Source organism: Pseudomonas sp. MWU13-2105, assembly GCF_023242315.1.
Classification (GTDB): Bacteria; Pseudomonadota; Gammaproteobacteria; order Pseudomonadales; family Pseudomonadaceae; genus Aquipseudomonas.
Genome location: NZ_JALLIY010000030.1, coordinates 1 through 51,056, shown reverse-complemented (window position 1 = coordinate 51,056; position 51,056 = coordinate 1). Strand labels below are relative to the sequence as shown.

Annotated in this window: 48 protein-coding genes and 1 pseudogene; 23 read left to right on the top strand and 26 right to left on the bottom strand. The window is 61.7% G+C overall.

All coding sequences use genetic code 11. From position 1 onward, the window contains the following. Positions 1–782: IS3 family transposase (locus M5B96_RS30880; RefSeq protein WP_248800792.1), on the top strand; the 782-nt coding region annotated here is incomplete at its 5' end. Between the two features lie 127 nt (positions 783–909). On the opposite strand, the gene M5B96_RS30875 is transcribed toward M5B96_RS30880, so the two are convergent. From M5B96_RS30875 to cysM, 5 genes are all read right to left on the bottom strand, one after another. Further along, the gene (locus M5B96_RS30875) at positions 910–1,455 is read right to left on the bottom strand and encodes a DUF2058 domain-containing protein (protein ID WP_218227728.1); all 546 of its coding nucleotides are present in this window, start codon (positions 1,453–1,455) and stop codon (positions 910–912) included. Positions 1,456–1,480: 25 nt separating this feature from the next. Further along, the gene (gene mazG, locus M5B96_RS30870; RefSeq protein ID WP_218227729.1) at positions 1,481–2,314 is read right to left on the bottom strand and encodes a nucleoside triphosphate pyrophosphohydrolase; all 834 of its coding nucleotides are present in this window, start codon (positions 2,312–2,314) and stop codon (positions 1,481–1,483) included. Positions 2,315–2,429: 115 nt separating this feature from the next. Then, positions 2,430–4,673, bottom strand: coding sequence for a GTP diphosphokinase (relA, locus tag M5B96_RS30865; protein ID WP_248800791.1), 2,244 nt, complete (start codon positions 4,671–4,673; stop codon positions 2,430–2,432). Between the two features lie 119 nt (positions 4,674–4,792). After that, positions 4,793–6,145, bottom strand: a complete 1,353-nt coding sequence (rlmD, locus tag M5B96_RS30860) for a 23S rRNA (uracil(1939)-C(5))-methyltransferase RlmD (RefSeq protein ID WP_248800789.1) — start codon at positions 6,143–6,145, stop codon at positions 4,793–4,795. Then, positions 6,145–7,047, bottom strand: coding sequence for a cysteine synthase CysM (gene cysM / locus M5B96_RS30855; RefSeq protein WP_248800788.1), 903 nt, complete (start codon positions 7,045–7,047; stop codon positions 6,145–6,147). The genes rlmD and cysM overlap by 1 nt, the downstream gene beginning before the upstream one ends. A gap of 321 nt (positions 7,048–7,368) precedes the next feature. Here cysM and M5B96_RS30850 point away from each other — a divergent pair, with 321 nt between their 5' ends. The 3 genes from M5B96_RS30850 to M5B96_RS30840 all read left to right on the top strand — a co-directional run bounded on the left by M5B96_RS30850 (position 7,369) and on the right by M5B96_RS30840 (position 11,056). Beyond that, a complete protein-coding gene (locus tag M5B96_RS30850) occupies positions 7,369–10,122 on the top strand; it encodes a response regulator (RefSeq protein WP_248800787.1) in 2,754 nt (917 codons plus the stop codon). Positions 10,123–10,208: 86 nt separating this feature from the next. After that, on the top strand, positions 10,209–10,643 hold the full coding sequence (locus tag M5B96_RS30845) for a hypothetical protein (RefSeq protein WP_248800786.1): 435 nt from the start codon (positions 10,209–10,211) through the stop codon (positions 10,641–10,643). Next, positions 10,643–11,056: an META domain-containing protein gene (locus M5B96_RS30840; protein WP_248800785.1), complete on the top strand. Its 414-nt coding sequence runs from the start codon at positions 10,643–10,645 to the stop codon at positions 11,054–11,056. The genes M5B96_RS30845 and M5B96_RS30840 overlap by 1 nt, the downstream gene beginning before the upstream one ends. Before the next feature lie 3 nt (positions 11,057–11,059). Here the strand turns inward: M5B96_RS30840 and M5B96_RS30835 are convergent, their stop codons facing one another. Next, complete coding sequence (locus M5B96_RS30835; protein ID WP_248800784.1) at positions 11,060–11,521, bottom strand: TlpA family protein disulfide reductase; 462 nt, start codon at positions 11,519–11,521, stop codon at positions 11,060–11,062. A gap of 115 nt (positions 11,522–11,636) precedes the next feature. Here M5B96_RS30835 and arsC point away from each other — a divergent pair, with 115 nt between their 5' ends. The 3 genes from arsC to M5B96_RS30820 are packed head-to-tail and all read left to right on the top strand — an operon-like array spanning position 11,637 to position 13,001. Then, the gene (gene arsC, locus M5B96_RS30830) at positions 11,637–11,990 is read left to right on the top strand and encodes an arsenate reductase (glutaredoxin) (RefSeq protein WP_248800783.1); all 354 of its coding nucleotides are present in this window, start codon (positions 11,637–11,639) and stop codon (positions 11,988–11,990) included. After that, the gene (gene wrbA / locus M5B96_RS30825; protein ID WP_248800781.1) at positions 11,987–12,592 is read left to right on the top strand and encodes an NAD(P)H:quinone oxidoreductase; all 606 of its coding nucleotides are present in this window, start codon (positions 11,987–11,989) and stop codon (positions 12,590–12,592) included. Before arsC ends, wrbA begins: the two co-directional genes overlap by 4 nt. Next, a complete protein-coding gene (locus M5B96_RS30820) occupies positions 12,585–13,001 on the top strand; it encodes a DUF2069 domain-containing protein (RefSeq protein ID WP_248800779.1) in 417 nt (138 codons plus the stop codon). Before wrbA ends, M5B96_RS30820 begins: the two co-directional genes overlap by 8 nt. 204 nt (positions 13,002–13,205) lie before the next feature. Here the strand turns inward: M5B96_RS30820 and M5B96_RS30815 are convergent, their stop codons facing one another. Next, positions 13,206–13,877, bottom strand: coding sequence for a DNA-3-methyladenine glycosylase I (locus M5B96_RS30815; RefSeq protein ID WP_248800778.1), 672 nt, complete (start codon positions 13,875–13,877; stop codon positions 13,206–13,208). After that, complete coding sequence (gene ttcA / locus M5B96_RS30810) at positions 13,878–14,702, bottom strand: tRNA 2-thiocytidine(32) synthetase TtcA (protein ID WP_248800777.1); 825 nt, start codon at positions 14,700–14,702, stop codon at positions 13,878–13,880. 394 nt (positions 14,703–15,096) lie between these two features. On the opposite strand from ttcA, the gene M5B96_RS30805 reads away from it, so the two are divergent. Next, the gene (locus tag M5B96_RS30805; protein WP_248800776.1) at positions 15,097–15,699 is read left to right on the top strand and encodes a Yip1 family protein; all 603 of its coding nucleotides are present in this window, start codon (positions 15,097–15,099) and stop codon (positions 15,697–15,699) included. A 134-nt stretch (positions 15,700–15,833) separates the two neighbouring features. Continuing rightward, positions 15,834–16,328 (top strand): SprT family zinc-dependent metalloprotease, encoded by a 495-nt coding sequence (locus M5B96_RS30800; RefSeq protein ID WP_248800775.1) that lies wholly within the window; start codon positions 15,834–15,836, stop codon positions 16,326–16,328. A 56-nt stretch (positions 16,329–16,384) separates the two neighbouring features. On the opposite strand, the gene M5B96_RS30795 is transcribed toward M5B96_RS30800, so the two are convergent. Continuing rightward, a complete protein-coding gene (locus tag M5B96_RS30795; RefSeq protein WP_248800774.1) occupies positions 16,385–17,566 on the bottom strand; it encodes a CaiB/BaiF CoA transferase family protein in 1,182 nt (393 codons plus the stop codon). A gap of 146 nt (positions 17,567–17,712) precedes the next feature. After that, a complete protein-coding gene (locus M5B96_RS30790; RefSeq protein WP_248800773.1) occupies positions 17,713–19,044 on the bottom strand; it encodes a dicarboxylate/amino acid:cation symporter in 1,332 nt (443 codons plus the stop codon). 333 nt (positions 19,045–19,377) lie between these two features. Between M5B96_RS30790 and M5B96_RS30785 the strand changes: the two genes are divergently transcribed. Next, positions 19,378–20,376 carry an AraC family transcriptional regulator gene (locus M5B96_RS30785; protein ID WP_248800772.1) on the top strand — a complete coding sequence of 333 codons (999 nt, stop codon included), beginning with the start codon at positions 19,378–19,380 and terminating at the stop codon, positions 20,374–20,376. A 15-nt stretch (positions 20,377–20,391) separates the two neighbouring features. Here M5B96_RS30785 and M5B96_RS30780 read toward each other — a convergent pair whose 3' ends face one another. After that, positions 20,392–21,738: an ATP-binding protein gene (locus M5B96_RS30780; RefSeq protein ID WP_248800770.1), complete on the bottom strand. Its 1,347-nt coding sequence runs from the start codon at positions 21,736–21,738 to the stop codon at positions 20,392–20,394. Continuing rightward, a complete protein-coding gene (locus M5B96_RS30775) occupies positions 21,735–22,412 on the bottom strand; it encodes a response regulator (RefSeq protein WP_218227751.1) in 678 nt (225 codons plus the stop codon). The genes M5B96_RS30780 and M5B96_RS30775 overlap by 4 nt, the downstream gene beginning before the upstream one ends. A 208-nt stretch (positions 22,413–22,620) precedes the next feature. Here M5B96_RS30775 and M5B96_RS30770 point away from each other — a divergent pair, with 208 nt between their 5' ends. Together M5B96_RS30770 and M5B96_RS30765 are read left to right on the top strand one after the other, a co-directional pair. Beyond that, positions 22,621–23,412 carry a dienelactone hydrolase family protein gene (locus M5B96_RS30770; protein ID WP_248800768.1) on the top strand — a complete coding sequence of 264 codons (792 nt, stop codon included), beginning with the start codon at positions 22,621–22,623 and terminating at the stop codon, positions 23,410–23,412. Positions 23,413–23,440: 28 nt separating this feature from the next. Then, positions 23,441–24,166 carry a 4'-phosphopantetheinyl transferase family protein gene (locus M5B96_RS30765; RefSeq protein ID WP_248800766.1) on the top strand — a complete coding sequence of 242 codons (726 nt, stop codon included), beginning with the start codon at positions 23,441–23,443 and terminating at the stop codon, positions 24,164–24,166. An 87-nt stretch (positions 24,167–24,253) separates the two neighbouring features. Here the strand turns inward: M5B96_RS30765 and M5B96_RS30760 are convergent, their stop codons facing one another. Together M5B96_RS30760 and M5B96_RS30755 are read right to left on the bottom strand one after the other, a co-directional pair. Continuing rightward, a complete protein-coding gene (locus tag M5B96_RS30760) occupies positions 24,254–25,864 on the bottom strand; it encodes an ATP-binding protein (RefSeq protein WP_248800764.1) in 1,611 nt (536 codons plus the stop codon). Next, positions 25,861–26,583 carry a winged helix-turn-helix domain-containing protein gene (locus tag M5B96_RS30755; protein ID WP_248800762.1) on the bottom strand — a complete coding sequence of 241 codons (723 nt, stop codon included), beginning with the start codon at positions 26,581–26,583 and terminating at the stop codon, positions 25,861–25,863. The genes M5B96_RS30760 and M5B96_RS30755 overlap by 4 nt, the downstream gene beginning before the upstream one ends. A gap of 734 nt (positions 26,584–27,317) precedes the next feature. Between M5B96_RS30755 and M5B96_RS30750 the strand changes: the two genes are divergently transcribed. Next, positions 27,318–30,218, top strand: a complete 2,901-nt coding sequence (locus tag M5B96_RS30750; RefSeq protein WP_248800760.1) for a ribonucleoside-diphosphate reductase subunit alpha — start codon at positions 27,318–27,320, stop codon at positions 30,216–30,218. Between the two features lie 286 nt (positions 30,219–30,504). On the opposite strand, the gene flgE is transcribed toward M5B96_RS30750, so the two are convergent. From flgE to M5B96_RS30720, 6 genes are all read right to left on the bottom strand, one after another. Further along, complete coding sequence (gene flgE / locus M5B96_RS30745) at positions 30,505–31,818, bottom strand: flagellar hook protein FlgE (RefSeq protein WP_248800758.1); 1,314 nt, start codon at positions 31,816–31,818, stop codon at positions 30,505–30,507. Positions 31,819–31,849: 31 nt separating this feature from the next. Then, complete coding sequence (flgD, locus tag M5B96_RS30740) at positions 31,850–32,578, bottom strand: flagellar hook assembly protein FlgD (protein ID WP_248800756.1); 729 nt, start codon at positions 32,576–32,578, stop codon at positions 31,850–31,852. Positions 32,579–32,593: 15 nt separating this feature from the next. Then, entirely contained in the window at positions 32,594–33,037 is a 444-nt protein-coding gene (gene flgC / locus M5B96_RS30735) for a flagellar basal body rod protein FlgC (protein WP_248800754.1), read from the bottom strand. Positions 33,038–33,040: 3 nt separating this feature from the next. Further along, complete coding sequence (gene flgB, locus M5B96_RS30730) at positions 33,041–33,448, bottom strand: flagellar basal body rod protein FlgB (protein ID WP_248800752.1); 408 nt, start codon at positions 33,446–33,448, stop codon at positions 33,041–33,043. Positions 33,449–33,684: 236 nt separating this feature from the next. Further along, positions 33,685–34,512 (bottom strand): protein-glutamate O-methyltransferase CheR, encoded by an 828-nt coding sequence (gene cheR, locus M5B96_RS30725; RefSeq protein ID WP_248800750.1) that lies wholly within the window; start codon positions 34,510–34,512, stop codon positions 33,685–33,687. Between the two features lie 54 nt (positions 34,513–34,566). After that, entirely contained in the window at positions 34,567–35,493 is a 927-nt protein-coding gene (locus M5B96_RS30720; protein WP_248800749.1) for a chemotaxis protein CheV, read from the bottom strand. An 80-nt stretch (positions 35,494–35,573) separates the two neighbouring features. Here M5B96_RS30720 and flgA point away from each other — a divergent pair, with 80 nt between their 5' ends. The 4 genes from flgA (at position 35,574) to M5B96_RS30700 (ending at position 38,161) form a co-directional block, all read left to right on the top strand. Next, entirely contained in the window at positions 35,574–36,335 is a 762-nt protein-coding gene (gene flgA, locus M5B96_RS30715) for a flagellar basal body P-ring formation chaperone FlgA (RefSeq protein ID WP_248800748.1), read from the top strand. A 150-nt stretch (positions 36,336–36,485) separates the two neighbouring features. Beyond that, positions 36,486–36,806 (top strand): flagellar biosynthesis anti-sigma factor FlgM, encoded by a 321-nt coding sequence (gene flgM, locus M5B96_RS30710; protein WP_248800747.1) that lies wholly within the window; start codon positions 36,486–36,488, stop codon positions 36,804–36,806. Positions 36,807–36,854: 48 nt separating this feature from the next. After that, positions 36,855–37,322 carry a flagella synthesis protein FlgN gene (locus tag M5B96_RS30705; protein WP_248800746.1) on the top strand — a complete coding sequence of 156 codons (468 nt, stop codon included), beginning with the start codon at positions 36,855–36,857 and terminating at the stop codon, positions 37,320–37,322. A 95-nt stretch (positions 37,323–37,417) separates the two neighbouring features. Further along, positions 37,418–38,161 (top strand): flagellar brake protein, encoded by a 744-nt coding sequence (locus M5B96_RS30700; protein WP_248800745.1) that lies wholly within the window; start codon positions 37,418–37,420, stop codon positions 38,159–38,161. A gap of 66 nt (positions 38,162–38,227) precedes the next feature. Here M5B96_RS30700 and M5B96_RS30695 read toward each other — a convergent pair whose 3' ends face one another. The 6 genes from M5B96_RS30695 to M5B96_RS30670 form a co-directional block, all read right to left on the bottom strand. Further along, positions 38,228–39,568 carry an MFS transporter gene (locus M5B96_RS30695; protein WP_248800744.1) on the bottom strand — a complete coding sequence of 447 codons (1,341 nt, stop codon included), beginning with the start codon at positions 39,566–39,568 and terminating at the stop codon, positions 38,228–38,230. 72 nt (positions 39,569–39,640) lie between these two features. Then, complete coding sequence (locus M5B96_RS30690; RefSeq protein WP_248800793.1) at positions 39,641–40,882, bottom strand: glutamine synthetase family protein; 1,242 nt, start codon at positions 40,880–40,882, stop codon at positions 39,641–39,643. A 233-nt stretch (positions 40,883–41,115) separates the two neighbouring features. Further along, complete coding sequence (locus tag M5B96_RS30685; RefSeq protein ID WP_248800743.1) at positions 41,116–41,808, bottom strand: sensor histidine kinase; 693 nt, start codon at positions 41,806–41,808, stop codon at positions 41,116–41,118. Beyond that, entirely contained in the window at positions 41,805–43,409 is a 1,605-nt protein-coding gene (locus M5B96_RS30680) for a tetratricopeptide repeat-containing response regulator (RefSeq protein ID WP_248800742.1), read from the bottom strand. Before M5B96_RS30680 ends, M5B96_RS30685 begins: the two co-directional genes overlap by 4 nt. Before the next feature lie 723 nt (positions 43,410–44,132). Further along, the gene (locus tag M5B96_RS30675; protein WP_248800740.1) at positions 44,133–44,555 is read right to left on the bottom strand and encodes a DUF6691 family protein; all 423 of its coding nucleotides are present in this window, start codon (positions 44,553–44,555) and stop codon (positions 44,133–44,135) included. Continuing rightward, positions 44,552–44,992, bottom strand: coding sequence for a YeeE/YedE family protein (locus tag M5B96_RS30670; RefSeq protein ID WP_248800738.1), 441 nt, complete (start codon positions 44,990–44,992; stop codon positions 44,552–44,554). Before M5B96_RS30670 ends, M5B96_RS30675 begins: the two co-directional genes overlap by 4 nt. A gap of 200 nt (positions 44,993–45,192) precedes the next feature. Here M5B96_RS30670 and M5B96_RS32935 point away from each other — a divergent pair. From M5B96_RS32935 to pstB, 6 genes and pseudogenes are all read left to right on the top strand, one after another. After that, positions 45,193–46,014 (top strand): annotated as a pseudogene (locus tag M5B96_RS32935) (cache domain-containing protein); the annotation flags it as partial. 15 nt (positions 46,015–46,029) lie between these two features. After that, positions 46,030–46,872, top strand: coding sequence for a methyl-accepting chemotaxis protein (locus tag M5B96_RS32930; RefSeq protein WP_412548670.1), 843 nt, complete (start codon positions 46,030–46,032; stop codon positions 46,870–46,872). Between the two features lie 189 nt (positions 46,873–47,061). Then, the gene (gene pstS, locus M5B96_RS30660; RefSeq protein WP_248800734.1) at positions 47,062–48,078 is read left to right on the top strand and encodes a phosphate ABC transporter substrate-binding protein PstS; all 1,017 of its coding nucleotides are present in this window, start codon (positions 47,062–47,064) and stop codon (positions 48,076–48,078) included. A gap of 103 nt (positions 48,079–48,181) precedes the next feature. Continuing rightward, complete coding sequence (gene pstC / locus M5B96_RS30655) at positions 48,182–49,150, top strand: phosphate ABC transporter permease subunit PstC (RefSeq protein WP_412548669.1); 969 nt, start codon at positions 48,182–48,184, stop codon at positions 49,148–49,150. After that, positions 49,147–50,019 carry a phosphate ABC transporter permease PstA gene (gene pstA / locus M5B96_RS30650; protein WP_103497235.1) on the top strand — a complete coding sequence of 291 codons (873 nt, stop codon included), beginning with the start codon at positions 49,147–49,149 and terminating at the stop codon, positions 50,017–50,019. Before pstC ends, pstA begins: the two co-directional genes overlap by 4 nt. After that, a complete protein-coding gene (pstB, locus tag M5B96_RS30645) occupies positions 50,019–50,798 on the top strand; it encodes a phosphate ABC transporter ATP-binding protein PstB (RefSeq protein WP_100944227.1) in 780 nt (259 codons plus the stop codon). Before pstA ends, pstB begins: the two co-directional genes overlap by 1 nt. Positions 50,799–51,056: the final 258 nt, after the last annotated feature.

The following is a 51,056-nucleotide window of genomic DNA, read 5'->3' as shown; positions in this document are numbered from 1 at the left end:
TCAAGCAGTCGAGATCGCCCGTCGCACGGCGACGCCGGCTCGTGAACGATACGGAATTGGTCGCCGAGATTAAGCAACACGTCAGCGAATTGCCCAGCTATGGCTACCGTCGTGTCTGGGGATTGCTGCGGCGCGCACGTGAAATCCAGTTGCTGCCCGCCATCAACGTGAAGCGGGTTTACCGGGTCATGCGTGATCACAACCTGCTACTTGAACGTCGCATCAAACAGCCTGGCGTACCGCGCCGACATGAAGGCCGTATTGCCGTGAAAACCAGTGATACACGCTGGTGCTCGGACGGCTTCGAGTTCCGCTGCGACGACGGTGCCAAGTTGAGCGTAACCTTCGCCCTGGACTGCTGTGACCGCGAAGCCATCGGTTGGGTTGCCAGTCCGACGGGCTATAGCGGCGATGACATCCGAGACTTGATGTTGGAAAGCGTGGAGAAGCGTTTTGGCGACCAACTGCCGAACACGCCCGTGCAGCGGCTGAGCGATAACGGTTCGGCCTATATCGCCGAGCAGACCCGCCTGTTTGCCCGCCAGATCGGCTTGGCACCGGTGACCACACCGGTACGCAGTCCGCAAAGCAACGGTATGGCAGAGAGTTTCGTGAAGACGATCAAACGGGACTACGTAACGCATATGCCCAAGCCGGATCGAGAAACGGCATTGCGCAACCTGACGATTGCCTTCGAGCATTACAACGAGCAGCATCCGCACAGTGCGCTGAAATATAGGTCGCCGAGAGAATTTAGGCGCTTGGCAGCTGCATCAATTTAACGGGGAATTGGTGTCCGGTCTGGTAGGGGCAAGTCCACGTAGAGAGCCCCCTCCCAACCCAATCCATTGGCAAAGCCCCACAAACACAAACCCCGCCTTTTCAGCGGGGTTCGTTGTTTTCAGCCGGTTACCACATCAGATCGTCAGGGATCTGGTAGGCCGCGTACGGATCATCCTCATCCGGCACCTGGGCTTCGCTCAGGATGTTGAGCTGGACGATACGCTCAGGGGCCCGTTCCTGGATCTTCAGCGCCGCTTCACGCGGGATCACCTCGTAACCGCCACCGTGATGGACGATCGCCAGGGAGCCGTTGCTCAGCTTGTTGCGCATCAAGGTGTTGACCGACAGGCGCTTGACCTTCTTGTCGTCGACGAAGTTGTAGTAGTCCTCGGTGGTCAGCTTGGGCAGGCGCGAGGTTTCGATCAATTGCTTGACCTGGGCCGCGCGGGCCTTGGCCTCGACCTTTTCCTGCTGCTGGCGGTTCAGTTCCTGGTCGCGCTTGACCTTCTCGGCCTGCGCTTCCTGGGCCAGGCGCGCCTGGGTATCGTCAGCCTCAATCTGGCCCTTGTGGACCAGGCGCTGCTGCTTCTGTTTCTCTTTGCCGACCTGTTTGGCCTGCTTCTGGTTGACCAGTCCTGCTTTGAGCAACTGGTCGCGAAGGGAAAGACTCATGGTGCTTACTCACTTGGGCAACGGCTCAGCCGCAGCTGGGCCTATTCTTTTCCTGACGTTTGGCTTCGCCCCACAAGGCGTCCAACTCTTCGAGGGTGCAATCTTCCATGGGACGGTGGGTGTCGCGCAATGCCTGTTCGATAAAACGGAACCGTCTGTCGAATTTGCCATTGGCGCCACGCAAGGCATTTTCCGGGTCGACCTTGAGGTGCCGGGCCAGGTTGACCACCGCAAACAGCAGGTCGCCGACTTCATCGGTGATCGCCGCCGGGTCGTTGTCGGCCATGGCTTCGAGCACTTCGTCGAGCTCTTCGCGAATCTTGTCCACCACCGGCAAGGCATCCGGCCAGTCGAAACCGACCGTGGCCGCGCGCTTCTGCAATTTCGCCGCCCGGGACAGGGCCGGCAAGGCGGCCGGTACATCGTCGAGCAGGGACAATTGCTCGGGGGCGCGGTGGTTCTCCGCACGCTCCTGGGCCTTGATCTCGTCCCAGCGCAACTTGACCTGCTCCTCGCTCAAGCGCGGCAGGTCCACGGGTGCGTAGAGATCACCGGTGGGAAAGACGTGGGGGTGACGGCGGATCAGCTTGCGGGTGATGCTGTCGACCACGCCGTCGAATTCGAAACGCCCTTCTTCCCGCGCCAGCTGGCTGTAATAGACCACCTGGAACAGCAGGTCGCCCAGTTCACCCTGCAAATGCTCGAAGTCGCTGCGCTCGATGGCGTCGGCGACTTCGTAGGCCTCTTCCAAGGTGTAGGGGACAATCGTCGCGTAGGTCTGCTTGATATCCCAGGGGCAGCCGTATTGCGGGTCGCGCAGACGGGCCATGAGATGGAGCAGGTCTTGAAGGCTGTACATCGGTGATGATCTCATCTCTCGAACCTGTGGGAGCGGAGCTTGCCCGCGAAGAGGCCCCTGAGGCCACTAAAAAGCTTCGCGGGCAAGCTCCGCTCCCACAGGTTTGATAGCAGTCTTATGGGGTACGGTTACGCCGGGTTTCGATAATGTTCGGCAACTGGGAAATCCGCCCCAGCAACCGCCCCAATGCATCCAACCCCGGAATCTCGATGGTCAGGGACATCAGCGCGGTGTTGTCCTCCTTGTTCGAGCGGGTGTTGACCGCCAGCACGTTGATCCGCTCGTTGAGCAGCACCTGGGAGACGTCACGCAACAAGCCGGAACGGTCGTAGGCGCGGATGATGATATCCACCGGATAGGTCAGCACCGGCACCGGCCCCCAGCTGACCTGGATGATCCGCTCCGGTTCGCGCCCGGCCAGTTGCAGCACCGCAGCACAGTCCTGGCGGTGAATGCTCACGCCGCGGCCCTGGGTGATGTAACCGACGATGGCATCCCCCGGCAGCGGTTGGCAGCAGCCGGCCATCTGGGTCATCAGGTTGCCGACGCCCTGGATCTGGATATCCCCACGCTTGCCCGGCTTGTAGCCGGTGGCCTTGCGCGGAATCAGTTCCAGCTGTTCGTTGCCGCGCTCCGGCTCCACCAGTTGCTGGGCGGCATTGACCAGTTGCGCCAGGCGCAAATCGCCCGCGCCAAGGGCGGCGAACATGTCCTCGGCGGTCTTCATGTTGGCCTTGTCGGCCAGCTTGTCGAAATCCACCTGTGGCAGGCCAAGGCGTGCCAACTCGCGTTCGAGCAGGGTCTTGCCGGCCGCGACGTTCTGGTCGCGGGCCTGCAACTTGAACCAGTGGACGATCTTCGCCCGTGCCCGGGACGTGGTGATGTAGCCCAGGTTCGGGTTCAGCCAGTCACGGCTCGGCGTACCGTGCTTGCTGGTGATGATCTCCACCTGCTCGCCGGTCTGCAGGCTGTAGTTGAGCGGCACGATCCGCCCGTTGATCTTCGCGCCCCGGCAGTTGTGGCCGATCTCGGTGTGCACCCGGTAGGCAAAGTCCAGCGGTGTCGCGCCCTTGGGCAGGTCGATGGCATGGCCGTCAGGGGTGAAGATATAGACCCGGTCCGGCTCGATATCGACCCGCAACTGCTCGGCCAACCCACCGATATCCCCCAGCTCTTCATGCCACTCGAGGACCTGACGCAGCCAGGAGATTTTCTCTTCGTAGTGATTGGAGCCGGATTTGACGTCGGTGCCTTTGTACTTCCAGTGCGCGCAGACCCCCAGCTCGGCCTCTTCGTGCATGGCGTGGGTGCGGATCTGCACTTCCAGGACCTTGCCTTCCGGACCGATCACCGCCGTGTGCAACGAGCGGTAGCCGTTCTCTTTCGGGTTGGCGATGTAGTCGTCGAACTCTTTCGGAATATGCCGCCACAAGGTGTGGACGATGCCGAGCGCGGTATAGCAGTCGCGCATTTCCGGTACCAGCACACGGACCGCACGGACGTCGTAGATCTGGCTGAACTCCAGGCCCTTGCGCTGCATTTTGCGCCAGATCGAATAGATGTGCTTGGCCCGACCGCTTATATCGGCCTTGACCCCGGTGGCCAGCAATTCGTTTTCCAGCTGGTTCATCACCTCGCTGATAAACCGCTCGCGGTCCAGCCGCCGCTCATGCAGCAACTTGGCGATCTGCTTGTACTGCTCGGGCTCCAGGTAACGGAACGACAGGTCTTCCAGTTCCCACTTGATATGCCCGATGCCCAGGCGGTGAGCCAGCGGCGCGTAGATATCGAAGACCTCGCGGGCCACGCGGTTGCGCTTCTCGTCGTCGGCGGTCTTCACCGCACGGATCGCACAAGTACGTTCAGCCAGTTTGATCAGCGCCACGCGGACGTCGTCGACCATGGCCACGAGCATCTTGCGCAGGTTTTCCACCTGCGTCTGGCTGCCCAGTACCTGGGACTGGCGCGGACTGAGACTGGCGCTGATAGCGGCCATGCGCAGCACGCCGTCGATCAGCTTGGCCACCACCGGGCCGAATTTCTGGCTGACCGCGGTCAGGGGGATCTGCCCCTCGCGCACGCAGCGGTACAGCACCGCCGCCACCAGCGAATCCTGGTCCAGCTTGAGGTCGGCGAGGATCTCGGCGATCTCAAGACCGGTGCTGAAACTGGAACCGCCTTCGGGCCAGAGGTTCTGCGCCGCGTTGGTCTGTTGTTCGGCAAGCCGTGCGTATTCGCAGGCTTGTTTCAAGGCCTCACGGTCCAGCGCCATATCGACGCTCACCGTATGATCGAGCCATGCCTCGAGATTGATACTGCCGTCGGTGTTGATCGGCTGGTGTGCTCTCACCTGTACCATCTTGCTTACCTTCCCTACGACGCAGATTCAATGCGTCAAAATCGCTGACCTGTTATGGCCCCCGCCGCCTGGCTGGGCTGACAGAGTACGGAGGCGGTCAGTCGGACCAGACGAGCATCCTAGCTCGCTTCAAATAACGCCATGGCCTCGACATGCGCGGTCTGCGGAAACATATCGAGGATCCCGGCACGTTTTAACCGGTAGCCCTGCTTGATCAACTCAAGCGTGTCGCGCGCCAGCGTCGCCGGATTGCAGGACACGTACACCAACCGTTCGGCGCCCAGGGCGGCGAGCTTGCCCACCACCTCGAACGCACCGTCACGGGGTGGGTCCAAGAGTACCGCAGAAAAGCCGTCTTTGGCCCAACCGGCATCACTCAGAGGCTGGGATAAATCGGCCTGAAAAAAATGCGCGTTATGCAGATTATTGCTCAAGGCATTGGCGGCGGCACGTTCAACCATGCTCGCCACGCCCTCCACCGCCACCACTTCACGCACCTGCCGGGCCAGCGGCAAGGCAAAGTTGCCAAGCCCGCAGAACAGGTCCAGGACACGTTCATCGGCCCTCGGTTTCAACCAATCCAGCGCCTGGGCGACCATGGCCTCGTTGACCCCGGCATTGACCTGGACGAAGTCTCCCGGCCGATAGGCAAGTTCCAGATCCCAGGTCTCCAGGCGATAGCCCAGGGACAACGACGGGGCCACCGGCTGCGGGCCGTCTTCGCCATGCAACCAGAGTTGCGCCTCATGTGCAGAGCAGAAATCCTGCAGGACTTGCAGGTCCTGCGTCGACAGCGGCGCCATATGCCGCAACAACAGCGCCAGCGCCGAACCGCTGAACAATTCCACATGGCCAAGGGCCTGGGGTTTGCTCAAGCGCCGCAGCATCGCCGGCAATTCGCGCATCAGCGGTTGCAAGGCCTGTACCAGCACCGGGCAATCGTCGATGGCAACGATATCCTGGCTGGAGGCGGCGCGAAAACCGACCTCGAGGGTCTTGCCCCTGGCGTCCCAACGCACGGCCACGCGGGCCCGTCGCCGATAGCCGAATTCCGGGCCGGTCAGGGGCGCCGCCCACTCCAGCGGCTCGACGCCGGCGACACGCGACAGTTGTTCGGCGAGCATGCTCTGTTTCAGGGCGAGTTGGTCGCCGTGGGGCATATGCTGCACGCTGCAACCGCCGCAGCGCCCGGCATGGGCGCAGGGCGCGGGACGGCGCTGTGCGCTGGCGAGGAACACCCGCTCGGTGCGCGCCTCGACCACCTTGCCGTGGGTACCCAGTACCCGCGCCTCGACTTCTTCGCCCGCGAGGGCACCGCTGACAAACCAGGTGCGACCTTCAATAAAGGCAATGCCACGCCCGTCGTTGGACAGCCGCTCGACGGTCAGGCGCTGCTTCTTGCCGGTCGGTACCTGCGGGGCCCGGCTACCGCCAGTGGGCTGGAAACGCAGGCCGCGTTCATGCTTGGCCATCAGTTGGGCGCGTCGTAGATGCCGGTCGACAAATAACGGTCGCCCCGGTCACAGATGATCGCCACCAGCACGGCGTTCTCGACTTCACGGGACAGGCGCAGCATCGCCGCCACCGCGCCGCCGGAAGAGACACCGCAGAAGATGCCTTCCTCGCGGGCCAGGCGACGCATGACGTCCTCGGCCTCTTCCTGGGCCATGTCGACGATGCGGTCGACCCGTTCGGCCTGGAAAATCTTCGGCAGGTATTCGTGGGGCCAGCGACGGATACCGGGAATCGACGCGCCTTCCATCGGTTGCAGGCCGACGATCTGCACGGCGGGGTTCTGCTCCTTCAGATAGCGCGACACGCCCATGATGGTCCCGGTGGTGCCCATGGAGCTGACGAAATGGGTGATGGTGCCCTGGGTCTGGCGCCAGATTTCCGGACCGGTGCTGGTGTAGTGCGCCTCGGGGTTGTCGCCGTTGGCGAACTGGTCGAGCACCTTGCCCCGGCCTTCGGCCTGCATGCGCTCGGCCAGGTCACGGGCACCCTCCATGCCTTCCTCGCGGGTCACCAGGATCAACTCGGCGCCATAGGCGGTCATCGCCGCCTTGCGTTCGGCGGTGGAGTTGTCCGGCATGATCAGGATCATCTTGTAGCCCTTGATCGCCGCGGCCATGGCCAGGGCAATCCCGGTGTTGCCCGAGGTGGCTTCGATCAGGGTGTCGCCGGCCTGGATCTGCCCGCGCAGTTCGGCGCGGGTGATCATCGACAGTGCCGGACGATCCTTGACGGACCCCGCGGGGTTGTTCCCTTCGAGCTTGAGCAACAGGGTATTGCTGGTGGCGCCGGGCAGGCGCTGCAAGCGGACCAGGGGGGTGTTGCCGACGCAATCGGCGATGGTGGGGTACTGCAAGGTCATGGCGTATTCGCAATCCAGACTGCGGGGGCTGACATCATACCGGCAAATGTCAGCGCTCCATATCACGCAAAGTATGGTGCTTATGGCTTATAGATATAAGCCATAAGCAGCGTGTCACCTTCAATTGCCAGAATGGCCGACGGGCCATCGGCCAGGGACGGCTCGCCGAAGAGCGGCGGCCCATGAAATCCCTGAGAACTTTGCGAGATTTACCCCTCGGCAAATGGCTACACTGCGCAAGTGGAGCGGGCGCAGGATGCGCACGCCGATAATCGAAGATGGGCGTATCTGCTGGACGCTGTATCTGACGGAGACTGTTGCGTGCTTAAAAACCTGGGCATCAAAGGCCGCGTACTACTGCTCACCCTGCTGCCGACCACCTTGATGGCGCTGGTGCTGGGCGGCTATTTCACCTGGCTGCAACAGTCCGACCTGCAGACCCAGTTGCTGCAACGCGGCGAGATGATCGCCGAACAGCTCGCACCGCTGGTCGCGCCGGCCCTGGGCCACAACGATGTCGACCTGCTGGAACGCATCGCCACCCAGTCCCTGGAACAGACCGACGTGCGCGCCGTGTCCTTTCTCAGCGCCAACCGCGAGCAACTGGCCCATGCCGGCCCGAGCATGCTCAACCAGCCGCCCATCGGTAACAGCAGCCATCTGTTGCAACGCACCGGCAACGATGCCACCCGCTATCTATTGCCGGTCTTCGGCCGGCACCGCAATATCTCCGGCGAAGTCGTGCCTGAAGAAGCCGACCGCCTGCTCGGCTGGGTCGAGCTGGAACTGTCCCATAACAACATGCTGCTGCGCGGCTATCGCAGCCTGTTCGCCAGCCTGCTGCTGATTGCCACCGGCCTGCTCGGCACCGCCTTGCTGGCCCTGCGCATGAGCCGCACGATCAACGCGCCGCTCGGCAAGATCAAGCAAGCCGTCGCCCAGCTAAAGGAAGGCAACCTGGAAACCCGCCTGCCGCCACTCGGCAGCCAGGAGCTGGATCAACTGGCTTCGGGCATCAACCGCATGGCCGAGACCCTGCAGAACGCCCAGGAAGAATTGCAGCACAGCATCGACCAGGCCACCGAAGACGTGCGGCAGAACCTCGAAACCATCGAGATCCAGAACATCGAGCTGGACCTGGCGCGCAAGGAAGCCCTGGAGGCCAGCCGGATCAAGTCCGAGTTCCTCGCCAACATGAGCCACGAGATCCGTACCCCGCTCAACGGCATCCTCGGTTTCACCCACCTGTTGCAGAAAAGCGAACTGACCCCGCGCCAGCTCGACTACCTGGGCACCATCGAGAAATCCGCCGACAGCCTGCTGGGGATCATCAACGAAATTCTCGACTTCTCGAAGATCGAGGCCGGCAAGCTGGTGCTCGACAGCATTCCGTTCAACCTGCGCGATCTGCTCCAGGACACCCTGACCATCCTCGCCCCGGCGGCCCACGCCAAGCAGCTGGAACTGGTCAGCCTGGTCTATCGCGACACCCCGCTGTCGCTGATCGGCGACCCGCTGCGGCTCAAGCAGATCCTCACCAACCTGGTGAGCAACGCGATCAAGTTCACCCGCGAAGGCACCATCGTCGCCCGGGCCATGCTCGAGGAAGAACACGAAGACAGCGTGCAGTTGCGCATCAGCGTGCAGGACACCGGCATCGGCTTGTCCAACCAGGACGTGCGGGCGCTGTTCCAGGCCTTCAGCCAAGCCGACAACTCCCTCTCGCGGCAACCCGGTGGCACCGGTCTGGGACTGGTGATTTCCAAGCGCCTGATCGAACAGATGGGCGGCGAGATCGGCGTCGACAGCACCCCCGGCGAAGGCTCCGAGTTCTGGATCAGCCTGAGCCTGCCCAAGACCCGCGACGATATCGAAGACCTGCCCGCCCCGCCGTTACTCGGGCGCCGCGTGGCCGTGCTGGAAAACCACGAACTGTCCCGCCAGGCCCTCCAGCACCAATTGGAGGATTGCGGGCTGGAAGTCACACCGTTCAACAGCCTGCAGAACCTGACCAACGGGGTCACCGGGGCACACCAGACCGACCAGGCCATCGACCTCGCGGTCCTCGGGGTAACCGCCCAGGAAATGCCGCCGGAACGCCTGAGCCAGCATATCTGGGACCTCGAACACCTCGGCTGCAAAGTCCTGGTGCTCTGCCCGACCACCGAGCAGACGCTGTTCCAGCTCTGCGTGCCCAACCCCCACGGCCAGCTCCAGGCCAAGCCGGCCTGCACGCGCAAATTGCGCCGCGCCCTGGCGGAGCTGATCACCCCACGGCTGGTACGCCAGGAGCCCATCGAGCCCCTCGGCAGCCGGGCGCCACGGGTACTCTGCGTCGATGACAACCCGGCCAACCTGCTGCTGGTGCAGACCCTGCTCGAAGACATGGGCGCCTGGGTGCTGGCGGTCGAAAGCGGTTACGCGGCGATCGACGCGGTGCAGCGCGAAGCTTTCGACCTGGTGCTGATGGACGTACAGATGCCAGGCATGGATGGCCGGCAAAGCACCGAGGCGATCCGCCAATGGGAACATGAGCGGCAAAACACCCCGTTGCCCATCGTCGCCCTCACCGCCCACGCCATGGCCAACGAAAAGCGCGCCCTGCTGCAAAGCGGCATGGACGACTACCTGACCAAGCCGATCAGCGAACGACAACTGGCCCAGGTGGTACTCAAATGGACCGGCCTGGCCCTGCGCAACCAGGGACAGGAACGGGTCGGCGAACAGAGCCGCGGCGGCAGCGCACTGCTGGTGCTCGACCCGGACGAAGGCCTGCGCCTGGCCGCCGGCAAACCGGACCTCGCCGCCGACATGCTGGCGATGCTCCTGGCCTCGCTGGAAGCCGACCGCGAAGCGATTCGCCAAGCCCGCAACGCCAACGACCACAACGCCCTGATCGAGCGGGTGCACCGCCTCCACGGCGCCACCCGCTACTGTGGCGTGCCGCAATTGCGCGCGGCCTGCCAGCGCAGCGAGACCCTGCTCAAGCAAGACGCGCCCAACGCCCGTCAGGCCCTGGACGAACTGGACGTCGCCATCGCCCGCCTGGCCGCCGAGGCCCGGGTCAGTGCCTGATCCCGGATAAGCGGATCGAAGGTCACACACCGCTGGCATTTGCGCGACGTCTGCGTGCTAGCATACCGGCCATATTTGGAGGACCCATGGTCGAACACGATTTCCGCTACAGCCTGATGAACCCGCAACACACCCTGACCGAATGCCGCGCCCTGGTGCCGGGGCGCTATCAGGTCACCGGCAACGGTGGCTCGATCCGCGCCGACGATGTCCTGCTGGTGACCCTCAAGGGCAGCAAGGACCTGTCCATGCGCCTGACCGTGGACACCGTTCGCCATCTGATCAATCCGCCGGGCCAATGGGTCGCGGTCGCCAAGGGGCCGGTCTTCGGCGAACTGGCGATCCACCAGTGGCAGGTCAATTGCGACAGCTGCGCCAAGGAGCTGGACTTCGAATTCGCGGTGGACGCCAAGCTCGGCAAGCCCGCACAAACGCCGGCCGCCACGGCGCGTATCGCCGAGTTGGGCTGGACGACACAGGGTGAGAAACACTTGTGCCCGAGATGCCAGGAGGCAAAGTAATGAAGCGCGTGGTGATTCTGGGAATGCTCGGAATGCTGGGAACCAACCTGTGCGGCTGCGCCGGCGAACAGGTGCAATTGCAGCAGGATCACAGCTATGTGCTGGAGTGGATCGGCGAACGTCCGCTGATCGACAGCAGCCATCTGACCATCACCCTCGGCGACGATGGCCGGGCCTACGGCACCGGCGGCTGCAACCACTGGTTCGCGCCCTACACCCTGGACGGCGCGAGCCTGAGCTTCGGCAAGGTCGGCAGCACCCGCAAGCGCTGCGCGCCGGCGTTGATGGAACAGGAAAAACGCTTCCTCCAGGCGCTGGAAAATGTCCAACGCTGGGATATTTCGCCCATCGAGCAGGTGCGTTTCTGGCCGCAGGAAGGCAAACCGCTGCGACTGTGGTCGGAAGAAGGCTGAGACTCAGCCACGCAAGGCCTTGAGCTTGGCCAATACGCCAGCCGCGGTCTGCTCGCCCATCAACTGCTCGCGAACCTTGCCCTTGTCGTCGATGATGTAGGTCACCGGCAAGGCTTCGCTGCGTGGCAGGTCGAAGAAGTCCGCCGGGTCCTGGGCCAGCACCGTGAAACGGATGCCCAGGGTTTCGCCGGCCTTGCGCAGGTCATCGCCCTGCAAACCATCGAAATTCACCCCGAACACCTCCGCCGACTGGCCCTTGAGCTGCTCGGACAACTTGTTCAACTCAGGGATTTCCGTCCGGCACGGACCACACCACTCGGCCCAGTAGTTGACCACCTTCCATTGCTTGTCCAGGCGCTCGGACGCGACCTTCCGGCCGTTCTGGTCGACGCCGTAATCGTTGCCGCACCCGCTCAGCAGCAACGCCCCCATCATCGCCAATGCGGCGAGCAATCGCCTTGCCATGCGCACAATCCCCCATCAATTGAGTCATTGACTGCGACCCTTTACCTCACAAGGTTCAGCAGCACCCGTCAGGCAGGTAGAATACCCGCCACCTTACGCAAGATGCGACCCGCACATGACCGATCTGACGCTTTATCACAACCCGCGCTGCTCGAAATCCCGCGGTGCGCTGGAACTGCTCCAGGACCGTGGCTTCACACCCACCGTCGTGCACTACCTGGAAACCCCGCTGGACGCCGCGCAACTCAAGGCGTTGCTGGGCAAGCTCGGCATCGGTGCACGGCAATTGCTGCGCACCGGCGAGGACGAGTACAAGCAGTTGAACCTGGCCGACAGCCAGCTCAGCGAAGAACAGCTGATCGCCGCCATCGCCGAACACCCCAGGCTGATGGAACGGCCGATCCTGGTGGCCGGTGACAAGGCGATCATCGGTCGTCCTCCGGAGCATGTGCTGGAGATCCTGCCGTGAGTGCACCTTACGTTCTGGTGTTGTTCTACAGTCGTAACGGCTCCACCCGCGAAATGGCCCGGCAGATCGCCCGCGGCGTCGAGCAGGCCGGCCTGGAAGCACGCCTGCGCACCGTGCCGGCGATCTCCAGCCAGTGCGAAGCGGTGGCGCCGGAAATCCCCGAGGAAGGCGCGCTGTATGCCAGCCTCGACGACCTGAAGAACTGCGCGGCCCTGGCCATGGGCAGCCCGACCCGCTTCGGCAATATGGCGGCGCCGCTGAAGTACTTTATCGACGGCACCAGCAACCTGTGGCTGACCGGTGCCCTGGTGGGCAAGCCGGCCGGGGTGTTTACCTCGACCTCCAGCCTGCATGGCGGCCAGGAAAGCACTTTGTTGTCGATGCTGCTGCCGCTGTTGCACCACGGCATGCTGGTCACCGGCCTGCCCTACAGCGAGTCGGCGCTGCTGGACACCCGCGGTGGCGGCACGCCCTATGGCGCCAGCCACCATACCGGCGTCGACGGCAAGCGTGCCCTGGACGAACATGAAATCGCCCTGTGCCGGGCACTCGGCATGCGTCTGGCGAAGACCGCCCTGAGCCTGGAGAACGGCCGTGGCTAGGAAGCCCAAGGTGTTGCCGCCACAGGCCTGGCTGGAACCGCGCGTGCGCTGGAGCCGTGGCCTGGCGCTGGCCTGTTTTCTCGGGTTGATGGTCTTTCTGAGCCTCTATTACCTGGTGTTCGCCGACCTGCACGGTGCACGGCCCTGGGTGATCCTGCTGATCGAACTGGTGCCGCTGCTGCTGCTGCTGCCGGGGATGTTGCTGGGCAGCGCGCGAGGACACTCGTTCACCTGCTATGTGGTGAACCTGTACTTCATCAAGGGGGCGTTGGCGGCGTTCGATCCCAATCGACAGCTGTTCGGTGTGCTGGAGATGGCCGCGAGCGTGGCGGTGTTCTGCAGCGCAATGGTCTATGTGCGCTGGCGTCATCAGTTGAACCGGCGGCTGGCCGGGGAAGGCCAGGCGTAGAAGTGTCTGCGCCGAGTGAGTACCTGTGGCGAGTGACGACCTGTGGTGAGCGGGCTTGCCCGCGTTCGGCGGCGAAGCAGCCGTAAAATCAGGCACCTCGCTCTACCTGATACACCGCAAGCAGCGGTTCCAGGGCCGCTACGCGCCCCAACGCGGGCAAGCCCGCTCGCCACAGGTATTCGCTCGCCACGGAAGTCCAGCGTTTCAATGATTGGTGGTGTAGGCCAACATCATCGACAGCTGGCACATCGGCCGGCCGCTTTCGGCATGCCACTGGTTGAACGCGTCCTGCACGATCGCCAGGTCGCGCAGGCTGGTGGGCACCTTGTCGACGATCTTCTGCGCATTCAACGCCGCCACCACATCATAGGTCGGAACGAAGGTGTCCTTGCCGACCATCCGCAGAAAACGCGGCGCCGACAGCCCGCCCAACTGATGGCCATGCTTGGCCAGGTACTTCCACAATCCGGTGATTTCAGTCACCGGCCAATCGGCGATCAACGCGCCGAAACTGCCTTTCTCCCTGGCCACGTCCAACACCATCTGCGCATTGCGCGGCACGCTCGTGAGCTTGCCCAGGTGGCGAATGATCCGCGCGTCCTGCATCAGCCGCTCCAGGTGCTCGGCGCCCATCAACACCACTTTTTCCGGGTCAAAACCGAAAAACACCTGTTCGAACACCGGCCACTTGGCATCCACCAGGCTGTGCTTGAGGCCGGCACGGAAGACCCGCAAGGCGATCAGCGACAGATAACGATCGTCCGGCAGTGCACGCAGTTGCCCCGGACTGGCCGGCACCGGCAGTTCAGCCTCCAGCGCGGCGGCCGAACCAAAGCGGTTCAGGCAGTACTCGTGCAACCATTTGTAGTCGCGCATTCAGAGGTTCACTACGTTGACGAAGCGCGATGCGGCGGTCTCATCGATTCGAAGGTGGGTAAAGTCGAACAGGTTGCGGTCAGCCAATTGCGACGGCACGACGTTCTGCAAGCCGCGGAAGATGCTTTCGGTACGCCCGGGAGTCTTGCGTTCCCACTCCTGGAGCATTTCCTTGACCACCTGGCGTTGCAGGTTTTCCTGGGAGCCGCAGAGGTTGCAGGGAATGATCGGGAATTGCTTGAAATCCGAATAGGCCTGGATGTCCTTCTCACTGCAATAAGCCAGCGGCCGGATCACCACGTTGCGCCCGTCGTCGGCCCGCAGCTTGGGCGGCATGGCCTTGAGCGAGCCGTTGTAGAACATGTTGAGGAAGAAGGTTTCGACGATATCGTCGCGGTGATGCCCCAGGGCCATCTTGGTCGCGCCGATCTCGTCGGCGAAGGTGTACAGCGTACCGCGACGCAGGCGCGAACACAGTGAGCAGGTAGTCTTGCCCTCGGGTATCAACTCCTTGACCACCGAGTAGGTGTCCTTCTCGACGATGTGGTACTCCACGCCCAACTCTTTCAGGTAGGCCGGTAATACATGCTCGGGGAAACCGGGCTGCTTCTGGTCCATGTTCACGGCGACGATGTCGAACTTGATCGGTGCCACTTTCTGCAAGTGCATCAGAACGTCGAGCATGGTGTAGCTGTCCTTGCCGCCGGACAGGCAGACCATGACCTTGTCGCCTTCTTCGATCATGTTGAAGTCGGCGACCGCCTCACCGGCTTGCCGGCGCAGGCGTTTCTGCAGTTTGTTCTGATTGACCGAAAGAGTGCCCATAGCTCTTGCCTTAACCCTTGAAATCCGCGCGAGGAGTGTCGAAAAGCCGATTATTTTACCTATAAACCCACGACAGGCGAAGACTCCGTGGCGGGAGGGCTGCTTGTGTGGGAGCGGTGCTTGCTCGCGAAGAGGCCCTTGAGAACGCTAAAGAGCTTCGTGGGCAAGCACCGCTCCCACAGGTTCTAAAGGTTCCAGAGGTTCACAGGTCCAGTACACAAATACGACAATGCGATTACAGCCCCGCCCGACAGTTCGATTTGCTCTAAAGCGTGCCTCTCCCACTCCCTATACTGCGACATAAGGTCGCATATAAATCCAGACCTGACTTCGGCCACTTGGCCCGCAGGCGCTCCACCGGGGGGCGATGGCAATAACAAAAGGAGTGACTGGCATGATCCATCACGTAGTCGGACTGTTCACCCACCCTGATCAGGAATGGCGACAAATCCGTGGCGACGCAGAGGAAAGCATCGGCCACATGTACCTCACCCACACCCTGATCCTGGCCGCCATCCCGGCCATTTCGGCTTTTATCGGCACCACCCGGATCGGCTGGGTCATCGGCAACCGCGCGCCGGTGATGCTGACCCAGGAAAGCGCTATCTGGATGACCCTCATGTCCTACATCGCCATGCTCGGCGGCGTGGCGGTAATGGGCGCGTTCATCCACTGGATGGCCCGCACCTACGACGCCAACCCGAGCCTGGCCCGTTGCGTGGCCTTCGCCACCTACACCGCCACCCCCCTGTTCGTCGGCGGCCTCGCGGCGCTCTACCCGCATATGTGGCTGGGGATGATCGTCGGCACGGCGGCCATCTGCTACACCGTCTATCTGTTGTACGTCGGCCTGCCGACCTTCATGAACATCCCTTCGGACGAAGGCTTCCTGTTCTCCAGTTCCGTCCTGGCCGTCGGCCTGGTGGTGCTGGTGGCGATCATGGCCTTTACCGTGATTGTCTGGGGCCTGGGCGTCGGCCCGGTGTACACCAACTGAATAAAACAAAGCCATAACTGCCAACACGGGCCGCCGCAAGGCGGCCTTTTAACGCGCCACGACCATTCGGCGCCTGGCGGATTCGGAAATCCCCGGGTTTACGGCATACTCGCCTCTCTGGAGATCCGTACAGCATGCCCGAGCAACTCAAGACCCGCGTCGAAGACTGTTTCCAACAAGCCGAATCCTTTTTCAAACGCCCTTTCAAGCGTCCAGTGGTCAGCCTCAAGCTGCGCGGCCAGAAAGCTGGCGTGGCGCATCTGCATGAAAACCTGCTGCGCTTCAATCCGCAGTTGTACCGGGAAAATCGCGAAGATTTCCTCAAGCAGACCGTGGCCCACGAGGTCGCGCACCTGATCGCCCATCAATTGTTCGGCGAACGTATCCAGCCCCATGGCGAGGAATGGCAGTTGATCATGCGCGGGGTCTACGAACTACCGCCCAATCGCTGCCACACCTATGAAGTCCAGCGCCGTCGCATGACGCGCTATATCTACCGCTGCCCATGCGCCGACAGTGATTTTGCGTTTTCCGGCCAGCGTCACCGGCTGGTGGGCGAGGGGCGACGTTATCTGTGCCGGCGCTGCCGAAACACCTTGGTGTTCAGCGGTGAAATGCGAGTGGAGTAAGTTTTCCAAGCGATGCCGGCCTTGCCCGCGAAAGCGATGGAACAGGCGCCACTACATCAGGCTATGACACCCGCCTCTCGTAACACCGCTATGCGCTCTTCGCTGTAGCCCAGTTCGCGTAACACCTCATCAGCATGTTCGCCCAACCGTGCGCCAATATGCCTGGGCGGCGGCAAGCCCTGGGAAAACTTCAACGGACAGGCCATCTGCGCCTGCGTACTACCATCGCCGCGCGGCACCTGCACCACCACCTCTCGGGCCTGCAACTGTGGATGCTCGACCGCCTCGCCCAGGCTGAGTACCGGCTCGACGCAGGCATCCAGCCCGGCAAACAACGCGCACAGCTCAGCGAAATCACGCTTTTCGAACTCGATCTGCAACGCCTCCTTCAACGCCTGTTGCGTCCCCGGCTCGGACGACAGCCCTTGAGCCGCCAGTTCCGCTCGCCCCAAGGCCCCGCACAACTGCCGCACAAACGCCGGCTCCAGGCTCCCTACGGCAAACCAACGCCCATCCCGGCTCCGGTAATAGTCGTAGAAACTGCCGCCATTGAGCATCTGCCCCTCGGGCGCAGGCGCGACCCCGCAAGCGAGAAAACCGGCCCCGGCCATGGCATTAAGGCTGAAGACGCAGTCGGTCATGCTGACATCGACGTACTGCCCCAACCCCGTCTGCTGCCGGGCGATCACCGCCGCCAGCAAGCCGACCACCCCATGCAGCGAACCGCCCGCCACATCCGCCACCTGCATCGCCAGGGGCAACGGCCCGCCTTCCCGACGCCCGGTGTAGCTGGCCAGCCCCGACAACGCCAGGTAGTTGATGTCATGGCCGGCACGATCACGGTAGGGGCCGGTCTGGCCGTAGCCGGTGATCGACACGTAGATCAGCCGTGGGTTGATCGCCTTCAGGGCTTCATAGCCCAGGCCCAGCCGGTCCATCACCCCGGGGCGAAACTGCTCCAGGACGATGTCATGCTCGCGCACCAGCTCATGGATCACCGCCACCGCCTGCGCCTGCTTCAAGTCCAGGGCCAGGCTGCGCTTGTTGCGGTTGAGCCAGGCATGGCTGGCGGAAACGTCGCCGTCGTGGGGCGGCCATACCCGCAACAGGTCCGGGCGCACGGGTGACTCGATACGCAGTACCGCGGCGCCCATATCCGCCAGCAACAGCGAGGCAAACGGCCCCGGCAACAGTGTCGAGAAATCCAGTACCTTGAGTGATGCCAGCGGACCGTGCATGGGCTTTCCATCTTCCAGATCGACAGGCTCCAGGGTAGGCAGCCCACCCTCCGGCGGCAAGCACTCCAACGCTCAGCGCTCCTGACATAAATGCCCAGGCATAAAAAAACCCATCCGTAGATGGGTTTTCTGATGACCGCTGAAGCTTACTTGACGCTTGGCGCCGGGCCTTCGGCTACGCCCAGGTCGTCCTCTACGCGTTCGTCTTCAATGCCACGACCACCGGAAGCCAGTTCGGTGTGCAGCTTGTCTTCGTCCAGTTCCTTGACCCACTTGGCGACCACCAGGGTCGCCACGGCGTTGCCCACCAGGTTGGTCAGGGCGCGGGCTTCGGACATGAAGCGGTCGATACCGAGAATCAGTGCCAGGCCGGCCACCGGCAGGTGACCTACGGCCGACAAGGTCGCCGCCAGGACGATGAAGCCACTACCGGTCACGCCCGCGGCGCCTTTGGAGGACAGCAGCAGCACCAGCAGCAGGGTGATCTGGTGGGTGATGTCCATGTGGGTGTCGGTCGCCTGGGCGATGAACACGGCCGCCATGGTCAGGTAGATCGAGGTACCGTCGAGGTTGAAGGAGTAACCGGTCGGGATGACCAGGCCGACTACCGATTTCTTCGCGCCCAGGCGTTCCATCTTGATCAGCATGCGTGGCAGGGCCGATTCCGAGGAGGAAGTCCCCAGTACGATCAGCAGCTCTTCACGGATGTAGCGAATCAGTTTCAACACGCTGAAGCCGTGGGCACGGCAGATGGCACCCAGCACCACCACCACGAACAGGATGCAGGTGATGTAGAAGCAGATCATCAACTGGCCGAGTTGCACCAGGGAGCTCACGCCGTAGGCGCCGATGGTGAAGGCCATGGCACCCAGCGCACCGAGGGGCGCCAGCTTCATGATCATGTTGATGATGTTGAACATCACGTGGGCGAAACGATCGATGAAGTCCAGCACCGGCTTGCCGTAGGCACCCAGGCGATGCAGGGCAAAACCGAAGATCACCGAGAACATCAGCACTTGCAGGATATCGCCGTTGGCGAAGGCACCGACGATGGTGTTCGGGATCACGTTCAGGATGAAGCCAACCACGCTCTGGTCCGCACCCGCGGTGACGTAGGCGGCGACTTTTGAAGCGTCCAGGGTGGCCACGTCGATGTGCATGCCGTTACCCGGCTGGATGACGTTGACCACGACCAGGCCGATCAGCAGGGCGATGGTGGAAACCACTTCGAAGTACATCAGCGCATAGCCGCCGGTCTTGCCGACCGCTTTCATGCTCTGCATGCCGGCGATGCCGCTGACAACGGTGCAGAAGATGATCGGGGCAATGACCATTTTGATCAGTTTGATGAAGCCGTCACCCAGTGGCTTGAGGGCCACGGCGGTCTGTGGGTAGAAATGGCCGAGCAGGATGCCGATAGCGATGGCTACGATCACCTGGAAATACAGGGATTTGTACAGTGGCTGACGAGTCGTCATTGCAAAGTTCCTCAAGAGATCACACGCCCGTTATCCATCAGCGGTCATGGGACCTGAAGCACGAACCCTCCTGCACCGGAGGGATTTTTGTTGTTTGTCGAACTGCGTGGGCAGACCTCTTACTCTTCGCAAAGCTCGTGCCACTTTTGCAGAATAGCGGCAAAGCCTTTAGCCATCATGCCTGGCGGGGTTTATCGCGCCATCCCCCCTACAGCATAGATGGCGGTTTTCCGCCCATCCACCCCAAAGCACCCGAGGATTTGGCGGATATCCGCCTTGTCCCGGCGTCAGTTCCGTGACTAACATCGACCACTCAATGGACGGAACCGCCCCATGCGTGAACGCAGCATCGCCAGCCATTTCGCCCGCGCCGCCCTGGAAGGGGCACGTCGCCAGGGTCACGACTGTGCGCCACTGCTGCAACGGCTGGGCATCGCCGCGCAGTGGCTCGACGAACCGCGGGCACGCCTGGCGCCGGAGCAGTTCACCCAGTTGCTGCAAGGGCTCTGGCGGGAGCTGGACGACGAATACCTGGGGTTCGGCCAGGGCCGCTGCCAGCGCGGCACCTTCGCCATGATGATGCATGCGCTGATTCATTGCACGACGCTGGAAAAAGCCCTGAACCGCGGCCTGCTGTTCTACAGCCTGTTTCCCGATGCGCCGCGCCTGCGGCTTGCTCGTGAAGGCGACTGCGTGCGCCTGAGCCTGGACGCATCGAACCTGTGGGACCCGGATCACTTTCTCAGCGAGTGCCTGCTGGTGATCTGGCACCGCCTGGCCAGCTGGCTGATCGGCCAGCGCATTCGCCTGCTCGAAGCGAGCTTCGCCTACCCGAGGCCCGGGCATGCCAGTGAATACGACCTGCTGTTTCCTTGCCCGCTGACCTTCGACGCCGCCAGCAGCAGCCTGCTGTTCAGCAGCCGGTACCTGGGCATGCCGTTGCAGCAGGACGAACGCACGCTCAAGCAGTTCCTTGGGCGCGCGCCCGCCGACCTGCTGGCCCGCCCCGACGACGGCGACAGCCTGAGCAGCCAGCTGCGGCGCCTGCTCAGTCGGGATGCCAGTCGCTGGCCGGACCTGGAAGCCGTCGCCCAGCATCTGCATAGCAGCCCGCAGACCCTGCGCCGGCATTTGCGCGAGGAAGGCACGAGTTTTCAGGAGCTCAAGGATCAATTGCGGCGGGACATCGCCATCTACCACCTCGGCCGTAGCGAACTGTCGTTGCAACAGCTCGCCGAACAGCTGGGTTTTTCCGAACCCTCGGCCTTTCACCGGGCCTTCAAGAAGTGGACCGGCCTGACCCCCGGCGCCTATCGGGCCCAGGAACTGTAGAAACGGCCCCGACGGTTATTGTGGCGGGAAATGAATGCGGAAGGATGCGCCACCCAGGGTCGAATCGCCCAGGGTCATCTCGGCGTCGTAACTCTGGATAATGTCCTGGACCACCGCCAGGCCGATGCCCTGGCCGGGGTGCTGGCGGTCCAGGCGCTCACCGCGCTGCAGAATCCGTGCACGCTGGTCCGGCGGGACCCCCGGCCCATCGTCCTCGACATACACCTCGATGCCCTGCAAGCCCCGGCGCAGGCTGACCCGCACCTGGCTCAGGCACAACCGGTAGGCGTTCTCGAGCAGATTGCCGAGCAGTTCCAACAAGGCGCCCTGCTCGATGGGCACATGGCTGAATTGCGGCACGTCGATGACCACCGAGACCTGTTTGTCGCGATAAACCTTGTCCAGCGTGCTGCACAGGCTGTCGAGCACCGGGCGTAACTCGACCTGATGCCGGACCAGGCCGCTCTTGCGCAGGCTGGCGCGCTGCAACTGGTAGCTGATCTGCTGGTTCATGCGTTCGATCTGGCTCTGCAGGACCCTGGCCTGTTCGCGATCCTGGGGCCGCTGCGCCATGCCTTCGCTGACCCCTTGCAGCACCGCCAGGGGGGTTTTCAGGCTGTGGGCCAGATCGTCCAGGGAATCGCGATAACGGCTGCGCTGTTCGCGCTCGCTGCGCAGCAGGCGGTTGAGGGAGCCGGTCAGGCGCAGCAGTTCCCGCGGATGCTCCTCGCTGAGGCTTTCCAACTCGCCGCTCTCGATCTGGTCCAGTTCCTGACTCAACCGGCGCAGGGCACGCAGGCCCCAAGTCAGGCCGAGCCAGAGCAGGGCCAGCAGCACGGACAACGCCGCGCCGAAGCCCAGGTAGAGTTTTTCCCGCAGGCCGGCCAGGGTCATGTTGTATTCGCGCATCGGCTGCAAGGCGACAAAGCTGTAGGCGGCGCTCTTGCCGCCGAGCAACTTGACCTCCACGTCGTAGACGAAGAATTCGTTGCCGTTGTCCTCGCGGATTTTCGCGAACTCATTGCCGCGCCCGTCATAACGCGGGCGGTAATTGATGTGTTCTTCCTGGGTCGCCCGCGAACGCCAGACCAGCCGCCCCTCGCGGTCAAAGATATAACCCAGCAGGCGGCTGTCGGGCAGGTTGAATTTCTCGTCGGGGAGCAGATCGGGCATCTGCAGCTTCTGTTTTTCGATGCGCGCCGCGGAAATCAGCGTGGTCACGTCCGAGGCCAGGCGTTGCTCGATGGAGTCCTGCAACGCCAGGCTGAAGGCCCCCTGCATCGCCGGCAGCAAGGCCAGCATGAACAATATCGCCAGGAGGGTGGCGGCCAGCATCAGCCGCACCCGCAGCGAACGAATCACCGGCAGCGCTCGTTGAACAGGTAGCCCAGGCCTCGCACGGTGTCGATCGGCTTGAACCCGACCGGCCCTTCCAGCTTGCGCCGCAAGCGCCCGACCAGCACTTCGATCACATTCGGATCACGCTCGTCATCGTCCGGGTACAGCTGTTCCATCAGGCGGTCCTTGGCCACCACCTGCTGGTGATGCCGCATCAGGTATTCGAGAATCCGGTATTCATAAGCGGTCAGGGCCAGGGGTTGCTCGTCGAGGGAGGCCTGCTTGCGATTGAGGTCCAGCAGCAGGGGGCCGGCGGTAATGGTCGACTGGGTGAAACCGCTGGAACGCCGCAGCAAGGCATTCATCCGCGCTTCCAGTTCCTCGAACTGGAAGGGCTTGACCAGATAGTCGTCGGCACCGGCGGCCAGACCTTCGACCTTGTCCTGCCAGTTGCCGCGCGCGGTGAGGATCAGGATCGGGAAGACCTTGCCGCGCGAGCGCAGCTGGCGGATCAGGTCCAGGCCGCCCATGCCCGGCAGGCCGAGATCGATCACCGCCAGGTCATGATGGAACTGCTCGGTCTGGTACAGCGCCTCCTCGGCATTGCCCACCGCCTCGACCACATGACCACTGTCACTCAAGCGGGTCTGCAAGTGATGGCGCAACAACGCCTCGTCTTCTACCACCAGCAATTTCATAGTGCTCTCCCAACGCTACCGGCATCGCTTCGCCCATAACGGTAACTCAGTTCCACCAAAGTGTTTCATGAAAGACACGGCCGGCCAGCCAGCGGCAGATTCGCGCATCATCATTGATACAGAGTAAACAGGTAGCCCTGAACTCCCCCTGAACACATTGGATCGACTAGGCTTGGTCGGTATTGTCTTTTTTGCTGGAGAACCTGCGATGCGACTGCTACTGGCTGTTTTTCTACTCACCCTGAGCACGCTGTCCCAGGCTGAGATCAAGACCCGGACCCTCCCCTACCAGAGCCCCGACGGCACGCGGATGATCGGCTACCTGGCCTATGATGACGCGATCAAGGGTGCCCGGCCAGGCGTGGTGGTGGTGCACGAGTGGTGGGGCCTCAATGACTATGCCAAGCGCCGCGCCCGCGACCTCGCCGCCCTCGGTTACAGCGCCCTGGCCATCGACATGTATGGCGAGGGCAAGAACACCGAACACCCGAAAGACGCCATGGCCTTCATGCAGGCCGCGAGCCGCGACAGCACGGCCTCCAGCGCGCGCTTCCAGGCCGGGCTCGACCTGCTGAAAAAGCAGCCGCAGACCGACCCGGGCAAACTCGCCGCGATTGGCTATTGCTTCGGCGGTGGCGTGGTCCTCAACGCCGCGCGCCAGGGCGTGCCGCTGGCCGGCGTGGTCAGCTTCCATGGCGCCCTGGCGACCAACACACCGGCCACGCCGGGCAGCGTCAAGGCGAAGATCCTGGTGGAGCATGGCGCCAAGGACAGCATGGTCACACCGGAAAACGTCAGCGCATTCAAGGCGGAAATGGACAAGGCCGGCGCCGACTACCGCTTCGTCAGCCTGGCAGGCGCCAAGCACGGCTTCACCAACCCGGACGCGGATCGCCTGAGCCACGGCGAGCATGGTGGCCCGGATATCGGCTACAACAAGGCCGCCGATGAAAGCTCATGGGCGGATATGCAGGCGTTCCTGAAGAAAATCTTTGGCTGATCCCAGCTTGCCCGGCAAAATACCGGGCATGAACAGCCTTCCTGCCCTGCCCGCCTGCTGCACGCCCCTCGACGCCCGCTGGCCGTTGCCCGAGGGCGTGCCGCATTGCGTCTTGCTCAGCACCCGGTTCAACCCAGCGCAGCTCGTCGCGGACGATTTCCAGCGCAGCCGCATCGACCCGCCGGCGAGCATTCAACGCTCTGTAGCCAAGCGCCAAGCCGAATTCCTCGCCGGGCGCCTCTGTGCCCGCGCGGCCCTGCGGCAACTGGACGGTACCGACAGCGTGCCGGCCATCGGTGAAGACCGCGCGCCCATCTGGCCGGCCCATGTCAGCGGTTCGATCACCCACGGCAGCGGTCGGGCCGCCGCCATCGTCGCCCCAAAACGCCATTGGCAAGGCCTGGGCATGGACCTGGAAGAGCTGCTGAGCAGTGAACGGGCCGAGCGCCTGGCCGGCGAAATCCTCATCCCGGCCGAGCTGCAACGCATGGCCGCGGGCTCCAGCGAGCAGATCGCGCTGCTGGTGACCCTGACCTTCTCGGTCAAGGAAAGCCTGTTCAAGGCGCTCTATCCGCTGGTGCGCAAACGCTTTTATTTCGAGCATGCCGAAGTGCTCGAGTGGGATATCAGTGGCCAGGTGCGCCTGCGCCTACTGACCGACTTGTCCAGTGAATGGTGCAACGGCACGCAACTGCAGGCACAGTTCGGCGTGCACGACGGGCAATTGCTGAGCCTGGTCGCCATCCCAAGCTGAACGCGATCCCCTGTAGGAGCCCGGCTTGCCGGGCTCCTACAGGGGAAACCGGTCGATCACAAAGTCGATGATCGACGCCTCCTCGGCTCAGCTCTTGTCCTGAGCACGCGGCCAGCTCAGGCTGAAACACGCCCCGCCCAGCAGCTGGCTCTTGCCGATCAGCGCCCGACCGTCGTGCCAGTGAATGATCCGCCGTACGATGGACAAGCCCAGGCCATGCCCACCCGAGGCCCGGGTCCGACTGTCATCCAGGCGCATGAATGGCGTGAAGATCCGGTCCCAGGCACTTTCCGGCACTCCGGGGCCGTCGTCCTCGACATCCACCCGGCAGCGCAAGGGGCCAACCTGGTAACTGATGCAGACCTGCGACTGGGCGTGGCGCATCGCGTTGCTGACCAGGTTCTGCAGGGCCCGATGCAGGTAACGCGGCTCGGCCTCGACCCACACCTCATCGCCGCCGGCCTGCGGAAAGCACGGCCCGCGCGTTACCCGCACCTCCACCCGCAACGGCGCCAATTCGCCGATCACCTGGTCGACCAGGGCACTGAGGTCGATCCGCTGGAAGTTCAACGCCGGGGTACCTTGCTCCAGGCGGGCGTAGGTCAGCATCTCGTCCACCAGCCGGTCGAGGTCCTGGATATCGCCGTCCATGCCCTCCATATATTTGTGCCGGGCCTCGGGCGTCTGCGCATCGCCAATCATTTCCAGGCCGAACCGCAGGCGCGCCACCGGGGTGCGCAGCTCGTGGGAAACCGCTCGCACCAGTTCGCGCTGGATCATCAATGACCGCTGCAGGTGCTCGGCCATACCATTGAATGCCGCCGCCAGGCGCCCGATGGAGTCCGCGCCACTGGCCGGCACGCGGGTTTCCAGATTGCCCTGGGCCAAGCGCGTGGCCGCCGACTCCAGCCCGCGCAGGCGCCGCTCCAACTGCCGCACCAGCAGGTAGACGATCAGGCCGATCAGGCTCAGGCCCAGCACGGCAATCAACACCAGCCATTGCGCCGGGTAGGGATTCATCTGATACAGCGGGCCGATTTCCAGGACCCAGGGCGTACCGGACAGGCCGGCAAACACCCGGATCGAATCGCCGCCCTTGCCCAGGGCCATGACCGTGTCGCCTTCGCTGATCCGCCGGCGCTGGTCCTCATCCATATCGGCCTGCTCCAGGGTGACCAGCTTCATGTCGAAGCCGAAGCCCTTGTCATGCTTGAGCGCCGCCAGGCGTGCCGGCTGCTCGGCATCCGGGTAGCGCACCAGTTCGTCGGCCAACAGGTAGATGGTCGCCCGGGCCAACTGCTCGCTGATCTGCTGGACCTCACCCGTCAGCACCAACTGCTCCGGATCGCTGACCAGCCGATAGATCTTCGCCGCATACGGCCCGGTCTGCTCCACCAGGGCCTGGCCGCGCAGTACCCGGGTCCGCTGCCCGAGATCCAGGTGCACATCGGCCAGCGATTGCAAGACCAATGGAATACCCAGCAAGCGTTCCCACACCGCCAGGGCCCGGCGACGTTCGATTTCGTTCATCGGCCGCAGGTTGTCGGCCATCAGCGAGAAGGTGCCATGGGCCAGGTGCTCGCGATATTGCTCGCCACGCACCTGGTTGAGCAGGTGCAAGGCCAGGACTCCGAGCAACGCCACCAACACCAGCGCAGCGCACATACCGCCGTAGATGCGCAGGAAGATCGAGTTCACGACGGCAGGTCTGCGCACGCTTCGGGGACGAACAGGTAACCTTTGCTGCGAATGGTCTTGATCAGACGTGGGTGCTCGGGGTCATCGCCGATTTTCGGGCGAATACGCGAAATACGCACATCGATGGAGCGGTCCTGGCCGTCATAGCCGATACCGCGCAGGGCACTGAAAATTTCTTCGCGGGAAAGAATCCGCCCGGCATTTTCCACCAGCAGCCAGAGCAGATCGAACTCGGCGCTGGTCAGCTCGATCCCCGCCCCGCTCAGCCAGGCCTCGCGCAAGGCATTGTCGATCAGCAACGGGCCGAACTGCAGGCGCCGGACCTTTTCCCCGGCAGGCCCCTGGAGCGGCTCGCCGCGCCGCAGCAACGCGCGGATCCGCGCCAGCAACAGACGTGGGCGCACCGGCTTGCAGACATAGTCGTCGGCGCCCAGGTCCAGTCCCTGGATCTGGTCGAGGTCGTCGGTGCGCGCGGTCAGCATCAGGATCACCCCGTCGTAGCGCTCGCGCACCTTGCCGCAGATGCTAAGGCCATCCTCGCCGGGCAGCATCAGGTCGAGAATCACCAGGTCCGGCTGCTCGGCGATAATCCGCGCGGCGGCCCGGGCGCCATTGCCTTCGATGGAGACCCGCAAACCATTGCTCTCCAGGTACTCACGGGTCAACTCGGCCAGACGCTGGTCATCTTCGACTATCAATACCTGCCAGGCTTGCTCCACGGGCGACCTCTGCGTGCGAATGTTCAGCGTTGAAAGAATCCGCCCGTCTTTTTGTCATGATTCTGGCGGATATAGAAAGGCTAGGGCCGGTCGATTGTAGCAACGACCTGGCCCTCGCACACATGCCTGGATTGGCGCTCGGTCATGGGTTTTTTTTGTGATAGGGTTCGCGCCCGCAAAAATCCGCGCGGGGAGTTGGCGGCGGTAAAAAACAATGACGGGCGGTGCAATCCCGGCCTGCCGCGGCCTACACGCGTTTTCAAGCTTTCATACACAAATTGCGCACAGATTTATCCACAGGTAGCACGTTGCAATCGGCCCCCAAAACGCATTATCTTGTATCTCGGCAATAAAAAAACCCAACATGTAGGGTTTTCGCCCAAAATCCCCAACCACATTTCGCGTCAGGAACTCAAGCTCTTTTCTTGCATCCGCGGGGTTGAACTAAACACCGATTTGAAAGCCCAAACCGCATACGCGGATGGCAACCGTTCTCCCCCTTGCGTGGGAAAACGGTACGGGTGTTGCAGGACAAAACTGTCACCCATCAGGAATACAGCCTAGGGTCAACGACCCGCGGCTTTTGCAAACTTCGGCATGGAAGCGGCGCCCGAAAGCCCTCTTCCTCTGTCCCGAAGGGGTTATGCCCGACATCGCTCGGTTGTAGTGCTTCAGGACAGAACGGTGGGCGCCCTCGTGGTGCCCAAACAAACATAGAGAACGTGGAGACACCCATGCAAACCGACACAACTCGCGAGAACCCGCAAGGCACTGTGCCGCAGGCCGCCGATTCGAATCTGGATCTGTCCGCCACCGCGCCGGGCCAACTGCGCGTGATCAAGCGTAACGGCACTGTCGTTGCTTACACCGATGACAAGATCACCGTCGCCATCACCAAAGCGTTCCTCGCAGTTGAAGGCGGCACCGCCGCCGCCTCGTCGCGCATCCATGACACCGTTGCCCGCCTGACCGAACAGGTCACCGCGACCTTCAAACGCCGCATGCCTTCGGGCGGCACCATCCACATCGAGGAAATCCAGGACCAGGTCGAACTGGCCCTGATGCGTGCCGGCGAGCAGAAAGTCGCCCGTGACTACGTGATCTACCGTGATTCGCGGGCCAAGGAACGCGCCATCCGCGCGCCTTCCGAAGAGCCGGTCAACGCTCACCCGTCGATCCGCATCACCCGCGCCGACGGTAGCGTCGCGCCGCTGGACATGGGCCGCCTGAACACCATCGTCAGCGAAGCCTGCGAAGGCCTGGAAGAAGTCGACGGCGATCTGATCCAGCGCGAAACCCTGAAGAACCTCTACGACGGCGTGGCCCTGAAAGACGTCAACACCGCCCTGGTGATGACCGCCCGGACCCTGGTGGAACGCGAGCCGAACTACTCCTTCGTCACCGCCCGCCTGCTGATGGACACCCTGCGCGCCGAAGGCCTGAGCTTCCTGGAAGTGGCCGACAGCGCCACCCACCACGAAATGGCCGAGCTGTACGCCAAGGCCCTGCCGTCCTATATCGCCAAGGGTATCGAATTCGAACTGCTGAACCCGGTCCTGGCCGAGTTCGACCTGGAAAAACTCGGCAAGGCGATCAACCACGAGCGCGACCAGCAGTTCACCTACCTGGGCCTGCAGACCCTGTACGACCGTTACTTCATCCACAAGGATGGCGTGCGCTTCGAACTGCCACAGATCTTCTTCATGCGCGTGGCCATGGGCCTGGCGATCGAAGAGAAGCAACGCGAAGAGCGTGCCATCGAGTTCTACAACCTGTTGTCGTCCTTCGACTACATGGCCTCGACTCCGACCCTGTTCAACGCCGGTACCCTGCGTCCTCAGTTGTCGAGCTGCTACCTGACCACCGTACCGGACGACCTGTCGGGCATCTACGGCGCGATCCACGACAACGCCATGCTGTCGAAATTCGCCGGCGGCCTGGGCAACGACTGGACCCCGGTGCGCGCGTTGGGCTCGTACATCAAGGGCACCAACGGCAAATCCCAGGGCGTCGTGCCGTTCCTCAAAGTGGTCAACGACACCGCCGTGGCGGTCAACCAGGGCGGCAAGCGCAAGGGCGCGGTCTGTGCCTACCTGGAAACCTGGCACATGGACATTGAAGAGTTCATCGAGCTGCGCAAGAACACCGGTGATGATCGTCGTCGTACCCACGACATGAACACCGCCAACTGGATCCCCGACCTGTTCATGAAGCGTGTCTTCGATGACGGCAAGTGGACCCTGTTCTCGCCATCGGAAGTGCCGGACCTGCACGACCTGACCGGCAAGGCCTTCGAAGAGCGCTACGAGTACTACGAAGCCCTGACCGAGTACAACAAGATCAAGTTGTTCAAGGTCGTCCAGGCCAAGGACCTGTGGCGCAAGATGCTCTCCATGCTGTTCGAAACCGGCCACCCATGGCTGACTTTCAAGGACCCGTGCAACCTGCGCAGCCCGCAGCAGCACGTGGGCGTGGTACACAGCTCGAACCTGTGCACCGAGATCACCCTGAACACCAACAAGGACGAGATCGCCGTCTGCAACCTGGGCTCGATCAACCTGCCAAACCACATCGTCAACGGCCAACTGGACAAAGCCAAGCTGCAACGCACCGTGAACACCGCCGTGCGCATGCTCGACAACGTGATCGACATCAACTACTACTCGGTGCCGCAAGCGAAGAACTCCAACTTCAAGCACCGTCCGGTCGGCCTGGGCATCATGGGCTTCCAGGATGCGCTGTACCTGCAGCACATCCCGTATGGTTCGGATGCCGCCGTCGAGTTCGCCGACAAGTCCATGGAGGCGGTCAGCTACTTCGCGATCCAGGCCTCCTGCGACCTGGCCGACGAGCGTGGCGCCTACGAGACGTTCCAGGGTTCGCTGTGGTCCAAAGGCGTCCTGCCGCTGGATTCGCAACAGATCCTGATCGAGTCCCGCGGCCAGAAGTACATTGATGTCGACCTGACCGAAAGCCTCGACTGGGCACCGGTTCGGGCCCGTGTGCAGAAAGGCATTCGCAACTCCAACATCATGGCCATCGCACCGACCGCGACCATCGCCAACATCACTGGCGTTTCGCAGTCGATCGAACCGACCTACCAGAACCTGTATGTGAAATCGAACCTGTCGGGCGAATTCACCGTGATCAACCCGTACCTGGTTCGCGACCTGAAGGCTCGCGGCCTGTGGGACTCGGTGATGATCAACGACCTGAAGTACTACGACGGTTCGGTGCAGCAGATCGAACGCATTCCGCAAGAGCTCAAGGAGCTGTATGCGACCGCGTTCGAAGTGGAAACCAAGTGGATCGTCGATGCCGCCAGCCGTCGCCAGAAGTGGATCGACCAGGCGCAGTCGCTGAACCTGTACATCGCCGGCGCTTCGGGCAAGAAGCTCGACGTGACCTATCGCATGGCCTGGTACCGTGGTCTGAAGACCACCTACTACCTCCGTGCCCTGGCCGCGACCAGCACCGAGAAGTCGACCATCAACACCGGTAAGTTGAACGCTGTTTCCAGCGGCGGCAACCACGGCGACGATTCGGTCCTGGCGGCCCCTACCGCGCCAGCCGGCCCGGCGCCAGTGCCGAAGGCCTGTGCGATCGACGAGCCGGATTGCGAAGCCTGCCAATAAGCTGAGCCAGACCCGCGCCTTACCGCGCGGGTTGAGAAACCCCCGTCAGGCCTTGGGCCTGGCGGGGGTTTTCTTTTGCGTGGTGTAAATCGGCGCGCGGCCCAGCTTCTGTGGCCTGCCACATCCCCTGGAGCCAGCTTGCTGGCTCCTACAGGATTGATGTCGCCGGCAAGATCCTCACGCAGCAGCAATAGGTTCGGGAGAGAGACCTGTACCGCCGATATCACAGGCACAAAAAAGCCCCACTCAAGGGGCTCTCTTGCCAAGCATTTTCAGCTAAGCCGTATCACGCCATCTGGATGATGGTCTGCATGATGGTGCTTTGGGTGGAGATGGTCTTGGCGTTCGCCTGGTAGTAGCTCTGGCCCTTGATCAGGTCCACCAGCTCACTGGTCAGGTCGACGTTAGAAGCTTCCAGGGAACCGGAAAGGATCGAACCGTTGGTACCGACCGTACCGCCGTCAAAGGCCGGCTGACCGGACGAGAAAGTCTCCTTCCAGCTGGTGCCGCCGACCGCCTGCAAGCCTTGCTCGTTGGTGAAGCTGGCCAGGGCCACCTGGCCGATCGCCTTGTGCTGTTGGTTGCTGAAGTTGGCGGAGATCACACCAGTGGCATCAATGGTGATATCAGTGATCTGGCCGGTGGCATAACCGTCGTTGGTGATGGCGCTACGGGCGGTATCGGCGTTGTACTGGGTGGTTTTCGAAAAGTCGACGGCAATGCCCGCAGCGTTCGCACCAGCCTTGTTCGGCGTCCAGACCCCACCGACCATCCCACCAGGAATCCAACCCGTAACCACGATACTGGTCTGGCCAGCAATACCGCCGATGCTCTGCAACTTGCCCGCGGAGTCAAATACCACGGGCACAGGCACAGGATCGGGGGCTGCTGGCGCAGCAGGAGGCACTGTAACCGTCGGCGCCGTGCCATCAGGGTTGCGACCGTCAATCAACGAATAGACGTTCCAGGTATTGGCACCGGTCTTGACCGCATACTGGTCCAGGGAGTGGGCATTACCTTGGGTGTCATAGATGGTGGTGCTGAACGGTTTGGTATAAGTCGAGGTCTGGGTGACATCGAACGGTACGGTGATCGGCGTCGACTTGGAGTCGAGGTTGATCGTCGAACCGATCTTGGTGGTGGTCTGCGGCGACAGGTTCGAGGTGTCGATCCGCAGGTTGGTCAGCACACCCGGAATGATGTTGCCGTTGGCATCGGCGGCAAAGCCTTGCAGCTTCGCGGTGCCGTCGGTGTTGGTGACGTAGCCGTCCTTGTCGGTCTTGAAGGTACCGGCACGGGTGTAGCTCAGCGAGCCGTTGCTGCTCAGGACGAAGAAACCGTTGCCCTGCACGCCCATGTCCAGCACGTTGCCGGTGCTGTCCATGCCGCCGTTGCCGAAGTTCTGCGAGACGTTGGCCAGGTTCACACCGTTACCGATGGTCTTGGCGCCGGTGCCCAGCTTGGTCGCCGAATACACGTCGGCGAATTCCGCACGGGACTTCTTGAAGCCGGTGGTGTTGACGTTGGCAATGTTGTTGCCGGTGACGTCAAGTTGCTTGCTGGCCGCAGAGAGACCGCTCAAACCGATATTGAAAGACATGGTTCACTCCTTACTTCGTGTTGGTCGGCTCTTACAGGCCAATGGTCTGGACTTTGGACAGAGCAATACTGCCCAGGCCCGCCAGGTTGAGCATCATTTCACCGCCGTTCTGACCCAGGGTCACGCTGCTGACCGTGGCCGGCAGGTTGGTCGTGAGCGCCGTCGACGTGCCGCTGATCGTCGCGGCGGCATTGAAGGTGTAGGTGCCACTGGCCAGCAAGGTGCCCGAATCGTCCTTGCCGTCCCAGGTAAAGGCCGCATTGCCCGCCGGCTCAGAGCCCAGGGTCAGGGTTCTGACCACCTTGCCGCTGGAGTCGGTGATCTTCACCGTCGCGTCGCTGACGGAACTCGGAATCACTGCCGTGCCGCTGAAGGTCTTGCTGGTATCAACCACCGCCTGGCTGGTCGGCACGATGACCGAACGCCCGACCATCGACGAGGCCTGCAGCGCCTGGGACGAGGTGAAGGAACCGGCAATATTGTTCACGCTGGTGTTGAGCGTCTGGATACCTTCCAGGCTGCTGAACTGCGCCAACTGTGCGACGAAGGCACTGTTGTCCTGAGGGTTGAGCGGGTCCTGGTTCTTCAGCTGGGTCACCAGCAGTTGCAGGAACGCGTCCTTGCCCAGGGTCTGGCCGCCGGCGGCGCTGCTGATGGCATTGCCCAGCGCGTCAGTACTGCCGGTGCTCGCCTTCTGGGAGTTGGCAATGATCGTATCAAGTGTCGAATTGCCGCTCGACGAAGTGCTGGAAACCGTCATAGGAATCGTCCCTTATCACTGACCGAGGGTCAGGACCTTCTGCATCATGGTTTTGGCGGTGGTCATAATGTCCGCATTGGTCTGGAACGAACGGCTGGCGGAAATCATGTCGGCCATTTCCTGAACCACGTTGACGTTCGGGTAATAGACATACCCGTTGGCGTCAGCCGCCGGATGGTTCGGCTCATAACGGGCTTCAAGGTTGCTGGGGTCCTCGACCACCCCCATGACCTGAACGCCGGCACCCGCCCCGTCCTGGCTCTGGAACAGCGAGTTGTCAGTCTGGCCCTGGCCGTTCTGGAACATGGTGGCGAACACCGGATGCCGGGCGCGATAGGTCTGGTCAATGCTCGACGAGACGGTTTCGGCGTTGGCGATGTTACTGGCGACGGTGTTCAGGCGAGTGGTCTGGGCACTCATGCCGGTACCGGCAATGTTGAAAACGCTGGCTAGGGACATGATTTATTCTCCACGCAGGGCTGAAACCAGCCCTTTGAATCGGGCGTTCAGCAGGGTGAAGCTGGCCTGGAAATCGACCGAGTTCTTGGCATAGTTCGATTGCTCGATCTGCGCGTCCACGGTGTTCTGGTCGAGCGAGGGCTGCATCGGAGTGCGGTACTGCAGCGCGGCATCGCCGTTGCTCAGACCTTCGGCTTCGATATGGCGGGTGTTGGTGGTGTTCAGCGCGAAACTGCCGTTCTTGGCCTTGTCGCTCTGCTCGGCGAGCACCGAGGAGAAATCCATGTCCCGCGCCTTGTAGTTCGGGGTATCGGCGTTGACGATGTTGTTCGCCAGAACTTCGGCGCGCTGGGCGCGGAAGGCCAGGGCTTGCTCATGGATGCCGAGCGCTTTATCGAAGTTGATGCTCATGTCGGGAAACCTTTAGCGGGTTGACCTGGTTTTGTGGAACAGGCTTTTCGTTACAAGTGACAAAGCAAGGCCCATGCCAATTTCCCTATGCAGGTAAATCAAGGGCTTGCGGGCAGGTGGCGAGCGGCAATGCCAGAAAAGCGGCAAGGCATTTCCGCCGGGTGCCGGTAAAGCGGCAAAAAAACCGCAAAAAAAACGGGAACCCGTCGGTTCCCGTTTCTTGTAGGGCTTGGCGCCTACTTGGCCTGGTAGATGATCCCCGGGCTGCACTGCACCATCTGGTAATGATCCGGCAGACCGTTCAGGGCTTCCGAGGCTCCGAGGTACAAGTAGCCACCTGGTTTCAAGGTGCCGTGGATACGCAGCAGAATGTCTTTCTTCACTTCCGCGGAGAAGTAGATCAACACGTTGCGGCAGAACACGATGTCGAACTTGCCCAGGCTCGCATAGCTGTCCAGCAGGTTGAACGAGCGAAATTCCACCCGACTGCGGATCGGCGCCTTGACCGCCCAGCGCCCCGGCCCCTTGGGGTCGAAGAATCGCTGCAGGCGCTCGGGCGACAGGCCGCGGCCAATGGCCAGGCTGTCGTACTCGCCGCTCTTGCAGTTGGTGAGCATCAGCCCGGACAGGTCGGTGGCGACAATCTGCGCACCGCCCTTCAACTGCCCCATGTTGCTCCGCTCGAACTCATCGATCGACATCGAGATCGAATAGGGTTCCTGTCCCGACGAACAGGCCGCCGACCAGATCCGCAGACGCTGGCCGGGGCTGGCCTTGATCATTTCCGGCAACACCTTGTTCTTCAGGACCTCGAAGGGGTAGGTGTCGCGAAACCACAAGGTTTCGTTAGTGGTCATGGCATCCACCACCTGCTCGCGCAAACCGCTGCGTGGCTGCGTCTGGATCCGCTGGACCAGTTCACCAAGGGATTTGAGCCCCTGCTGCTCCATCAGTTTATTGAGACGGCTGGAAACCAGATACTGCTTGTTTTCACCCAGCAGGATGCCACAGGCCTTTTCCAGGAAGACCCGGAACTGTTCGAAATCCAAATTACCCGTAGACAAATGATGCCGCCTCTACAATCGCTCGTACTGCCAGGAACGGAGGTTCCTGATCGCTTATTCTGCCGCCTTGATCCGATCGACTACCCGTGCTGCCAGGTCATCGGGACGGAACTTGGCCAGGAAATCATCGGCACCGACCTTCTTGACCATTGCCTGATTAAAGACCCCCGACAAGGAAGTATGCAGGATGATATGAAGTTTTTGCATGCGTGGATCGTTGCGAATCTCGGCTGTAAGGGTGTAGCCGTCCATTTCCGGCATTTCAATGTCGGAAATCATCATCAGGAATTCTTCTTCCGGCTTCTTGCCCTCGTCGACCAGTTTGCGCAGGTAATCCAGCGCCTGCCGGCCGTCGTTCAACGCCACCACTTCCACGCCCACGGTCTGCAGGCAACGCGTGACCTGCTTGCGCGCCACCGACGAGTCATCCACCGTCAGCACCCGCATCGACACCGCCTTGGCCTGGGTCTCGACATCGACCACCCCATGGGAGATGGACTCGGAAGTCGGCGAAACCTCGGCGAGGATTTTCTCGACGTCGATGATTTCCACCAACTGGTTGTCGATCCGGGTCACGGCGGTCAGGTAGTGATCGCGCCCGGTGCCCTTGGGCGGCGGATGGATCTCTTCCCAGTTCATGTTGACGATGCGCTCCACCGACTTCACCAGGAAACCCTGGGTCTTGGTGTTGTACTCGGTAATGATCACAAACGGATTACTTTGATCCTTGAGACCGCCCGACCCGGTGGCCATCGCCAGGTCCAGGATGGGAATGGTTGCCCCGCGGATATTCGCCACGCCACAGACTACCGGGCTGGATTTGGGCATCAGGGTCAGCTTGGGGCACTGCAGTACCTCCCGCACCTTGAACACGTTGATCCCGTACAACTGCTGACCATCCAGACGAAACAACAACAACTCAAGGCGATTCTGCCCGACCAGTTGCGTACGCTGGTTCACCGAATCCATTACACCCGCCATGCCAGCCACCTCTCACACAAGCTTCATGATCCGACGCCCATTCGGCACTAAACGGCACGAGCCTTGCTTTTTATACTGTTATGAAAGCACAAACGACATTTTTTCGACGCCTGACATCACAGTACCGCAGATTGCTCTGGGTCTTGGCGGTTTTATGCAGTCTGAACCCCGGCGGCCCTGCCCTTGCAGACTCAGCGACCCTGCCTGACCAGCTTATCGGCGTGACCCAAGGCTTTCTTGAGTTCACGGTAGAAGACTATCTGGCCACCAGTCAAACCGAAGGACGCTACGAAATCCAGGTCAACCAGCTCGATCCGCGTCTGCGCATGGCCGCTTGCGACAAGGAATTGACAGCCACCCTGGAAAGCCCCGCCACACCCATTGGTCGGGTTACGGTCAAGGTCCGCTGCGAAGGTAGCTCGCCTTGGACCGTGTTCGTACCGGCCCAGGTCAAGCTATTCCGCAATGTGGTGGTCACCACGCGCCCGCTGAAACGCGCCGGAATCATCGAACCCGGCGATGTCGCCCTGCGCGAACGCGACATCAGCCTGATCAACCAGGGTTTCCTGACGACCACGGACGAAGCCATCGGGCAGAAACTTGTCCGACCAATGGTCATGGATCAGGTCATCACCCTGGTTCATCTGGAGCAGGCCGAGGTGGTCCGCAAGGGCGATCAGGTGGTCATCAGTGCGACCAGCGGTGGCCTGGTGGTCAAGATGCCGGGCGAGGCCCTGTCCAACGGCGGCCTGAACGAACAGATCCGGATCAAGAACCTGAACTCGCAGCGGGTGATCAAGGCACGGGTGACCGCGCCGGGACAAGTGGAAGTTGCCTTGTAGAGACTGGCGCTGAGCAGCAGCTTTTCCTAAACTGTGTCCAGGCAGGGACACCGTCGGCACGTGCAGACTCATTCTCATATGAGCCTAAAGTTTTCCCGGGTATGGCCGAAAACAAGGCAAGCGTCCAAATACCCAGAGGTTTTTTTCATCATGGTCATCGATTTCAGTCGTTTGAATAACGCCCCGTCACTGACAGGCAGTACGCGCACCAGTGCCGGCAAGGAAGCCGACGGCTCCGGCAAGTCCGCGCCCGTGAGCACTCCGGCCGCCTCGGTCAGCCAGAGCGGGGAATCGGTACACCTCAGTAATGAGGCTCAGCAGTTGCAACAAGTCACTGACAAGCTGCGCGACCAACCTGTCGTCAACAGTGCCCGCGTGGCCGAGTTGAAGCAGGCGGTTGCCGATGGCAGCTACAAAGTCGACAGCAACCGCGTAGCCAGCAAACTGCTCAACTTCGAAGCCCAGCGCTAGGCTTCGGCCTGCGTCAGGCTTTTGGACGCTTAAAAACCAAGGCCAGCCATGCACGACAACACTCTGCTGCAACTGATCACCGACGATTTTGCCCCAGCTCAAGACCTGCTTGAGTTGCTGCGCGCCGAATCCCTGGCGCTCCATGGTCGCAACATGTTCGAGCTGGAAGAAATCCTGGCCCGCAAGCAAGCGCTGATCGTTCTGCTGGAACAGCATGGCCGCAAACGCAGCCAGTTGCTCACCGGCCTCAATTTGCCCAGCAACCGTACCGGACTGGAACAACTCGCCGCGCAGTCCAGCATTGGCGAACAATTGTTGAGTCAGAGCGATGTACTGACCCAATTGCTGGCCGATTGCCAAGCCGCCAACGAGCTCAATGGTCGCAATATCCAGGTTCAGCAAGCGACAACCGCAAACCAGTTGAAGATCCTGACCGGCGGCGAAACCCCCGCCCTCTATGACGCACGCGGTTCAACGGCAATGTCCATGAAACCGCGCCCGCTCAGTCAGGCTTGAGCCGGGCCTTGCGCGTGCTCTATCAAGGCGCGCAACATGCTGGCAAAATGCTAGCTTTTGCGTGCAGTCGTATTTTGTCTGGAGATTGATGAACCGTGTCCAATGCCTCAAGCGCGGAAGATGCTCCGCAGCCACCCAAGGTGCTTAGCACGCCCCTGGAAATTTCCGCCAACCTGCGGATGCTGCAGGAAAGTCACGACCCGCTGATCATCACCTTTCACGAGCGCAGCCAGCGTTTCCAGAGCTTTGTGATCGATGTCAACCGCGAAGCCGGCACCCTGGCCCTGGACGAAATGATGCCTCGCGATGGCGAGCGCTTCCTGTCCGCCGGCGAGCCCTTCCGCGTCGAAGGCTTCCATGAAGGCGTGCGAATCGCCTGGGAACAGCCGCAGCCCATGACCATCGACGAGACCAACGGTTGCTACCGCGGCTCGATGCCTGTTGAAGTGGTCTACCACCAACGCCGCAATGCCTTCCGCGCGGCCTTGAAGCTGGCCGCGCTGGTCAATGTCGAGTTGGGCGGCGAGAAGCTCAAGGCGCCGTTGACCGGCAAGCTGCTGGACATTTCCGCCACCGGTTGCAAACTGCGTTTCGACGGCGATATTTCCGACCGCCTGCAACTGGGCCAGGTCTACGAGCGCTTCATTGCCGCCCTGCCCTTCGGCCCCATGACCGCCCCCGTGGAACTGCGTCACCTGCACTTCGAGGAACGGATCAACACCACCTTTGCCGGCGTGCGCTTCCACAACATGAGCGGCCTGGTCCAACGCCAGGTCGAGCGTTTTGTCTACCAACTGCAACGTGAAGCGCGACGCTTCGATAAAGACGACGATTTCTGATCAAGCCATCGCCATAAAAAAACGGGCCACCCTTATCAGGTGGCCCGTTTTTTTATTCCTAACGTCTCAGTTGCTCGACTTGTGCGCCGGCTCCGGGTCCGACTCGTCCACCTCGGCTGCCACCTCGGCCTCGGGCGGCGTGGGCACGACGCTGTCGCACATCTGGTCCAGCACGATCTGCTCGTCGACCCGCGGGTCAAGCGCAGCCCCCAAAGGCGACATGGCTTCCGGCATGACCACGTGTTGCAGCGGCGCATCCTCGACCTGATGCCGGTTGGTCACCGCCGCCGGCCGAATCCGCCACACCAGCATCACCGCGAAGAAGCTGAAAAACGCGTAGAGCATCTGGCTGCCGAACAGCTTCATCAGCACACCGGCCACCAGGGGCCCGATACTTGCGCCGATGCCATAGGTCATCAGCAACATGGCCGTCAGCGAGACCCGGCGATCGCCCTCGATATGGTCATTGGAAAAGGCCACTGCCAGCGGATACAGGCAGAACTGCAGCAAGGACACCACGAAGCCCGCGGCAAACAATACCTCCAGCGGCGCATGGGACATGATCGCCAGCGGCAATGAGGCCAACGCCAGCATGAAGGCGATGCTGCGAATCAACAGCGCCCGGTCATAGCGATCCGAGATCCAGCCCAGTGGCCACTGCACCAGGAAGCCGGCAAAAATGCAGCAGCCCATGAACAGGCCCACCTGCTCGGTGGACAGCCCCTGCTGGGACGCATACAAGGGGGCCAGACCATAAAAGGAGCCGACGATGATCCCGGCACCGAGAACCGTGGTCAGCGATTGCGGCACCCGCTTCATGAAGAAGCGCGGCTCCAATGGCGCCGGATGCAACGGTGCCGGGTGAATCCGCCGGGTCATGGCCACGGGAACCAAACACAGGGCAAAGCACATCGCCACCGCCATCAGCAGCTCCAGGCCCAGGGCCGGGTGCAGGACCAGGATCATCTGTCCGAGGATCAGCCCCAGGTAGGAGGCAATCATGTAGCCGCTGAAAACCACGCCACGCTGCTTGGCTTCGGCCTGCTCGTTGAGCCAGCTCTCGATGACCATGTACTGGCACATCATCCCCAGGCCCACGATCATCCGCAGGAACAGCCAGGCCGGCAACCAGTCGATCAAACCGTGACCGAGTACCGCCGCGCCGACAATACCGGCACAGGTAGCATAGGCGCGGATATGCCCGACCCGGGCAATCAGCCGGTGGCCGAGCTTGCCGCCGAGCACCAGGCCAAAATAGTTGGCGGCCATCAAGGCGCCCACCCACAGGCTGTCGACGTGCTCGGCAGCCAGGCGCAAGGCCAGATAGGTACTCAGCAGACCGGAGCCGATCAACATCATCAGCGAGGCGAAATACAACGCTCGAAAGGGTTTCCAGATTTGGCGCATCGGCGTTCCGAGCGGCTCCTTGAATAGGGTATCGGGCTATCCGACAAGATAGCCCGAACGGGACGGCTACAGCTATGCCTGAGAGGCCAGAACACGACGCTCCCAGGGGGTGATTTCATCCAGGAAACTGGTCAGCTCCAGGCTCTTCGAGGCAATGTAGCCTTCGATGAACACACTGCCGAACAGCTCCCTGGCCAACGAACTACGTTTCAGACGTTCGAGTGCGGCATGCAAGGTACATGGCAACGACAAAGAATCCGGGACTTCGAATTCACCCTGGATCGCCGCTGTCGGTTCAAGCTCGTGCTCGATCCCGTACAGGCCAGCCGCCAGACTCGCGGCTATTGCCAGATAGGGATTGGCATCGGCCCCCGGCAGGCGGTTTTCCACACGTCGCGCCACCGGCGCGCTGGCCGGAATACGCAAACCGGCCGAGCGGTTGTCATGGGACCAGCAGGCATTGTTTGGCGAAGCAAAGGGATGGCAGAGCCGCTGGTAGGAATTCACGTTCGGCGCGAACAGCGCCGTGAAATCTGCCAGGCAGGCCTGCTGGCCGCCGATGAAATGCCGGAACGTCGCCGTCGGCTCGCCGTTGGCGTCGCTGAACACATTGCCCCCGCCATCTGCCTGCACCACGCTCTGGTGAATATGCATCGAACTGCCGGGGGTATGGGCCAACGGCTTGGCCATGCAGACCACGGTCAGGCCGTGCTTGAGGGCGACTTCCTTGAGCAGGTGCTTGAACAGGAAGGTCTGGTCGGCCAACAGCAGCGGGTCGCCATGCAGCAGGTTGATCTCGAACTGGCTGACGCCCATTTCGTGCATGAAGGTATCCCGGGGCAGTCCCAGGGCGGCCATGCATTCGTAGACCTCGGCGAAAAAAGGCCGCAGGCCGTTGTTGGAACTGACGCTGAACGCCGAATGGCCGTCCTCGCGTCGACCGTCCAGGCCCACCGGCGGCAGGAACGCCTGGGCCGGATCGGTATTGGGGGCGAAGACGAAAAACTCCAGTTCGGTCGCGACCACCGGCGCCAGGCCACGGGCCGCATAACGCGCGATCACCGCCTTGAGCTGGCCCCGGGTCGACAGGCTGGAGCTTTCGCCGCTCAGTTCGTCCGCATCGCAGATCGCCAGGGCACGCGGTTGCCGGCTCCAGGGCAGGCGGTGAATCTGTTGGGGATCGGCGTTGAGCGCCAGGTCGCCGTCGTCACTGCCATAGAAACGCGCCGGCGGATAACCGCCCATGATGCACTGCAGCAACACCCCACGGGCCATCTGCAGGCGTCGTCCTTCGAGAAAACCCTCGGCGGTCATTACCTTGCCGCGGGGTACGCCATTGAGGTCCGGGGTGACACACTCAATCTCATCAATGCCGGTCAGTCGCAGGGCGAGTGAACGCTGGCCATCGGTCGTCATGACTCAATCCTTGTTATTGTACGGGCCGCTAACGGCGTCCTGTACAAAATACGCATCACCCGTTCAAAATTTCAAGCAGGGAATACAGAAAAGCCTGCGAGTGCACCCAGCTTTTGCCCCGGCGATCGCGATCAAGGCAGGTAAAGCCTGAACAATGCTCCGCCCAAGGTCCCGCCATTGGCGATCTCGATCCGCCCGCGCACGCCGTTGCGCTCGTGCAGCCCGGCAATCCGCGCGGCGAAATACAGCCCCAGGCCGGTACTGCCGGTGGCCGGGTTGATACCCTGGACATAATCGGCCTGGCGCTCGACCATCTGTTCCGGATAGCCGGGACCGTCGTCATTGATGCTCAGCACCAACTGCTCGCCCTCTTCGCGGACACTGACCAGCAGTGCATGACAGGCGTAGCCGATGGCATTGGTAATGATATTGCCGACCACCGAACTGATCAGTTCCCGGTCGAAGAAACCCAGCGGGCTGAAGTCGTCCACTTCGCAACTGGCGACGATCCCGCGGCTGCTCAGCAACTCCTGGCGCCCGGCCAGTTGCGCGCCGATAAAGTCGTCCATCTCATGATAATCCGGACGCAGCGGCAACTGGTTGACCCCCAGTTTGTACAGCCCGAGCAGTTGCACCAGCATGGTATTGAGATGCGCGAACTCATACTCGATGACACTGTGTTCGGGGGTATCACGCTGCACGTCGGGCAAGCGCGCCAGCCACTGGCCATGGGCCTGTGTCAGCATCGCCAGGGAGTTCTTCATGTCATGCACGGTGGAGGCGATCACCGTGGAAAAATCCAACCCCTCGTGACTGTCACTCATTCGCCAAACGCCCGGGTGCGCAATTTCTGATACCTCTCATAACGGGGATCGCTGTCCGGCATCTTGCCGACCATTTTCAGACAGCCGCGGCACTCTTCGAGTACCGCCGCATCGCCGCTCTTCTGGGCAATGACGAGCAAGGCCTGGGCCGCGTTCAAGGCAATGCTGATGTTCTTCGGTTGCAGCGCCAGGGCGCGGCGGAACAGGCCCACGGCTTCGTCCAGATTGCCGCCCTTGTAGCTGCGCACACCCTGTACGTTGAGATCGATGGCCGCCTTGCCGCTGCCGAGGATCTCCGGGTCATCGGTCAGCTTGGCGATGCCCTTCATCACCGTCGGATCGTCGCCGTAGATCTCCACGCAGCTCTTGAGCATCGATGCCCCGGCGTCGGCCTGGCCCAGTTGCTGCAGTTGCTTGGCCACCAGCAGCGCGGCCTCGGCGCTCATGAAGTTCTCCATGCCGTCCAGGCGCGACATGGCCTGCTCGGTGAGTTTGTCGGCGGTTTCGGCATCGTTGAGCAGCAGGCTGGTGGCCTTCATCAAGCGCGCACGCACCTGCAAGCCCTGGTCGTTGGCGTTTTCCTTGGCCACCGCGCTCAGGGTCTGGTTGATCTCCAGCCGGGTGCGGGTATCCAGTCCGCGCTCGCTGCCCTTGCTGATCAGCGCATGGGCCAGGCCCAGATTGCTTTCCGGATCCTTGAAGCGCGATTGCTCGCCCTGGGACACGGCCTGGCGGTAGGCCCGGGAGGCACTTTCAAAGTCTTCGTTGGCCAGCGCCAGCTTGCCCAGCAACGACTGCCGGCGTACCGCCAGGGGCGACAGACGTACAGCCTCTTCCAGCACGCTCTGCGCGCGCCGGGTATCGCCTTCCTGCACCAGCACCTCGGCCAGGCCATCATAGAGCGCCGGCATCATCGGAAAGGCCTTGAGCGCGGTCTCATAGAGCGCCTTGGCCTGGGCCACCTGGTTGCGCTTGAACAGCAATTGCCCCATGCGCGCATAAGCCCAGGGCAGCGGGCGGTCGGCGAGGATGCCGGTGAGAAAGCGTTCCAGGGGTTCGAATTGATTCAGGTTCCACATCGCGTCGGCGCGGTAGCGCAGGCACAACGGGGCGAAACGACTGTCCTGCTGGGTCAGGCGGGTACAGGCGGCCAGCACTTCGGCCGGCTTGTCGCGGTCCAGCGCCTGCATGATCGGCTTGAGCAGGTTCTTGCGCTGCACCAGCTTTTCCAGGCGCTGGGCCAGGCTGGCGCGGTTGAACGGCTTGGTCAGGTAGGCATCGGGCTCGTGCTCGAGAGCCGATAGCACCATGGCCTGGCTGCTTTCGGCGGTGACCATGACAAACACGCTTTCATGGCTGATCAGCTTGTCGGTCATCAGGTCTTCAAGTACCTGCTGGCCGTTCTTCTTGCCATCACCCAGATGGTAGTCATGCAGCACGAAATCGTAACGTTTCTGTGCGCACATACGCAGCGCCTGCTCCCCGGTGTCGGCGGTGTCCACTTCCTTGACCCCCAACTCCCGCAGCATGGACCGGACTGAACTACGGAAATCGGAGAAATCGTCGACGATAAGAAAGTTTTTTTGGTGATACGCCAGCATCGAGATTCCTGTCATGGGAGATAGAAGATGAGCCCGTGGGCAATCACCAGAGCGGGTTCAGCTTCCCTGCCACCTTCGCGCGCAGATAATAACTAACGGCAATTTGCCATCAAGCAACTTTACAGCATCGTACAAAATTGCAGGCAAAACCCGACCTTTTGCCAAGCGTAGCGGCAAAAGTCATAGAGGCTTGATCAACCGCTTGAGACACACACCCAGCCCGCGATAGCGGACTTTCGGGTTATCCCAATCAGGGTATCGTCAGACACCGCGAAAACCTGAGAGCCTGGCGAGGGTGTGTCAGCATCGAATGCGGCGCGGCGCCGCGCTGCCCTATACTGTCCGCGGCTTTATCGGGTACCCATGGAAGCGACAGGTCATATAAGGGAATAATCTTGACCCCCAGGCAGTGTAATAACGTCAGCGCCGTCACCTTCGTCACCACGGTCAAAGAACGGTTGGCGTGCTGATCAAAACCCTTTGCGCAGGGTCGCTGGCACTCGGTCTGGCCAGCGCCACCCTCTCGGCCTGTGCCGCTTCGGCGCTGCCTCCGGCACAGATCAAGCCCCACGGCCTGAGTCGTGAGCAAGCCCAGCAAGTACTGGTGGCCGCGCTCAAGCCACAGCACTACAAACTGGATAAACCCGGAGTCTTTATCGACGGCGACCTGGCCGACGACAACGCCAAGGGTTGGGCTGCGAAGACGACAAGTAGGCCGCCGGTTCAACGCATCGCCCGGCGCTTTTCCAGCAACGCAAACAACTGGATACCGGCCAGCATGGCCAGCACGAACACGATGACCTGCCAATGCCCGGTCAGCAGGATCGCCACCGCCGGTCCCGGACAGATCCCGGCGATCCCCCAACCCACACCGAACAGCAGACTGCCGCCAATCAAGCGCGCATCCAGCTCGCGCTTGAGCGGTAGCTGTATCGGCGCGCCCAACAGCGAATGCCGGTGTTTGCCAGCCCAGTGAAATGGCCAGGCCGCCACGGCCACCGCCGCCGCCATGACCAGCCCCAGGGAAGGATCCCAGGCCCCCGCCAGATCGAGAAAACCCAAGACCTTGGCCGGGTTGGCCATACCCGCCAGCAGCAGGCCGATACCGAATATCAGGCCGCTGAAAAAAGCCGTCAGCTTGTTCATAGCGAGACTCCCAACACGTGGCGAAGAATATGGACCGTGGCAAATCCCGCGGCCATGAAGCACAGCGTGGCGACAATCGAGCGTGGCGACAGCCGTGAAATACCACACACGCCGTGTCCACTGGTGCAGCCCGAGCCATAACGGGTTCCCAATCCCACCAGCAGGCCCGCCAGCACCAGGCCGGGCACGCCAGTCTCGAACCGGATCGTCGGAAGTGCATGGAACGCGCCCCACAACAACGGCGCCAGCAGCAGGCCAAGCAGAAACAAGGCCTTTTCGCCCCAGCCCTCGCTGCCGCGCTGCAGCAGGCTGCCGAGTAAGCCGCTGATGCCGGCAATACGGCCGTTGGCAAGGATGAACAGAGCCGCCGCGAGCCCGATCAGCGCGCCTCCGGCCAGTGCCGACCACGGCGTAAAGTCAAGCCAGTCGATAGTCATATCGCCTCGTCCGCTGAATAAAGAGAATATGCATGGTCGTGAGTACAGTCGACCTGAGTCAATGTTCCGGCCCTCCTGGGCGGATATCGTCACACCAGTAGCGACGCTCCTTGAAAAATCCGACTCACAGGACTGAAAGATCATGCCTGTGAGTCGATACAAGAAATATAACAAGCTTGCTCCTCGACCCGGGATTTCCTATGAAGTGGAAAATACGCAACAAGGTTCTGCTGCTATCTGTGATTCCTGCCCTCTTGCTGGCGTTGATCATTCAACTGCTGGCCTTTTCCGAACAGCAGGCCATGGGCGAGCGAAGCATCGAGGAGACGCGCCAGACCCTGATAAAAACCCGCAAGGACGAGTTGGTGCACTACCTCGACCTGGCCTACAGCACCATCAAGCCGCTTTATGAAGGGGCCGATGCCATGAGCCCGGCCACCCAGGAGGAAGCCCGGCGTCGACTGCGCGAACTTCACTATGGGCAAGACGGTTATTTCTTCGGCTACAACGACAAGGGCGACAGGATTTTCCTGGCCGCCGGCAAAGACGATGGGAAAAATTTCTGGGACCTGAAAGACAGCCACGGTACCTATCTGATCCGAGAACTGATCGCCGCCGCCAAACATGGCGGTGATTTCGTCACGTACTACTTCCCCAAGCCCGGCAATGACGAGACCGCCTACCCCAAGCTGTCCTACGCCATTTACCTGGATAAATGGAACTGGATCGTCGGCGCCGGATTTTATGTCGACGGCCTGGACGCCCTGATCGCCGCGCAAACGCAACACCAGCAGCAGGCCATGGATGCCCTACGCTGGAAGCAATGGGGCATCATGGGGGTGCTGCTGATCGTGCTCAGCATCGCCGCCGCTTATGTCGCCCGCAGCATCGTCAGGCCACTCGGCTTACTGACCCGCAGCCTGCAAGACCTGGCCAGCGAAGACGGCGACCTCACCCGCCAGTTGCCTGTCGATGGCAATGAAGAAACCGCCGAGCTGGCCGGTGCGTTCAACCAGTTCGCCGGAAAAATCCGCCATATGGTGCTGGACCTGGCCCGCTGCGCCCAGCAGTTGCATGAGCGCAACGAACAGCTCAAGCAGAGCGCCCAGCATGCCGCCGACGCGCTGACGCGCCAGACCCGCGATGCCGAACAGGTCACCCACGCCATGGAACAGATGGCCCTGGCCACGCATAACGTCGCGGAATCGGCGCAAAGTGCCGCCCAGGCGACCCGCGATACCGATGAGCAGGCCCAGGCCATGCAAACCAACGTCAACGACACCGTGGATGCCATCGGCGGCCTGGCGCGGGATATCGAAAAGGCCGCCCAGGATATCCAGACCCTGGGCAGCGACGTGGAGTCCATCGGTTCCATCCTCGATGTGATCCGCGGCATTGCCGAGCAGACCAATCTACTGGCCCTCAACGCCGCCATCGAGGCCGCCCGCGCGGGTGAGCAGGGTCGTGGCTTTGCCGTGGTGGCCGACGAGGTCCGCTCGCTGGCTCAGCGTACCCAGCAAAGCACCCAGGAAATCCAGGCCAAGATCACTCAACTGCAACAGGGCGCCCGCGCGGCGGTCAGCACCATGCAGAGCAGCCTCGGTGGCAGCGAGCTGGCGGTGACCAAAGTCAACGGCACTGGCCAGATCCTGGCCCAGGTAAGCAATGCGGTGTCCGAGATCAACGGCATGAACAACCAGATCGCAACCGCCGCGGAAGAACAGTCGAGCATCGGCGCCGAGGTGAACCAGAGCCTGGCGCAAATCAGCCAGCACATCAACGACACCCAGGCCATCACCACGCGCAACAACGAAATGTGTGTCGAGCTGGATCAACTGTCGCGGGAATTGGGGCTGTTGGTCAAACGTTTCAGGGTCTGAAGGTGCGACCAGGGCGCTGTCTATTTTGCGGCGCCCAAGGGAACCCAGACAAATGAATGATTCTTCATTTCAAAATATTACCAAAAATCACACCACAGTCATCAGACAGAAATATTTCAGGAATTAAATCGTAACGTCTCTTTATAGGTGGGTCACTCCACTTAACCCTTTCATTGAGGTGTTGTCGTGATGTTGCTGACTAAAAAAAGCCTGTCTGTCCTGCTGGCGTCTCTCTGCCTGAGCGGTGTCGCTCACGCGACCGATGTAACCGGCGCAGGCTCCAGCTTTGTCTATCCGGTTTTGTCCAAGTGGTCGCAGGACTACAGCAAAGACTCCAGCAATCGCATCAACTACCAGTCGATCGGCTCGGGCGGTGGTATTGCCCAGATCAAGGCGGCCACCGTTGATTTTGGTGCCTCCGACGCCCCGTTGTCGGCTGATGACCTCAAGGCCGGCGGCCTGGGTCAATTCCCTAGCGTGATCGGCGGCATCGTGCCGGTGATGAACATCGACGGTGTCGCCGCGGGCCAATTGAAGCTCGACGGTGAAACCCTGGCGAAAATCTTCCTTGGTGAGATCACCGAGTGGACCGACCCGGCTATCGTCGCGCTGAACCCGGGCGTGAAACTGCCTGGCGGCAAGATCACCGTGGTCCACCGTTCTGACGGCTCGGGTACCTCGTACAACTTCACCAACTACCTCGCCAAAGTGAGCGATGGCTGGAAATCCAAAATCGGTTTCGGCACCACCGTGCCTTGGCCGGTCGGTGTCGGTGGCAAGGGCAACGAAGGTGTCTCCGCCTACGTCAAGCAGATCAAGAACTCCATCGGTTATGTTGAGTACGCTTACGCCCTGCAGAACAAGATGACCCACGCGCAACTGAAGAACGCCGCCGGGAAATTCATCCAGCCCAACGCCAAAGCGTTTGCCGCCGCTGCCGACACTGCCGATTGGGCCAACGCCAAAGACTTCAACCTGATCATGACCAACGCTCCTGGCGACGGTGCATGGCCGATCACGGCGACCACCTGGATCATCATGTACAAACAGCCGAAGAATGCCGAGCAGAGCCAGGCGGCCTTCAACTTCTTCAAATGGTCGTTGGAAAATGGCCAGCAACAGGCTTCGGCACTGGACTATGTGGCTTTGCCTGACTCCCTCGTCAAGCGCATCGAAGGTTACTGGAAGTCTGACTTCGCCCATTGATCCAGCAATAGCTAAAACACCCCTTCCTCGGGCAGTCTTTGCCGAGTGAAGGGGTTTGTTTGTGAGCAGACTTCTGATGAACGATATAGTGCAACCTCCGAGCATGACCATTTATGCTGGCGAAGTGACGAGTGATGCGCGTGCGACTCGCGATCAGCGTCATGATCTCTGGTTCAAGCGCTCCATGATGGGCGCGGCGATGCTGGTGCTGCTGCTTCTGGCGAGCATTGCAGCGTCGACACTCTGGGGCGGCAGTCTTGCCCTCAAGACCTTCGGCTTCGGCTTTCTGACCAGCACCGAGTGGGATGCGGTCAATAACCACTTTGGTGCCTTGGTACCGATCTATGGCACCCTGGTGACGTCTTTCCTGGCCTTGCTGATTGCGGTTCCCGTCAGCTTTGGCATTGCGATTTTCCTGACTGAGGTCGCACCACCCTGGCTACGGATGCCCGTCGCCTCGGCGGTTGAATTGCTCGCGGGGATTCCATCGATTATCTATGGCATGTGGGGCCTGTTCGTGTTCGGTCCGTTCATGGCCGAACATCTGTCCCCCTGGATCAACGACTACCTGGGTTCGTTACCCCTGGTCGGTTCGCTGTTTCAGGGGCCGCCCCTGGGCATCGGCATGCTGACCGCCGGCATCGTCCTGGCAATCATGATCATGCCCTTCATCACCTCGGTCATGCAGGAGGTGTTTCGCAGTGTTCCCACCCCCCTCAAGGAGTCAGCCTACGCATTGGGCGGCACCACTTGGGAAGTGGTCTGGGACATCGTCCTGCCTTACACCCGCTCCGCGGTAGTCGGCGGTATTTTTCTCGGACTGGGACGCGCATTGGGCGAAACCATGGCCGTGACCTTCGTGCTGGGTAATGCTCAACAGTTCTCGGCTTCCTTGCTGATGCCCAGCAGCTCCATTGCCTCGGTCATCGCCAACGAGTTCAGCGAAGCCTATACCGACCTGCATCGTTCCGCGCTGATCGCACTGGGCTTCCTGCTGTTCATCGTCACCTTTATCGTATTGGCACTGGCCCGGCTCCTGCTGATGCGGCTGTCACGCAAGGAGGGTGTATGACCGGCAACGAACGTCTCTATCGCATCCGCGCCTTCAAGAATCAGCTGGCGATGGTGCTCAGTTGTGGCGCCACGGTCTTCGGCCTGGTCTGGCTCGTGTGGATCCTGCTGACCACCATCATCAACGGCTTTCAGGCGCTCAATCTACGCCTCTTTACCCAGATGACACCGCCACCGGGTGTGGAAGGCGGCCTGGCCAATGCCTTCTATGGCAGCGCCCTGATGTCGGCGATCGCCCTGCTGATCGGCACGCCGATCGGCTTGATGGCGGGCATCTGGCTGGCGGAGTTCGCACGCCATTCGCGCCTGGGCAACGTCGTCCGTTTCATCAACGATATCCTGCTGTCGGCACCGTCGATTGTGCTGGGTCTGTTTGTCTACACCGCAGTGATCCTGCCGTTGAACCTGCTGACCAATCACCAGTCTGGTTTCTCCGCGATCGCCGGGGCCCTGGCCTTGGCGCTCCTGGTGATTCCGGTGGTGGTCAGGACCACGGATGAAATGCTTCAACTGCAACCCACCACCCTGCGCGAGGCGGCGCTGGCATTGGGTGTCCCGCAGTGGAAATTGACCCTGCAAATCGTCCTGCGCGCGGCGAAAGCCGGTGTGCTGACCGGTATCTTGCTGGCGCTGGCCAGGATCACCGGTGAAACCGCGCCGCTGCTGTTTACCGCGTTCGGCAACCAGTTCTGGAGCAGCAATCTGCTCAAGCCGATTGCCAGCGTGCCCGTGGTCATTTTCCAGTACGCCATGAGCCCTTTCGAGGACTGGCACTCCCTGGCCTGGGCGGGGGCATTGGTACTGACCTTGTTCGTACTGATCCTCAGCCTTCTGTCCCGTTTGATCCTTTTGCGCAATAGGTTGACTTGATGAATAGCCGTGACCTTGGCAACGAAAAAACCAAAATTCGCGTTCGTGGCCTGGAGTTTTTTTACAACAACCAGCGCTCCCTGAAGTCCATCGACATGGATATTCCAGAGAAACGCATCACTGCGATCATCGGACCTTCAGGTTGCGGTAAGTCGACACTGCTGCGGGTGTTCAACCGGATCTACTCCATGTACCCGAAGCAGGAAGCGCGTGGCGAGGTACTGCTCAACGGCGAGAACATCCTCGCCCCGGGTTATTCGATGAACCGCCTGCGTAGCCATGTCGGCATGGTATTCCAGAAACCCGTGCCGTTTCCGATGTCGATCTACGACAACGTGGCCTACGCCGTGCGCCACCACGAGCAACTGTCCCGGCATGAGATGGATGAACGCGTCGAGCAGGCCCTGAGTGGCGCCGCGCTGTGGGATGAGGTCAAGGACAAGCTCAAGCAGAGCGCGCAAGGCCTGTCGGGCGGCCAACAGCAGCGTCTGTGCATCGCGCGGACCATCGCCTTGCGGCCACAGGTATTGCTCCTGGATGAGCCGACTTCCGCCCTTGACCCGATCTCCACCGGGCGCATCGAGCAGTTGATCACTGAACTGAAAGAGCAGTACACCATCATCATCGTGACCCACAACATGCAACAGGCGGCACGGGTATCGGACTATACCGCCTTCATGTTCATGGGTGAGTTGATCGAACATGCGATGAGCGACACGATCTTCACCAATCCGAAGAAGAAGCAGACCGAAGACTACGTGACCGGGCGCTTTGGCTGATCTGACCGCGAATAAAAAACCACCTGCAGAGGTGGTTTTTTTATACCTGGGATTTATTGGCTACGCCTGCGTGCAGGGGCTGGCCTGCCGGCGATGGGGCCAGTAAGCCTTGCGATGACATGCGGCTGCCATCGCCGGCAGCCCCTACAGAAGCCGGGCACGCTGCTATCCCTGCGCTGGAACACCTGCCCCCTGTAGGAGCCGGCTTGCCGGCGATGGCGGCGGAACAGTCTCTACAGCAGGTCGGGCCTGCCACCG

What these genes read in the sequence shown, in the direction of transcription:
- M5B96_RS30875 (WP_218227728.1), bottom strand. Translation starts at nt 1,455, where the DNA reads ATGAGTCTTTCCCTTCGCGACCAGTTGCTCAAAGCAGGACTGGTCAAC.
- mazG (WP_218227729.1), bottom strand. Translation starts at nt 2,314, where the DNA reads ATGTACAGCCTTCAAGACCTGCTCCATCTCATGGCCCGTCTGCGCGAC.
- relA (WP_248800791.1), bottom strand. Translation starts at nt 4,673, where the DNA reads ATGGTACAGGTGAGAGCACACCAGCCGATCAACACCGACGGCAGTATC.
- rlmD (WP_248800789.1), bottom strand. Translation starts at nt 6,145, where the DNA reads ATGGCCAAGCATGAACGCGGCCTGCGTTTCCAGCCCACTGGCGGTAGC.
- cysM (WP_248800788.1), bottom strand. Translation starts at nt 7,047, where the DNA reads ATGACCTTGCAGTACCCCACCATCGCCGATTGCGTCGGCAACACCCCC.
- M5B96_RS30845 (WP_248800786.1), top strand. Translation starts at nt 10,209, where the DNA reads ATGGTCGAACACGATTTCCGCTACAGCCTGATGAACCCGCAACACACC.
- M5B96_RS30840 (WP_248800785.1), top strand. Translation starts at nt 10,643, where the DNA reads ATGAAGCGCGTGGTGATTCTGGGAATGCTCGGAATGCTGGGAACCAAC.
- M5B96_RS30835 (WP_248800784.1), bottom strand. Translation starts at nt 11,521, where the DNA reads ATGGCAAGGCGATTGCTCGCCGCATTGGCGATGATGGGGGCGTTGCTG.
- arsC (WP_248800783.1), top strand. Translation starts at nt 11,637, where the DNA reads ATGACCGATCTGACGCTTTATCACAACCCGCGCTGCTCGAAATCCCGC.
- M5B96_RS30815 (WP_248800778.1), bottom strand. Translation starts at nt 13,877, where the DNA reads ATGCGCGACTACAAATGGTTGCACGAGTACTGCCTGAACCGCTTTGGT.
- ttcA (WP_248800777.1), bottom strand. Translation starts at nt 14,702, where the DNA reads ATGGGCACTCTTTCGGTCAATCAGAACAAACTGCAGAAACGCCTGCGC.
- M5B96_RS30805 (WP_248800776.1), top strand. Translation starts at nt 15,097, where the DNA reads ATGATCCATCACGTAGTCGGACTGTTCACCCACCCTGATCAGGAATGG.
- M5B96_RS30800 (WP_248800775.1), top strand. Translation starts at nt 15,834, where the DNA reads ATGCCCGAGCAACTCAAGACCCGCGTCGAAGACTGTTTCCAACAAGCC.
- M5B96_RS30795 (WP_248800774.1), bottom strand. Translation starts at nt 17,566, where the DNA reads ATGCACGGTCCGCTGGCATCACTCAAGGTACTGGATTTCTCGACACTG.
- M5B96_RS30790 (WP_248800773.1), bottom strand. Translation starts at nt 19,044, where the DNA reads ATGACGACTCGTCAGCCACTGTACAAATCCCTGTATTTCCAGGTGATC.
- M5B96_RS30785 (WP_248800772.1), top strand. Translation starts at nt 19,378, where the DNA reads ATGCGTGAACGCAGCATCGCCAGCCATTTCGCCCGCGCCGCCCTGGAA.
- M5B96_RS30775 (WP_218227751.1), bottom strand. Translation starts at nt 22,412, where the DNA reads ATGAAATTGCTGGTGGTAGAAGACGAGGCGTTGTTGCGCCATCACTTG.
- M5B96_RS30770 (WP_248800768.1), top strand. Translation starts at nt 22,621, where the DNA reads ATGCGACTGCTACTGGCTGTTTTTCTACTCACCCTGAGCACGCTGTCC.
- M5B96_RS30765 (WP_248800766.1), top strand. Translation starts at nt 23,441, where the DNA reads ATGAACAGCCTTCCTGCCCTGCCCGCCTGCTGCACGCCCCTCGACGCC.
- M5B96_RS30750 (WP_248800760.1), top strand. Translation starts at nt 27,318, where the DNA reads ATGCAAACCGACACAACTCGCGAGAACCCGCAAGGCACTGTGCCGCAG.
- flgE (WP_248800758.1), bottom strand. Translation starts at nt 31,818, where the DNA reads ATGTCTTTCAATATCGGTTTGAGCGGTCTCTCTGCGGCCAGCAAGCAA.
- flgD (WP_248800756.1), bottom strand. Translation starts at nt 32,578, where the DNA reads ATGACGGTTTCCAGCACTTCGTCGAGCGGCAATTCGACACTTGATACG.
- flgC (WP_248800754.1), bottom strand. Translation starts at nt 33,037, where the DNA reads ATGTCCCTAGCCAGCGTTTTCAACATTGCCGGTACCGGCATGAGTGCC.
- flgB (WP_248800752.1), bottom strand. Translation starts at nt 33,448, where the DNA reads ATGAGCATCAACTTCGATAAAGCGCTCGGCATCCATGAGCAAGCCCTG.
- M5B96_RS30720 (WP_248800749.1), bottom strand. Translation starts at nt 35,493, where the DNA reads ATGGCGGGTGTAATGGATTCGGTGAACCAGCGTACGCAACTGGTCGGG.
- flgA (WP_248800748.1), top strand. Translation starts at nt 35,574, where the DNA reads ATGAAAGCACAAACGACATTTTTTCGACGCCTGACATCACAGTACCGC.
- flgM (WP_248800747.1), top strand. Translation starts at nt 36,486, where the DNA reads ATGGTCATCGATTTCAGTCGTTTGAATAACGCCCCGTCACTGACAGGC.
- M5B96_RS30705 (WP_248800746.1), top strand. Translation starts at nt 36,855, where the DNA reads ATGCACGACAACACTCTGCTGCAACTGATCACCGACGATTTTGCCCCA.
- M5B96_RS30695 (WP_248800744.1), bottom strand. Translation starts at nt 39,568, where the DNA reads ATGCGCCAAATCTGGAAACCCTTTCGAGCGTTGTATTTCGCCTCGCTG.
- M5B96_RS30690 (WP_248800793.1), bottom strand. Translation starts at nt 40,882, where the DNA reads ATGACCGCCGAGGGTTTTCTCGAAGGACGACGCCTGCAGATGGCCCGT.
- M5B96_RS30685 (WP_248800743.1), bottom strand. Translation starts at nt 41,808, where the DNA reads ATGAGTGACAGTCACGAGGGGTTGGATTTTTCCACGGTGATCGCCTCC.
- M5B96_RS30680 (WP_248800742.1), bottom strand. Translation starts at nt 43,409, where the DNA reads ATGCTGGCGTATCACCAAAAAAACTTTCTTATCGTCGACGATTTCTCC.
- M5B96_RS30675 (WP_248800740.1), bottom strand. Translation starts at nt 44,555, where the DNA reads ATGAACAAGCTGACGGCTTTTTTCAGCGGCCTGATATTCGGTATCGGC.
- M5B96_RS30670 (WP_248800738.1), bottom strand. Translation starts at nt 44,992, where the DNA reads ATGACTATCGACTGGCTTGACTTTACGCCGTGGTCGGCACTGGCCGGA.
- M5B96_RS32930 (WP_412548670.1), top strand. Translation starts at nt 46,030, where the DNA reads ATGGTGCTGGACCTGGCCCGCTGCGCCCAGCAGTTGCATGAGCGCAAC.
- pstS (WP_248800734.1), top strand. Translation starts at nt 47,062, where the DNA reads ATGTTGCTGACTAAAAAAAGCCTGTCTGTCCTGCTGGCGTCTCTCTGC.
- pstC (WP_412548669.1), top strand. Translation starts at nt 48,182, where the DNA reads ATGACCATTTATGCTGGCGAAGTGACGAGTGATGCGCGTGCGACTCGC.
- pstA (WP_103497235.1), top strand. Translation starts at nt 49,147, where the DNA reads ATGACCGGCAACGAACGTCTCTATCGCATCCGCGCCTTCAAGAATCAG.
- pstB (WP_100944227.1), top strand. Translation starts at nt 50,019, where the DNA reads ATGAATAGCCGTGACCTTGGCAACGAAAAAACCAAAATTCGCGTTCGT.